Origin of the sequence: Sphingobium sp. B2 (assembly GCF_007693735.1) — a bacterium.
Classification (GTDB): domain Bacteria; phylum Pseudomonadota; class Alphaproteobacteria; order Sphingomonadales; family Sphingomonadaceae; genus Sphingobium; species Sphingobium xenophagum.
On sequence record NZ_VDBZ01000007.1, the window covers coordinates 1 to 54,573 of the forward strand.

At 63.4% G+C, this 54,573-nt stretch carries 59 protein-coding genes and 3 pseudogenes (1 of these 62 only partly in view); 34 read left to right on the top strand and 28 right to left on the bottom strand.

The genetic code is table 11. From position 1 onward, the window contains the following. On the bottom strand, positions 1–1,404 hold a 1,404-nt coding region (locus tag FE851_RS23975; RefSeq protein WP_186378976.1), incomplete at its 3' end, for an amidohydrolase family protein. 259 nt (positions 1,405–1,663) lie between these two features. Here FE851_RS23975 and FE851_RS23980 point away from each other — a divergent pair. From FE851_RS23980 to FE851_RS24000, 5 genes are all read left to right on the top strand, one after another. Further along, complete coding sequence (locus FE851_RS23980) at positions 1,664–2,692, top strand: GlxA family transcriptional regulator (RefSeq protein WP_145206810.1); 1,029 nt, start codon at positions 1,664–1,666, stop codon at positions 2,690–2,692. Between the two features lie 166 nt (positions 2,693–2,858). Further along, complete coding sequence (locus FE851_RS23985) at positions 2,859–3,968, top strand: class II histone deacetylase (protein ID WP_145206811.1); 1,110 nt, start codon at positions 2,859–2,861, stop codon at positions 3,966–3,968. Between the two features lie 89 nt (positions 3,969–4,057). After that, entirely contained in the window at positions 4,058–4,417 is a 360-nt protein-coding gene (locus FE851_RS23990; protein ID WP_145206812.1) for a DUF6616 family protein, read from the top strand. A 3-nt stretch (positions 4,418–4,420) separates the two neighbouring features. After that, positions 4,421–4,861: a DUF6010 family protein gene (locus tag FE851_RS23995; RefSeq protein ID WP_145206813.1), complete on the top strand. Its 441-nt coding sequence runs from the start codon at positions 4,421–4,423 to the stop codon at positions 4,859–4,861. Positions 4,862–5,291: 430 nt separating this feature from the next. After that, a complete protein-coding gene (locus tag FE851_RS24000) occupies positions 5,292–7,613 on the top strand; it encodes a TonB-dependent receptor (RefSeq protein WP_186378977.1) in 2,322 nt (773 codons plus the stop codon). A gap of 820 nt (positions 7,614–8,433) precedes the next feature. On the opposite strand, the gene FE851_RS24005 is transcribed toward FE851_RS24000, so the two are convergent. Further along, complete coding sequence (locus FE851_RS24005) at positions 8,434–9,594, bottom strand: MFS transporter (protein ID WP_145206815.1); 1,161 nt, start codon at positions 9,592–9,594, stop codon at positions 8,434–8,436. Here FE851_RS24005 and FE851_RS24010 point away from each other — a divergent pair. Continuing rightward, a pseudogene (locus FE851_RS24010) lies at positions 9,581–10,042 on the top strand (IS6-like element IS6100 family transposase); the annotation flags it as partial. The gene FE851_RS24005 and the pseudogene FE851_RS24010 overlap by 14 nt on opposite strands. An 86-nt stretch (positions 10,043–10,128) precedes the next feature. Then, the gene (locus FE851_RS26415) at positions 10,129–10,386 is read left to right on the top strand and encodes a hypothetical protein (RefSeq protein ID WP_186378978.1); all 258 of its coding nucleotides are present in this window, start codon (positions 10,129–10,131) and stop codon (positions 10,384–10,386) included. Here FE851_RS26415 and FE851_RS24020 read toward each other — a convergent pair. Both FE851_RS24020 and FE851_RS24025 read right to left on the bottom strand, forming a co-directional pair. Continuing rightward, positions 10,370–11,023 carry a ParA family protein gene (locus tag FE851_RS24020; protein WP_145206817.1) on the bottom strand — a complete coding sequence of 218 codons (654 nt, stop codon included), beginning with the start codon at positions 11,021–11,023 and terminating at the stop codon, positions 10,370–10,372. The two genes, FE851_RS26415 and FE851_RS24020, sit on opposite strands and share 17 nt — an antisense overlap. An 81-nt stretch (positions 11,024–11,104) precedes the next feature. Further along, positions 11,105–11,740 carry a transcription elongation protein SprT gene (locus tag FE851_RS24025; protein WP_145206818.1) on the bottom strand — a complete coding sequence of 212 codons (636 nt, stop codon included), beginning with the start codon at positions 11,738–11,740 and terminating at the stop codon, positions 11,105–11,107. A 414-nt stretch (positions 11,741–12,154) separates the two neighbouring features. Between FE851_RS24025 and FE851_RS24030 the strand changes: the two genes are divergently transcribed. From FE851_RS24030 to FE851_RS24060, 7 genes are all read left to right on the top strand, one after another. Beyond that, positions 12,155–12,436 (top strand): type II toxin-antitoxin system RelB/DinJ family antitoxin, encoded by a 282-nt coding sequence (locus FE851_RS24030; RefSeq protein ID WP_145206819.1) that lies wholly within the window; start codon positions 12,155–12,157, stop codon positions 12,434–12,436. Next, on the top strand, positions 12,405–12,725 hold the full coding sequence (locus FE851_RS24035; protein WP_145206820.1) for a type II toxin-antitoxin system YafQ family toxin: 321 nt from the start codon (positions 12,405–12,407) through the stop codon (positions 12,723–12,725). The genes FE851_RS24030 and FE851_RS24035 overlap by 32 nt, the downstream gene beginning before the upstream one ends. 34 nt (positions 12,726–12,759) lie before the next feature. Continuing rightward, positions 12,760–13,179, top strand: a complete 420-nt coding sequence (locus tag FE851_RS24040) for a helix-turn-helix domain-containing protein (RefSeq protein WP_145206821.1) — start codon at positions 12,760–12,762, stop codon at positions 13,177–13,179. After that, a complete protein-coding gene (locus tag FE851_RS24045; protein WP_261371176.1) occupies positions 13,166–13,393 on the top strand; it encodes a helix-turn-helix domain-containing protein in 228 nt (75 codons plus the stop codon). Before FE851_RS24040 ends, FE851_RS24045 begins: the two co-directional genes overlap by 14 nt. A gap of 18 nt (positions 13,394–13,411) precedes the next feature. Then, entirely contained in the window at positions 13,412–14,029 is a 618-nt protein-coding gene (locus FE851_RS24050) for a histidine phosphatase family protein (RefSeq protein WP_145206822.1), read from the top strand. 126 nt (positions 14,030–14,155) lie between these two features. Then, complete coding sequence (locus FE851_RS24055; protein ID WP_145206823.1) at positions 14,156–14,521, top strand: helix-turn-helix domain-containing protein; 366 nt, start codon at positions 14,156–14,158, stop codon at positions 14,519–14,521. Positions 14,522–14,584: 63 nt separating this feature from the next. Beyond that, complete coding sequence (locus FE851_RS24060; protein ID WP_145206824.1) at positions 14,585–14,872, top strand: hypothetical protein; 288 nt, start codon at positions 14,585–14,587, stop codon at positions 14,870–14,872. Positions 14,873–14,987: 115 nt separating this feature from the next. Here the strand turns inward: FE851_RS24060 and FE851_RS24065 are convergent, their stop codons facing one another. The 4 genes from FE851_RS24065 to FE851_RS24080 all read right to left on the bottom strand — a co-directional run bounded on the left by FE851_RS24065 (position 14,988) and on the right by FE851_RS24080 (position 17,089). Further along, positions 14,988–15,944 carry a tyrosine-type recombinase/integrase gene (locus tag FE851_RS24065; protein ID WP_145206825.1) on the bottom strand — a complete coding sequence of 319 codons (957 nt, stop codon included), beginning with the start codon at positions 15,942–15,944 and terminating at the stop codon, positions 14,988–14,990. Beyond that, positions 15,941–16,330 (bottom strand): CopG family transcriptional regulator, encoded by a 390-nt coding sequence (locus tag FE851_RS24070; protein WP_145206826.1) that lies wholly within the window; start codon positions 16,328–16,330, stop codon positions 15,941–15,943. Before FE851_RS24070 ends, FE851_RS24065 begins: the two co-directional genes overlap by 4 nt. 124 nt (positions 16,331–16,454) lie before the next feature. Next, positions 16,455–16,844 carry a type II toxin-antitoxin system VapC family toxin gene (locus FE851_RS24075; protein WP_145206827.1) on the bottom strand — a complete coding sequence of 130 codons (390 nt, stop codon included), beginning with the start codon at positions 16,842–16,844 and terminating at the stop codon, positions 16,455–16,457. Continuing rightward, positions 16,841–17,089 carry a type II toxin-antitoxin system VapB family antitoxin gene (locus FE851_RS24080; protein ID WP_145206828.1) on the bottom strand — a complete coding sequence of 83 codons (249 nt, stop codon included), beginning with the start codon at positions 17,087–17,089 and terminating at the stop codon, positions 16,841–16,843. The genes FE851_RS24075 and FE851_RS24080 overlap by 4 nt, the downstream gene beginning before the upstream one ends. A gap of 191 nt (positions 17,090–17,280) precedes the next feature. On the opposite strand from FE851_RS24080, the gene FE851_RS24085 reads away from it, so the two are divergent. The 3 genes from FE851_RS24085 (at position 17,281) to FE851_RS24095 (ending at position 19,424) form a co-directional block, all read left to right on the top strand. Continuing rightward, positions 17,281–18,084 carry a hypothetical protein gene (locus tag FE851_RS24085; protein WP_145206829.1) on the top strand — a complete coding sequence of 268 codons (804 nt, stop codon included), beginning with the start codon at positions 17,281–17,283 and terminating at the stop codon, positions 18,082–18,084. 186 nt (positions 18,085–18,270) lie between these two features. Continuing rightward, positions 18,271–18,804 carry a GNAT family N-acetyltransferase gene (locus FE851_RS24090; RefSeq protein ID WP_186378979.1) on the top strand — a complete coding sequence of 178 codons (534 nt, stop codon included), beginning with the start codon at positions 18,271–18,273 and terminating at the stop codon, positions 18,802–18,804. Positions 18,805–18,953: 149 nt separating this feature from the next. Beyond that, positions 18,954–19,424, top strand: a complete 471-nt coding sequence (locus FE851_RS24095; RefSeq protein WP_222422993.1) for a RidA family protein — start codon at positions 18,954–18,956, stop codon at positions 19,422–19,424. Between the two features lie 82 nt (positions 19,425–19,506). Here the strand turns inward: FE851_RS24095 and FE851_RS24100 are convergent, their stop codons facing one another. Next, positions 19,507–19,794, bottom strand: a complete 288-nt coding sequence (locus FE851_RS24100) for a WGR domain-containing protein (RefSeq protein ID WP_145206831.1) — start codon at positions 19,792–19,794, stop codon at positions 19,507–19,509. 106 nt (positions 19,795–19,900) lie between these two features. Between FE851_RS24100 and FE851_RS24105 the strand changes: the two genes are divergently transcribed. Beyond that, entirely contained in the window at positions 19,901–20,239 is a 339-nt protein-coding gene (locus tag FE851_RS24105; RefSeq protein WP_222422994.1) for a hypothetical protein, read from the top strand. 20 nt (positions 20,240–20,259) lie between these two features. Here the strand turns inward: FE851_RS24105 and FE851_RS24110 are convergent, their stop codons facing one another. From FE851_RS24110 to FE851_RS24135, 6 genes are all read right to left on the bottom strand, one after another. Then, positions 20,260–21,096, bottom strand: a complete 837-nt coding sequence (locus FE851_RS24110; protein ID WP_145206832.1) for an EamA family transporter — start codon at positions 21,094–21,096, stop codon at positions 20,260–20,262. An 86-nt stretch (positions 21,097–21,182) separates the two neighbouring features. After that, positions 21,183–21,797: a GNAT family N-acetyltransferase gene (locus tag FE851_RS24115; protein ID WP_145206833.1), complete on the bottom strand. Its 615-nt coding sequence runs from the start codon at positions 21,795–21,797 to the stop codon at positions 21,183–21,185. Then, positions 21,787–22,512 carry a DUF6118 family protein gene (locus FE851_RS24120; protein WP_315850636.1) on the bottom strand — a complete coding sequence of 242 codons (726 nt, stop codon included), beginning with the start codon at positions 22,510–22,512 and terminating at the stop codon, positions 21,787–21,789. The genes FE851_RS24115 and FE851_RS24120 overlap by 11 nt, the downstream gene beginning before the upstream one ends. Before the next feature lie 10 nt (positions 22,513–22,522). Further along, on the bottom strand, positions 22,523–25,654 hold the full coding sequence (gene traA / locus FE851_RS24125; RefSeq protein ID WP_145206835.1) for a Ti-type conjugative transfer relaxase TraA: 3,132 nt from the start codon (positions 25,652–25,654) through the stop codon (positions 22,523–22,525). Between the two features lie 2 nt (positions 25,655–25,656). Further along, positions 25,657–26,088: a GNAT family N-acetyltransferase gene (locus tag FE851_RS24130; RefSeq protein WP_145206836.1), complete on the bottom strand. Its 432-nt coding sequence runs from the start codon at positions 26,086–26,088 to the stop codon at positions 25,657–25,659. A gap of 139 nt (positions 26,089–26,227) precedes the next feature. Then, positions 26,228–29,185, bottom strand: a complete 2,958-nt coding sequence (locus tag FE851_RS24135) for a Tn3 family transposase (protein ID WP_056383870.1) — start codon at positions 29,183–29,185, stop codon at positions 26,228–26,230. A gap of 138 nt (positions 29,186–29,323) precedes the next feature. Here FE851_RS24135 and FE851_RS24140 point away from each other — a divergent pair, with 138 nt between their 5' ends. The 6 genes from FE851_RS24140 (at position 29,324) to FE851_RS24165 (ending at position 34,027) form a co-directional block, all read left to right on the top strand. Continuing rightward, positions 29,324–29,884, top strand: a complete 561-nt coding sequence (locus tag FE851_RS24140; RefSeq protein WP_056383868.1) for a recombinase family protein — start codon at positions 29,324–29,326, stop codon at positions 29,882–29,884. 659 nt (positions 29,885–30,543) lie between these two features. Then, entirely contained in the window at positions 30,544–30,843 is a 300-nt protein-coding gene (locus tag FE851_RS24145; protein WP_145206837.1) for a conjugal transfer protein TraD, read from the top strand. 43 nt (positions 30,844–30,886) lie between these two features. After that, positions 30,887–31,117, top strand: coding sequence for a conjugal transfer protein TraD (locus FE851_RS24150; protein WP_145206847.1), 231 nt, complete (start codon positions 30,887–30,889; stop codon positions 31,115–31,117). Beyond that, entirely contained in the window at positions 31,117–32,055 is a 939-nt protein-coding gene (locus tag FE851_RS24155; protein ID WP_145206848.1) for a HEPN domain-containing protein, read from the top strand. The genes FE851_RS24150 and FE851_RS24155 overlap by 1 nt, the downstream gene beginning before the upstream one ends. After that, the gene (locus tag FE851_RS24160; protein ID WP_145206838.1) at positions 32,048–32,320 is read left to right on the top strand and encodes an antitoxin VbhA family protein; all 273 of its coding nucleotides are present in this window, start codon (positions 32,048–32,050) and stop codon (positions 32,318–32,320) included. The genes FE851_RS24155 and FE851_RS24160 overlap by 8 nt, the downstream gene beginning before the upstream one ends. A 48-nt stretch (positions 32,321–32,368) precedes the next feature. Then, positions 32,369–34,027: a type IV secretory system conjugative DNA transfer family protein gene (locus tag FE851_RS24165; RefSeq protein ID WP_145206849.1), complete on the top strand. Its 1,659-nt coding sequence runs from the start codon at positions 32,369–32,371 to the stop codon at positions 34,025–34,027. A gap of 858 nt (positions 34,028–34,885) precedes the next feature. On the opposite strand, the pseudogene FE851_RS24170 reads toward FE851_RS24165, so the two are convergent. Continuing rightward, a pseudogene (locus FE851_RS24170) lies at positions 34,886–37,618 on the bottom strand (Tn3 family transposase); the annotation flags it as partial. A 63-nt stretch (positions 37,619–37,681) separates the two neighbouring features. Here FE851_RS24170 and FE851_RS24180 point away from each other — a divergent pair. Beyond that, entirely contained in the window at positions 37,682–38,446 is a 765-nt protein-coding gene (locus FE851_RS24180) for an IS6-like element IS6100 family transposase (RefSeq protein ID WP_001389365.1), read from the top strand. A gap of 50 nt (positions 38,447–38,496) precedes the next feature. Here the strand turns inward: FE851_RS24180 and FE851_RS24190 are convergent. The 3 genes and pseudogenes from FE851_RS24190 to FE851_RS24200 all read right to left on the bottom strand — a co-directional run. Continuing rightward, positions 38,497–39,384 (bottom strand): annotated as a pseudogene (locus FE851_RS24190) (dioxygenase); the annotation flags it as partial. A gap of 34 nt (positions 39,385–39,418) precedes the next feature. Beyond that, positions 39,419–39,709 carry a muconolactone Delta-isomerase gene (catC, locus tag FE851_RS24195; protein WP_062126717.1) on the bottom strand — a complete coding sequence of 97 codons (291 nt, stop codon included), beginning with the start codon at positions 39,707–39,709 and terminating at the stop codon, positions 39,419–39,421. Positions 39,710–39,713: 4 nt separating this feature from the next. Further along, positions 39,714–40,727, bottom strand: a complete 1,014-nt coding sequence (locus tag FE851_RS24200; protein WP_145206839.1) for a muconate/chloromuconate family cycloisomerase — start codon at positions 40,725–40,727, stop codon at positions 39,714–39,716. 83 nt (positions 40,728–40,810) lie between these two features. Between FE851_RS24200 and istA the strand changes: the two genes are divergently transcribed. Together istA and istB are read left to right on the top strand one after the other, a co-directional pair. Continuing rightward, positions 40,811–42,073: an IS21 family transposase gene (gene istA / locus FE851_RS24205; protein ID WP_145203421.1), complete on the top strand. Its 1,263-nt coding sequence runs from the start codon at positions 40,811–40,813 to the stop codon at positions 42,071–42,073. Next, positions 42,070–42,930, top strand: coding sequence for an IS21-like element helper ATPase IstB (gene istB / locus FE851_RS24210; protein WP_145203419.1), 861 nt, complete (start codon positions 42,070–42,072; stop codon positions 42,928–42,930). Before istA ends, istB begins: the two co-directional genes overlap by 4 nt. A gap of 36 nt (positions 42,931–42,966) precedes the next feature. Here istB and FE851_RS24215 read toward each other — a convergent pair whose 3' ends face one another. From FE851_RS24215 to FE851_RS24240, 5 genes are all read right to left on the bottom strand, one after another. Continuing rightward, positions 42,967–43,230: a hypothetical protein gene (locus FE851_RS24215; protein WP_222422995.1), complete on the bottom strand. Its 264-nt coding sequence runs from the start codon at positions 43,228–43,230 to the stop codon at positions 42,967–42,969. A gap of 328 nt (positions 43,231–43,558) precedes the next feature. Then, on the bottom strand, positions 43,559–46,192 hold the full coding sequence (locus tag FE851_RS24225) for an AAA family ATPase (protein WP_066548726.1): 2,634 nt from the start codon (positions 46,190–46,192) through the stop codon (positions 43,559–43,561). Continuing rightward, positions 46,189–47,304: an exonuclease SbcCD subunit D gene (locus FE851_RS24230; protein WP_066548734.1), complete on the bottom strand. Its 1,116-nt coding sequence runs from the start codon at positions 47,302–47,304 to the stop codon at positions 46,189–46,191. Before FE851_RS24230 ends, FE851_RS24225 begins: the two co-directional genes overlap by 4 nt. Positions 47,305–47,382: 78 nt before the next feature. Next, positions 47,383–47,769: a type II toxin-antitoxin system VapC family toxin gene (locus FE851_RS24235; protein WP_066548737.1), complete on the bottom strand. Its 387-nt coding sequence runs from the start codon at positions 47,767–47,769 to the stop codon at positions 47,383–47,385. Further along, complete coding sequence (locus FE851_RS24240) at positions 47,766–48,011, bottom strand: AbrB/MazE/SpoVT family DNA-binding domain-containing protein (RefSeq protein ID WP_066548739.1); 246 nt, start codon at positions 48,009–48,011, stop codon at positions 47,766–47,768. The genes FE851_RS24235 and FE851_RS24240 overlap by 4 nt, the downstream gene beginning before the upstream one ends. A 268-nt stretch (positions 48,012–48,279) precedes the next feature. On the opposite strand from FE851_RS24240, the gene FE851_RS24245 reads away from it, so the two are divergent. After that, positions 48,280–48,924, top strand: coding sequence for a recombinase family protein (locus FE851_RS24245; protein WP_066708884.1), 645 nt, complete (start codon positions 48,280–48,282; stop codon positions 48,922–48,924). 321 nt (positions 48,925–49,245) lie between these two features. On the opposite strand, the gene FE851_RS24250 is transcribed toward FE851_RS24245, so the two are convergent. From FE851_RS24250 to FE851_RS24260, 4 genes are all read right to left on the bottom strand, one after another. Beyond that, positions 49,246–49,749 carry a DsrE family protein gene (locus FE851_RS24250; protein ID WP_145206850.1) on the bottom strand — a complete coding sequence of 168 codons (504 nt, stop codon included), beginning with the start codon at positions 49,747–49,749 and terminating at the stop codon, positions 49,246–49,248. 69 nt (positions 49,750–49,818) lie between these two features. Then, on the bottom strand, positions 49,819–50,229 hold the full coding sequence (locus FE851_RS24255; protein ID WP_066706233.1) for an ArsR/SmtB family transcription factor: 411 nt from the start codon (positions 50,227–50,229) through the stop codon (positions 49,819–49,821). After that, positions 50,183–50,359, bottom strand: coding sequence for a hypothetical protein (locus FE851_RS26420; protein WP_186378981.1), 177 nt, complete (start codon positions 50,357–50,359; stop codon positions 50,183–50,185). The genes FE851_RS24255 and FE851_RS26420 overlap by 47 nt, the downstream gene beginning before the upstream one ends. Next, the gene (locus tag FE851_RS24260) at positions 50,356–50,979 is read right to left on the bottom strand and encodes a peroxiredoxin (protein WP_066706236.1); all 624 of its coding nucleotides are present in this window, start codon (positions 50,977–50,979) and stop codon (positions 50,356–50,358) included. The genes FE851_RS26420 and FE851_RS24260 overlap by 4 nt, the downstream gene beginning before the upstream one ends. A 96-nt stretch (positions 50,980–51,075) precedes the next feature. Between FE851_RS24260 and FE851_RS24265 the strand changes: the two genes are divergently transcribed. The 6 genes in view from FE851_RS24265 to FE851_RS24290 are tightly spaced (at most 18 nt apart) and all read left to right on the top strand, a layout consistent with a single transcriptional unit that may run on beyond the window. Further along, positions 51,076–51,981 (top strand): MBL fold metallo-hydrolase, encoded by a 906-nt coding sequence (locus FE851_RS24265; protein WP_371423995.1) that lies wholly within the window; start codon positions 51,076–51,078, stop codon positions 51,979–51,981. Further along, complete coding sequence (locus FE851_RS24270) at positions 51,981–52,418, top strand: YeeE/YedE family protein (RefSeq protein ID WP_174525784.1); 438 nt, start codon at positions 51,981–51,983, stop codon at positions 52,416–52,418. Before FE851_RS24265 ends, FE851_RS24270 begins: the two co-directional genes overlap by 1 nt. After that, positions 52,418–52,843, top strand: a complete 426-nt coding sequence (locus tag FE851_RS24275) for a DUF6691 family protein (protein WP_145206851.1) — start codon at positions 52,418–52,420, stop codon at positions 52,841–52,843. Before FE851_RS24270 ends, FE851_RS24275 begins: the two co-directional genes overlap by 1 nt. A gap of 18 nt (positions 52,844–52,861) precedes the next feature. Beyond that, the gene (locus tag FE851_RS24280) at positions 52,862–53,296 is read left to right on the top strand and encodes a TIGR01244 family sulfur transferase (protein ID WP_066706245.1); all 435 of its coding nucleotides are present in this window, start codon (positions 52,862–52,864) and stop codon (positions 53,294–53,296) included. Then, positions 53,293–54,525: an FAD/NAD(P)-binding oxidoreductase gene (locus FE851_RS24285; RefSeq protein WP_066706247.1), complete on the top strand. Its 1,233-nt coding sequence runs from the start codon at positions 53,293–53,295 to the stop codon at positions 54,523–54,525. The genes FE851_RS24280 and FE851_RS24285 overlap by 4 nt, the downstream gene beginning before the upstream one ends. Further along, positions 54,522–54,573: the beginning of a sulfite exporter TauE/SafE family protein gene (locus tag FE851_RS24290; RefSeq protein ID WP_066706250.1), read on the top strand. 731 nt of this gene lie beyond the right edge of the window; the window shows 52 of its 783 coding nt (coding positions 1–52); its start codon is at positions 54,522–54,524; the stop codon falls past the right edge of the window. The genes FE851_RS24285 and FE851_RS24290 overlap by 4 nt, the downstream gene beginning before the upstream one ends.

A 54,573-nucleotide genomic window follows, 5' to 3' on the forward strand; every position in this document is an offset into this window, starting at 1 on the left:
AAATCGTTGTCTGGCGAACAAACCTTGAGGTGACGCCACGACCGCATCGACCGTACGGGTGCCGATGGCGTGCAAGAGCAATTGGTCACCCGATCGGTCGCTCTCCCTGAGCATTTCCTCGATCTCGGCGGCGGCGAAGTTCATGGCTCCGCTGGTCTCCGGCCGATCGGCATAGGGGCGATCCATGGCTGCAGCCCGTTCGACGGTCGTGCCGTCAAGGATCCATTTGGTGCCGCTCACCTCTATGCGTGGGCCGGGATGGCAGGGCAGGTCTGCCCCCTCACCAAGATAGCGCCCCTCGGGACCACTGGGCGGAAAGCGGATCACGCGCACGCGGATCGGCAGGTCTGCGGCCTTGAGCATATCGACATAACGCCCGGCGGGCGTCCACGACATGTTCTGTAAGGTGGTTATCCCGAAGGCAGCGCACTGTGCGGCGAGCAGACGAAGACTGGCAGCCCCCTCCTCGATCGTGGCCATCGACGCAAAGCATCGCTGGGGAGACCATTGCGCATATTCGTGAATTCGACCGGAAATTCCTCCTGTCCCGGGCAACCGGCTATAATGGCCGCCCAATGGGTCCGGCTCATGCTCATCAATGCCGAGCCGTGCCATGGCGCAGCTGTTGACGACATTGGTGTGATTGGTGAGCCCGAGAAGGATAACCGGATGATTGGGGGCGACCGCATCGATCCGCGTCCGATCGAACCCCGTGTCGTTGATCGTGGCCTCGCCCATGACGCCAAAGATCCAGGTGCCGTCCGCAGCATGGGCAACGGCCTCCCGGATAAGGGCCAGTGTCGTATCGGCATCGGGATTGGCGACGGGATCGATCGGCAATCTGATTCCGCTCGGATCAGGGGTATGATGCATGTGCGCATCGTTGAAGCCGGGAATGACGGTCCGGCCCGCCAGTTCCACCACGCGCGGTTTCCAGCCTGCATCGTTTAGACAGGATCGCACTGTGTTCGTCGAGCCGCGAGCGACGACTCTGCCCGCCCGTATGGCAAGCGCCTCGACCCAAGGACAATCGGGATCGGCGGTGAAGATCTTGCCATCGACCAGAACGATGTCGCCCGGAGCGTCCATCGAAGGGCGTCGACCGTGGAACGGGGCAGTGCTGTCCGAGGGGGGGGATTGCGCGGCCGACTGGGCGATCATGGCCGCACAGGCTGCTTCCTCAAGGGGGTCAAGCGATCGGCGGCCCAGCAGCTTGTCTATGAGCAGTGACTGAAAATAATCACCACGACAGGTCCAATGGTGGGCCTGGGTAAAGGGCCGGCTGTCCTGCCACCTTTCCTGCGACAAGCCGGTCATCACGACCGCAAGCTCGTGGACCGATGACAGGAACGCGGCGGGCGGCGCGCAGCAGCCACATGCGGAACCAGCGTCATTGTCCGGCACAGCCTTTTGATGCGGCCTGTGGACGTGCTCGAAACCAGACCCTTTAGCCAAAATGCCCAATGTCACCCCTGCCCCCTGATCCGGCTGTCCTGTAGATAAATGCATAGCTTGCGGTCTCGGCCATGCCATCACCTGGACATGACAAATCACCATCAAATACTGCCACCATCACGGTGGCACGATTTGAGCCAAAGCCGAGATTGTTGCCAGACCTTCCTTGTGTCACTGTGGAGGTCATCGAACAGGCGGAGAGGGGGCAATGGGAGAGAGAGACGCCAGACGCACGCGCGCGACGGAGAAAAAGCATCGCATCGTGGTTCTCGCCTTCGACCGGGTGACCTTGTCCGACATCGCCGGTCCGGTCGACGTCTTTCATCTGACGCGGGATTTGCTGGAGCAGATCGACGCGGCGGGCCGTTTTCCCCGCTATGAGCTCATCGTCGCTTCGCTGGAAGGTGGTCCTATTACCGCTTCGTCGGGCTTGCAGATCAACACGACTGCTCTGTCGGACCTGGCCGAATGTCCCATCGATACATTGATCGTACCGGGCGGCGGCCCGCCGAGCGATCCTCCGATTCCACCTGCGCTGGTAGACTGGTTGCGCCACGAAGGGGACAAGCCCGAGCGCATCTGCGCGGTCTGCACAGGCATTTTTCTCGTCGCTGAAGCCGGTCTTGCCGATGGACTGCGCGCCACGACGCATTGGCAAGCGGCGAGGGCTCTCGCCAAGCGCTTCCCGCAGATCCTCGTCGAGGCAGATCCCATCTTTCTTCGTGACGGCAAATTATGGAGTTCGGCTGGTTTTACCGCCGGGCTCGACCTTGCTCTGGCCTTGCTGGAACAGGACTATGGCCACAACGCCGCCATTCAGATGGCCCGTAATCTGGTCATGTTCATGAAAAGGCCGGGGGGGCAATCGCAGTTTTCCGCACCGCTGGCATCCCAGGCCGCGGGTGATGTCACCTTCGACAAGCTGCACGCCTGGATCATGGATCATCTGTCGGATGACCTGCCGGTGGCGCGCCTGGCCGAACAAGCGGGAATGGCACCGCGCACATTCTTTCGGCGATATGTCGCGCAAATCGGACGCACCCCGGCGAAAACCATCGAACTATTTCGTCTGGAGGCGGCCTGTCGGCAGCTCCGTCTGCCAAACCAATCGCTGAAACAGGTGGCATTGGCGAGCGGCTTTGGGGACGAACAAAATCTGCGCCGCGCCTTTGTCCGCTGCTTCGGCGTGATCCCGCAGCAGTTTCGAGACCGCTTCGGATCCTACACGCAGCATTGAGAAAGGCGTGCCTTCGTTGGCACGATTTGACGCTGGGATGTCATTGCGCCTCGGTGGGAAAGGGCGTCACCTGCCCATCACATCCACTCCGGGGTGACGCGCAGCTCTTCGTGCGTCGCCCTTTCTTTGGGTTGAGGGCTTGAACGCCCAGCGTCGGAGGTTGCAAATGGCGAGTGGTCTGGTGTGGGACGAACGTTTCATGTGGCATCAGAACGATCCCACGGCGGCTTTCCTCATTCCGGCGGGGGGCTATGTTCAGCCTGGCCAGCATGTCGAAAATCCAGAGACCAAGCGGCGAATCAAGAATCTGCTGGATGCATCGGGGCTCAGTGCCCAGATGGTCTCCATCCCCGCCCGCATGGCAACCGATGAGGAAATCCTCACCGTCCACGATGCCACATTCCTGGACCATCTGAAGGCGCAGGATAAAGCGGGAGGCTCGGCCGGTATGTTCTCTCTTTTTGCGGCCGGCGGTTTCGATCTGATACGCCTGGCCGCAGGCGGAGCGATCGAAGGGCTCGATGCGATCATGTCGGGCCAGGTCAAGAACGCCTATGCGCTGATACGCCCCTGCGGTCATCATGCGACCGCGAATGCAGGCATGGGCTTCGCGTTTTTGAACAACGGTGCCATCGCGGCGCACCGCGCGCTCGAAACCTATGGGCTGGGCCGCGTCGCAATCTTCGATTGGGACGTGCACCATGGCAACGGCACCCAGTCGATCTTCTGGGAGGATCCTCGCGTCCTGACGCTATCGATCCACCAGGAAGCGTGCTTCCCCCCCGAAGGCGGCTGGGTCGATGAGATTGGGGCCGGCAAGGGCGAGGGCTATAATTACAATATCCCTCTTCCCGCCGGATCGGGCCATGGAGCGTATGCCGCTGCCATGGAGGATGTGATCGTTCCCGCGCTGCGCGCCTTCAAGCCCGATCTGATCATCATCCCGAGCGGCTTCGATGCCGGTGGATTTGACCCGCTGTCGCGTCAGATGCTTTCGAGCGACGCCTTTCGCCAGATGGCCCGGCAGGTCCTCGACATCGCGGACGAACTCGGACATGGGCGCGTTCTCGCTCTCCACGAGGGCGGCTACAACGCATATACGGTTCCGTTCATGGCGTTGGCCGTCATCGAAGAGATGACGGGCATTGCTTCGCCGGTTGAGGATCCGTTTCTTCCAATCCTCGCCAATGCCTATGGTCAGGCGATCAAGCCGCATCAACGCGAGCCCATCGATGCGGCACGCACCCTTCTCGATCGATTTTCGCCGCGCTGGTGAAGTCCCGTCGCGGTGGTGCTCCCATCCAAACTGCGCCGAGCCGACGCTGCCTGGCAGTCTCCTCCCTTCAAGAAGCAGAAAGGTTCATCATGAGCTACATCTTCATCGAACTGTTCAACTATACCGAAAAATGGCGTGGAACGGATGAGGACACCCGCCGGTCATTCATCGCCGGCATTTCCGGCTCGCTCGATCGGATGCCCGAAATGGGCATCGAGATCATTGCCTATGGCTTCAACGATCGTGATACCGATCAGCGCGCGCCCTATGATTTCTTCTGCGTTTACAAGGTGCCCAACCGCGACATCCAGGTCGGTTTCGAGACCAATGTGCGCGCGAGCGGATGGCTCGATTATTTCGAGCAGGTGAACATCCGCGGCGTGGCCCAGACCGGCTACGAGATTCTCGATGCCAATGTGCGGCTCGAATTGCCCGCGGAAGCAGCCTGATAGATGGCCAGCATCTCATCACATGAGCATGGGCCTGCGCATCACGGCGCAGGCGCCTTGGCGGGTATCATCTTCAGTCTGGTTTCGCTGCCGCTTCACCTGCTTCTGACACCGCAGCAATCGATCGAGATTGCCAGCATGGTCGTTGCGGTCATCGGCGCGATCTATGTCGCTTTTGCGCTACAGAAGGGCTCGTTCAGCCAAATCGTGATCGAGGTGCTGGTAGCTTCCCTGTTCTTCGGGGCGGCCCTGGCGGGCCTGTGGTGGAATCCCTGGATCATCCCTGCCGCCTACGTCGCCCACGGCTTTTGGGATGCACTTCATCATTTCAAGCGGCACAGCCTTGTCGAAATACCCACCTGGTATCCGGCCTTTTGTGCCGCGTACGATTGGCTGTACGCGGCAGGTCTTGCCGCAGTCTGGTTCTTTGTGGTCGGCGTCTGACAACCGCTTCATCCGATGAAGGTCGTACAAGGCGAGCGGGCAACCGCTCGCCTTTTTCATTGGTGGTAACCGGCATTCTATCTGCGTGCTGCATCGCCAGCCCCTCCGTTATGCGAATCGCTCAACCCTGCGCACTGACGGCGAAGCGACGATCCTAACGGTCCAGCAGGAGGGTGCGCGTTTCGAATCAAACCCGAGACCCACGAAAAATGCCTTATTCTCTTGGATTCTTGGTTTCGGCATCGATTGTCGGATGATGAGATCCTCGCTTGACACCTCCCCACAATAGGTGACAAAACAACTATAGATAATGCTACTATGTTTCACCTTAGGGTTGAGAAACAGCTCAAGGGATCGGGCCAACGTGCCGCAATCGCAACGAGGACAGCAACGCGCCTTGCGCGGTGTTCAGCAAAAAGGGGAAGGGGTTATGAAGTTCCAGAAATCGCGGTTCCAAGCGAGCCGTGCGAGTATGTTCGTAATCGGCGCGCTGATGGCCGGCGCGTTCGTGCCGACGGGCGCCCATGCGCAGCGTGAGGCGGAGGCATCTGCAACCGGCAGTCCTGATGATATCGTCGTCACGGCTCGCCGCCGCTCGGAGAACCAGCGCGACGTTCCCGTCGCCATTTCATCGGTCAGTGGCGACCAGCTGGTCCGCGCCAATATCGCAGCCGTTCGCGATCTGGTCGTGACCCAGCCCGCGCTCTATTTCAGCTACGGCTCCGCAGCACCGTTCACGCTCATTCGCGGTTTCGGTTCCGGATCGAATATTTCGTTCGATCAGGCGGTCGGCAAATTCGTCGACAACATTGCCTACAACCGCGACCAGGATGCCCGTCTGCCCTTGTTCGACATCGAGAGACTGGAGGTCCTGAAGGGGCCGCAGGTGCTTCTATACGGCACGAGCACGACGGCGGGCGCTCTCAACATCACCACTAAGAAGCCCGGCGATACGTTCGCTGCCGATCTTTCGAGCTCCTATGAGTTCAACAACAATGAGCTGCTTCTGCAGGGCGGTGTGACCACGCCGTTGACGGAGAAGGCAAGCGTCCGCGTCGCCGGCTATTATCAGCGCCTTGCCAAGGGTTGGGTGCGCAACGACCTGACCGGTACCAACGACCCGCGTGACAAGAATTACGGCGTCCGCGGCACTGTCCGGCTCGAACCGACCGATGCGTTGACGGTTTTCCTCAAGGCGGAATACACCAACGTAGAACAGCGCGGCGGTCTCTTGCAGCCTTACGCGCAAACGGTAATTCCGGCCGTAGCCTTCCCCGAAATCCGTTTGGATGACCATCGTTCGGTGAGCAACGCCGGCGCTCCTTACGGGGCTCTCGACTTCGTCGATATGCACAACGAGACCTATCAGTCGGACGTGCAATGGAAGCTCCTCGGCGGAACGCTCGCGGCTACGACGGGCTATCGCAAGAGCTTCGTGCGACAGAGCGCCGACGCCGACGGTTCCAACCTGCCGCTTTTCCAGGGGGTCCCGACATCTTACTATAAGCAGTTCAGCCACGAGATGCGCTACTTTGGCGAAGCTGGGCCGATCGAATATGTCGCTGGCGGCTATTTCGAGTGGAACAAGCTCAACATCACCAGTCCCTCGCAGTTCAACATCCAGCCGCTCGGTGCTCCGGTTCCGCCGGTGGGCCGCATGGCGACCCTGGATCAGAGGACTCACACCTACTCAGGCTATCTGGACCTGACCTATCACGTCACCAGCCAGCTGAGCGTCGAAGCAGGCGTCCGCTATTCCCGGATCAAGAAGACTGCGGATCAGGAAACCTTTGCCTATAGGGTTGTCCCCGGCTCGGCCAACTACACCCTGGCTCAATATCGCGCCTTGCAAGACAGCTCGCTCAACCCGACCTTTTCGCGGTTCGGCGGCGCGCCGCATTCCTTTGTCGGTCTCCGCAACAAGGAGGGGCATTGGCAGCCGCAGGTCGTCCTCCAGTACAAGCTGGATCCCCGATCGATGGTCTACGCGAAATATGTGAAGGGCGCGAAGGCTGGCGGGTTCGACTATATTTACTCCGGTACGAATCCCGCCCTGGCACGCTTCGATTCCGAAGCCGCGGAATCGTTCGAAATCGGTGCGAAGGGCCTGATCGCCGATGGCAAGATCGAGTTCGCCATCGACGCGTTCCGGACGACGTTCACGGACCTTCAGGTTTCCATCTATGACGGCGTCGCGACCTTCCTGGTCAGCAATGTCGGCAAGGCCCGCACCCAGGGTGTCGAGGCCGAGGTGACTTGGCGGCCCATGCCCGGGCTGAGCGTCAATCTCAACGGCACCTATCTCGACGCGAAATATATCAGCTTCCCCGGTGTCGCGTGCTATTATGCCCTCCAGGTGCTTACGCCTGCAGGTCAGGTCTGCCGCCAGGATCTCTCGGGCACTCGTACGCCGATGTCCTCCAAATGGGGCGGCGGCGCTCGCGTGAACTACGAACATCCGCTGACCGGCGATCTCCTGATGACCGAGGGAGTGGAAGTCAGCGGCCGCACTGGTTTCAACGCGGGCACCATCAACAACCCGCGGCATTATCAGAAGCGGTTTGCGCAGCTGAACGCCCAAGTGGGCATCAAGGCTGAAAATGGTCCTTGGGAAGTGGCAATCTTCGGCAAGAACCTGACCGACAAGCAGTATATGGAGTTCGCTGCGCAGACGGTGCTCACCTCTGGCGGTGAATTGGCCTCGATATCGCGGGGTCGCCAGATCGGCCTGCGGTTCGGCATCCGTTACTGAGCCATCTAGAGCGGCTGACGATCCGATTGCATCGGATTGGTCGCTCTAGCTTATTGTCTTACCGCGATTTCCGAGGCGGCAGGTGATTTTCTGTGCCCAGAGATCGCTCTAGGCATCACGCTGAAACTGGAGCCGGTCGGTTATCCGACCGGCTCCTTTTTATTCAGGCTGGTGGGGCTCGCATGTCGGCGTCTGCGTTGAAGTAGCCATGTCGCACGAGGTCATTCTTGTCCGGCACCATTGTCGGTCCGTTCCATTCTTTCGTGGATGCCGTTACGCGCTGAACGGTTGGGCGGGCCCGGCCTCGACAGCTGCGGCATCACGCTCCTCTGGGGAGAATGCGCCTGAGACCATATCAAGCCTCCGCCTTCGAGCGGCTTCCAGGCAGATGGAAACATCTGCCGGCTCGGCAATCATTGCAGAATAAGAAGCTGGAGCGGCTCACGGAAAAGCGGGGCCGACGGTTCCGGCTCGCAGCGCAGCAACCCGACGAGACAGCAATCACCTCAGTCTGCGTTTCGTAGCCTCAGAGATGGGGAGTGCTCCGGCCAGAGTCTAGACGAGGCCGTGTGCGCGCTGGCCAGCCTTGTTAGCCTCGGAGAGGACAGACTCTCGTTCACCGGTCTGGTAGATTCCGCCATGTTGTCCAGATTTCGCCGCCGTCGTGATGCGGCGACTGAGGTCTTTTTTGAGGAAGCTTCGAAGTCGGGCGCCGCGACCATGCGGCGCCTGATCGTGTCCGAACTTTACCCCTTTCACGACAGGGCACGTCTCTGGCCTGGCGTAATGCCCATTCAAAGGCTGCATGAATTCCGGTTTCCTACCTGCGCTCGAAGCGCCCGCGGATCGCATAGATAAGTGCGGCAGCGGCACAGAACACGAGAGCGTTGACTACGAAACCCCAGAAGAAGCCGCCGGTTTCGTCCTTGATCCATCCGATGATGAGAGGAGCGACCGCGCCTCCGAGGCTTCCGAGCATTGCTATCATTCCGATCGCCACGGGCGCCGATGCACGCGGCAGATAGCTTTGCGGGATCGTCCAGAAGATGGCCTGCGTCGCATAGACGCCAGCATTGGCGACGGCAAATCCGATCAGGGTTTGGGTCGTCGATCCAGTCCCGTAAGCGGCGATCACAAATCCCGATGCAGCCAGCAAAAATGCGCCGGCAGCATGGCCGAACCGTTCCTTCTTGCGATCCGAGCGCCGGCTGAACCAGTACATGCCGGCGATCCCGCCCAAGGCCGGGACAGCTGTCAGAACCCCGGTGATGCCGAAACCAAGTCCTTGTGCGTGGAAGATTTGCGGCAGCCAGACGGAGACGGTCAACAATCCCGTGAACAATCCGAAGTTGCACATTGCGAGAAGCCAGACCTCTGGCTTGGCAAGCGCTGAAAAGGTACCGGCACTGTGAGGATGCGCCGGCGTCAACTGAGCCTCGAGCCATGCTTTTTCGTCAGCGTTCAACCATTTGGCATCCTTGGGGCCATCACTGAGCAGAAAATGGCAAGCGATGCCGAGCAGCACTGCCGGAAGACCCTCGAGGAGGAACAGCCAGCGCCAGCCGGCAATTCCCGCGATACCGTCCATCGCCAGGATGGCGCCGGATATGACCGAGCCGAATATATAGGCCGCAGGAACCGCGAAATTGAACATCGCATTGTAGCGCGCCCGATAGGCGACCGGGAACCAGAAGGTCAGATAGAGCATGACGCCAGGAAAGAGTCCTGCTTCAGCCGCACCCAGTATCGCGCGCAGCACGTAGAAGCTCTCCGCTGACCATACGGCTGCCAAGGCTGTGGTACACAAGCCCCACAACACCGCAATCCGCGTCAAGGTAAGCCGAGCGCCGAAGCGGGCGAGCATCATGTTGCTCGGCACCTCGAACAGCGAATAGGTGAGATACATGGCTCTGTTGCAAAAATCGTGAAGCTTGAGCATGCTTGGCGGAGATTGGACGGACGGAACGATGACGGATTTCAAGTGGCGCCATTTCCAGGGTGATGTGATCCTGTGGGCGGTGCGCTGGTATTGTCGCTATCCGATCAGCTATCGCGACCTTGAGGAAATGCTGGCGGAACGCGGCATTTCGGTCGACCATACGACGATCTATCGCTGGGTCCAGTGCTACGCCCCGGAGATGGAGAAGCGGCTGCGCTGGTTCTGGCGGCGTGGCTTTGATCCGAGCTGGCGCCTGGATGAAACCTACGTCAAGGTGCGGGGCAAGTGGACCTACCTGTACCGGGCAGTCGACAAGCGGGGCGACACGATCGATTTCTACCTGTCGCCGACCCGCAGCGCCAAGGCAGCGAAGCGGTTCCTGGGCAAGGCCCTGCGAGGCCTGAAGCACTGGGAAAAGCCTGCCACGCTCAATACCGACAAAGCGCCGAGCTATGGTGCAGCGATCACCGAATTGAAGCGCGAAGGAAAGCTGGACCGGGNCGCAACAGCCGCTCGGTGATGACGGTCAGCGGCTCGCCCCCTTCCTCAACGCTAAGCTGACGCAAGGTGCGGTGCATGTCCTCGGGGATATGGATCAGCACGGCTTTCTTGCCGGGATGGCTGCTGCGCCGTGCTGGGCTGTCGGCCGGAACGCTGCGCGCGCCCTCCCCTGCCCCGCGCGCGGCCTTCGCCGGCGCCGGCGTTCGCGCCGGTGTCGGCTGCGCCACGGCTGCGGGCGCGATCGGGCTGGGCGCGGGCGTCTCGGTTGCGGGTTCGTCGTCAAAGATGCCGGCCAAGGCCGATGGTTTCTTCGCCATCACACTACCTCGCTAATTGGCTTATTCGCATAGCCGCTTAGTCGCTTAGCTTCTTCAAATGCGGCGCGCAACTCGGCCGCCGCCTTCCCTTCGGGGTCCAGCTCGATCGCGGTCTTGCCGATCGGCGTCGCCTTGTAGAAATCCTTGCGGAAATGAAGCGCGGTGTCGAACAAGGTGACGCCCTTCGCGGCGAAGCCGGCGCGGGCCTCGGCGCCCTCCCCGCCCTGGTGCGGCACTTGGGTCAGGATCACCGCGAACGGCGTTCCCGCCTGCTGCACCTGCTTGACGGTTTGCAGGACGGAATGAACGTCCAGCCCACGCGGCGCGACCGGGATCACCACGAAATCGGCCTGCTCGGCCGCGAGCATGGCAATGTCTTTCGAGTTCGCCGGCGTGTCGATGATGATGAGGTCCACCTTGCCGCTGTCGCGCCCGCGCGAGACGTGCAGCGGCAAGCCCGCAACGCTGCTATCCTTCACCATTACATCTTCGGTTTCCCGGCGCTCGGACCAATAGAGCGCGGACCCCTGCCGGTCGTCGGCATCGAGGATCACGACCGCCGCTCCCTCGCGGGCGGCTTCCACGGCAAAGGCGGTCGCGATGGTCGTTTTCGACTGACCGCCCTTCTGCGCGATGATAGCCCAAGTTTGCATGATGGCTCCTGCTAAGCGATTATGCGGCTTATATCGCTTAGTCGCTAAGCAGACAAGCCGCGTCATTAATCGCTTAGTCGCTTAATCTTCGCCGCCCTCGCCTTCGTCGTCATCCAACGGCTCATGCTCCATCCGCCCATGCCCCTCGATCGGGCAGAGCGGCGCACCGGCCTGTTCCAACCATTTGCGCGCGGTCCTGACGGTATAGCCGCACGTCGCGCACTCGCATTTGAGCATCCGGGTTTTCTGCTGCTTGGGCGCGGTCGACGCCCCGTCCGTGTCGAGACGGGCATGGGGGAGGGGGCCAGCGGCATCGAGGATTGGCGCGACGGCGGCAAGGAACGCCTCGCCGGGGGTGGTGGCGCGCATCGGCCCGACAAGCCCCAGCCCCAGCGCGACCCGTTTAAACGCCGCCCCATGTCCAGCCGGGATGCCGACGGCGGCATGGACCAGCTCATGCGCGAGGATGGCGGCGATCTGCGACGGCATCGCGCCGGGCGCGTGCGCGAGGTCGGGGCGGATGAAGATTTCAAAATGCCCGTCCGCGCTCAAGCGGTTATCCCAGCACTCGCCGATCGCCTTGCCCTTGCGGCCCGCGCTGGTAAAGCCGATCGCGACGCGCACGCGCGAGGGCAGGGGGGCATCCAGCGCCTCGAACAGCGGCGCCATCCCCAGCGCCACCCGGTTGAGCCAGCTTTCGCGATTGTCCTGCGTCATGCCTTCCACTCCCTTCAAATCGCCCTTCGGGGCGATGGCCTCTCGCCATCGCTCCCGAGCTCGCGCGGAGCAGCCGGCGAGAGTGGGGGGCAGCGGGCATCGACGGGGTGGTGCGGGCGCAGGGAGCGAAGCGACTGAGCCTCGGCCCGTCTATTCCCGTTGCGGGGGAGAGGCGGCCGGGACCGCCTTTCCCCCCGAACGAACATCGACGCCGGCGCACGCCGGCACCATGCCCCGAGATCCACTTGCGATCTCGGTCCCGCCATGCGGACCGTCACCTTCGGCCAAGACCGCTTGCGGGCTTGGGGAGCGAAGCGAGTAGGGCCACGGTGCCGCGCAGCGGCAGGCGCATCCCGTTCAATTGAAAGTGTTGCTCAATTGAGCTACATTGCAGACTTGACCAAGGAGGTTCTCATGGCCGCAACCGCTTTCGTGCGCGCGCGCATCGATGAAACATTGAAGGATGAAGCCGCCGCCGTGCTGGCCGAGCTGGGGCTGACCGTCTCGGATGTGGTCCGCATGACCCTTACGCGAGTCGCAAAGGATCATGCCTTACCGTTCGAGCTGAAGGTTCCGAACGCCGAAACGCGCGCCGCGATCGAGTCGTCCCGCGCGACGCTGAAGGCTCGCCGCGCCCGCTTCACCGATCCCCAGGAAATGTTCGATGCCCTCGACCAAGAAGCCCGCCAGCAGTAAGCGCGCTTCGTTCCCGCGCGAGGCGTCCTATGAAAAAAGGTTCGTCAAGGATTGGGAACGGCTGTCGCGCAGCGGGCGCTACAACATGCAGCAGCTCAAGGAAGCGATGATGCTGCTCATCGCCAATGATGCGCCGCTAGGCCCGGAGTGGCTGGATCATTCGTTGAAAGGCGATTGGAGCGATCATCGCGAATGTCATATCGGCGGTGACTTTCTACTCATCTATACGATCGAGGGGAATTTGGTGAACTTCGTGCGCGCCGGCACCCATTCGGAACTGTTCGAGTAGGCAGCGCGACAGCGGAAAATTTGGAAGGTAGGCAATGAGCGCCGACGACATGAAGGTCGAAACCTTCGCCTGCGTCTTTGACGCAATCGCCGATACGCCGGAGGAAGCGACGGAGTTGCGGACGCGCGCGGACCTGATGCGGAGTGTCACCACGCGGGTGAAGTCGTGGGACGTGCCGCAGAGCGAGGCCGCCAAGCGGCTCGGGCTGACACGGCCTCGCCTCAACGACCTCCTGCGCGGGAAGTTTAACAGATTCTCGCTGGATGATTTGATGACCGTCGCGACGGCGGCAGGCGTCGAGCCGCCCGCCGCGCGCAAAAGCTCGTGGGACGATCTGCGCGGGATGGTGAAGGGTAACGGAAAGCGGTTCACGATCGAGGAAATCAACGATGCCATCGCCGAAGCGGGCGCGTCCGCCGGCGTGGCCGGGATGAACGACCATGACGGGGACTGATCCGAACTGCGAGCCGTTTTACCAGCCGATCGCGCCCGCCGAAATCAGGCGGATTCGCCAAGATAGCGATTTGAGCCAGGCCGGGTTTGCCCGCTTGCTCGTCACCCACAAGCGCACGGTCCAGCGCTGGGAGGCCGGCTCGATGCGACCGACTGGCGCCTCGCTCGCTCTGCTGACGCTGGTGAAACGGCGTGGCATCCAGATTCTCACCTGATCGGCACCGTCGCGAGCCATGAGGGCCATATTCATCCGCCACGGCGAAAGCACCGGCAACGCCGGCGTGCCGTGCCATGACCTCGCGGCGATCGAGCTGACGGAGCTGGGCCACGAACAGGCGAGGGCGGTCGCGGCGAGTTGGACCGAAACGCCGGCGCTCATCGTCACGTCGCCCTACACGCGCACCCGGCAGACGGCCGCGCCGACGATCGCGCGCTTTCCCGGCGTGCCGGTCGAAGTGTGGCCGATCGAGGAATTTACCTATCTCCAACCGGCGCGCTGGAACGGCACGCGCAGCGCCGAGCGGATGCCGCACCTCGAACGCTATTGGCAGGACGCGGACCCGCACTATTGCGACGGGGAGGGTGCGGAGAGCTTCGCCACGCTGCTGCGGCGCTGCGAGGCGGCGCTGTCGCGGCTCGCCGCCATGCCTGCGGGATCGCTGGTCTATGTGTTCGGGCCTGGGCAGTTCATCCAGGCCGCGCGCGCGATCGTCGCCGATGCCGATCTGGACGAACGGGCCAAGATGCGGGCGTTCTGGCGCAAGGGCGAGCCGCCCGCGATCAGCAACGCGCAGCGGGTAGGATTCTACTGGCAGGGCGGGCGCTGGGAATATGCGCCGGCTATGGGATGAAATCCGGCGTTGGGGCGCTGCCCGCCGTCCGCAAGATTATGGCTCTCCGGAGTTGCTGCACGACTGTTTCATTCAATAGTTAATGGTATCGCTTGCGTAATCATTCATAATGGTTAAGCGGGCATCATGGGCCGGGAGAGGGTTCAACAGATCGTCACGCCGCAAGGCGACGTGCTGGTCGTCATGCCGCTGGCGCAGTTCGAGCGCCTGTCGGCAGCGGCGGGCAGCTTCATGCTGAACGCGACGGCGAACGACGCCGGACCCGAGCAATTTACCCCGCCGCCCGAAGTGCGTGCGGCGATCGAGGCAGGCGAAAGCCCGCTCGCGGCGTGGCGTCGCTTTCGCCGGATTTCGCAGGTTGCGCTGGCGCGCGCGGCTGGGGTGTCGCGTTTCACGGTGATGCGGATCGAATCGGCCGGCGCCGGTGCCGGCAACCGCCAGAGCCGGCGGCTGCTCGCGGCAGCGCTCGATGTACCTCCCTCGGCGATCTGATCGGCCGACGCCGGCACCTGCAGATCGACTTGTGGTCGCTCGGCGTAATGATAGCATATGGTTATGCGAATAGGCTTCTGGATCAGCTTCGCCATTTCGATCGCAGCTCTACTGATAGCCGGAAACGAGCTGCTTACGGTGTTTCACAACGCGCCTCAGTATGAGACATTCCAAGCCGATCCGTTCCCAGCTTATTCTTTTCTCTTCGTGGTATGCCTGCTCGCTCCCATCGCTGGATTCAAGTGCGCGAAGGAAGGTGCGCTCAAGGTCGCGATAGCGTTATGCCTCGCGTCGACACCGCTGCTCATCTACACTTGTTTGCACGTCTCCAATGCGGTCGAGCGCGCTTGATATCGAAGTAATGAGTGGCGAGGATGCCGGCGATTTGCCCCAAGCGGGCGGCAGATTTCAGGGAAGCCGAACGCACCCCTTGACGAACACAGTTGGTCGGAAACGGCCGTAATCCTCAAATCAACACCCGCTCCACCTCGTCGAGCGTCACGTCATCGGGCCTGTGATCGTAGAGCTGGGTGGTGCGGGTCGAGCTGTGGTTCGCCATCGTCGCGGCCGTCTCCAACGTGCCGCCATTCTTCAGATAGGTCGTGATCCCGGTCGCACGGAATGAGTGGTTGCCGATCGCGGTGCCGATCCCGGCTGCGCCGGCACGCCGGCGCACCATCGCGAACGCATTGGCTTGGGGCAGGGGGGTATCGCTGAGGCGCCTGGTGCCGCGCGCGATCGTGCGGAACAACGGCCCCTTGCGATCCTCGCGCAAGCCGCAGCCGTCGAGATAGGCGGCCAGATATTCCTCAAGATTGTGGTGGCAGGGCATTTCGTGGCGCTTGCCGCCCTTCTCATGCAGGCGGACCCATAGCCGCCTGTTCTGCATGAACACGTCCTCGACGCGCATCCCCAGCGCCGCGCCGATCCGGGCGAACGAATAGACCATGAGCGCGATCAGGGCGCGGTCGCGCAGGCCGGCCGGGGTGGCAACGTCGATCGTGTCGAGCAACCGCCTCGCCTCGTCGGGGGCCAGCACCGGCGTTTTGCCGCGCCGCACGCTATGCGCCGGCCCGCGCACCGATCCGGCCGGGTTCGCCGGCACGGCATGGCCCGTCACCAGCCAGTCGAACAGATGCTTCACGGCCGCGAGCTGCTGCTTGACGCTGGGGGCCGCCACCTCGCGCCCCAGCGCCTCGACCCACCCCGCGACGTGGAGCGGCTGCACGCCGGCGAGCGATGTGACGCCGCGCGCGGCTACCCAGGCGAGGAAATCGCCGGCCGCACGCGCATAGGCGCGGCGCGTATGCGGGTTGCGGATCGTCACCGCGAAAAACTCAAGGAAGCGGAGCCGCGTCGCCTCGTCGGCCGACGCGATCAGCGCCGGCAGCGCCGGCGAGGGGAGAGGGGCGAGCTGGGTCATCGCGCGATCTTCTCCCATCGTGCCGGCTCGGGGCGCGGCTTCGCCAGCTCCCGGCGCAATTCATCGAACACCTCGGCCGCGTCGTGGAGCCGGCCCGCCTTCGCATCCTCAAGGCCGCGCTCTATCGAGGCATCCAATGTCCGGCGTAGCAGCTCGTCGCGCAAATCGCGGTGCTGCTCCATTTCGATGAAGTTCTGGACGATCAGGAACACCGCCTCGGAAGGATCGGCGAACCTGCCCCGCTCGATCTGCGCCAACAGCCAGTCTGCGATTTCGCTGATAAGATACACCTCGAACCGCAGGCCACCCGCGCGGGCCTGCTCGCGTAAGCGCGCGGCCTGAGCGCGCTCGGCGGGGTTGTCATCGGCCAGCTCGTCGTCGGTCATAGGGGCCTCCTTATGCGGTGGATCTCCGGAGCCGTTTAAACGGCCTCGGCAGGATCGCCGCGATAGCGCACCCAAAGGTCGTGCATCGCGTCGCGATAGCCCCGTGTCGTGGTCGCCGCTTCGGTCATGCAGCGGCCTCTATGTCCGTCACCGGGAAGTCATTGCCTTTGAACAGCAACGGTTCGCCGGTGGCCTTCGCCAGCGCATAGGAAAAGCAATCACCGAAATTCAGGCCAGCCTTGTGCCGGCCTTTGCCGAAATCGAGGAACGCTTGCCGCGCCAGCTCGCCATGCTCGACCGTCACCGGCTCAATGGTGATGCCGGCGCGCCGAAAGAAGGCTTCAGCCTGGCGCATCCCCTCGGGACCAAGCTGGTTTTCAACGACGATCGACAATTCGACATAGCTGGCGACGCTGATGCGACAGGAATCGGCATCGTGGATCGCTTGCGCGAACGCCTGCGCCTCCGGCTCGCGATAGAGGATCGCGACCAGGGCCGATGTGTCGAGGATCATTTCGGCAGGCCGCTTTCATCGTAAAGCAGTTCGGCATGATCGGCATAGGGACGCTTCACATGCGCGGCGGCGCGATCGGCGATGGCAAGCAGCTCCGCGACGCTGGCCTTGCCCTTGCTGCGCTCGATCCGGGCGAAGCGGTCGCGCAGCGCCTCGGTAACAACGCGGGTCATGCTCTGACCGGTCGCCTGGGCGATGGCATGGGCGAGCCTATGGGCTTCGGGGTCTTTGACATTGAGGCTCATTGCCACGCTACTCCTTTCTAGAAAATCATCTCTCTTTCTACCACGCCGCGCCATGGGGTAAAAGGACATGAGGAAATGTATGATAAAGGACATTATCATATATAGGAGGGGTGGCGATTCCGTCCGTCGCGCGCATCCGATTTCTGCATCAGGCGATTGTATCGGGTAATGGCCTTGGACAAGATAGCAATATGATCGGATTTTTGCTCGCCCTTGTTGCCGCTTCTCCCCCTGCATGCCAGCCGCTTGCCGGTGCGGACGCGCTCGCCCAGCAGACAAAGGCACGCTGGATCATGCTCGGCGAGAGCCATCACGGCACGGTCGAGCAGCCCCAAGCGGCGATCGACGTCATGTGCGCCTTCATGAAAGCGCACCGTTCGATCACGATCGGGATCGAGCATTCGACCATCGAGCAACCGCTAATCGACGCATATTTGAAGTCGGACGGGGGATTTGTCGCACAAACGACCCTCTTCCAAGGCACAAATTGGGATCCGAGGTATCAGGACGGCAAGGGCAGCCAAGCGATGCTGGGCCTTTTTGACTGGCTACGTCGTAATGTGCAGGCAGGACGTATTCGCAATGTCGTGGCCTTTTCTGGTTCGAGTGTGAATGGCGATGCCAGCGTAAATATCGATGCGGATTCCAATAGGCAGATGGCTGAGAACCTTCGGGCCGCACAAGCAGCCAACGGGGGAGTGGTCATCGCTCTGACAGGGGCGGTCCACGCGCAGAAGATCGAATATACCGATACAAAACGACCGTTCGCGCCGGCTGCCATGCTTCTTCCTCGGGACGGCACGATCAGCATCCTGATCGAAGGAGAAGGCGGCACCACCTTCAATTGCGAGGATCAAGGGTGCCACATTTATCCGGTCGCGGCGAGACCGCATGTAGCGCGCGCCTTAACAATGAAGCCGGCCGAGCCCGGATTCGATGGGGTCTTGGAGTTAGGCAAGCCTGAGACAGCGTCCAATCCAGCAAATTCCAACTGACGTCGGAAAACTCCCTTTAATCGCCAGAAGCTGCCTGTCGCCTAACCACCCCCCACCAAGCCATCCCCGAGCGATGCAAAACTTTTGATTTTCGGATCATGAAGGGCTTGGCTGGGTGGATTCTTGCCCGGCAGGTTTGGAGCGGCCATGCTCAAATACCAGTCGAGGCAGATTTGGAGCAGGACGGTGAACGAAGCGCACCGTGGGTTGAAAGTTCGCCCCTTTCACGCGGACGACATTCCCGCCCTTCTACACTGGTTTCCTACGCCCGAGGCGTTGGGACAGTGGGGTAGTCCGGAGCGGTCCTTTCCTCTCGACACTAAGCAGGTTGAGGCATTTCTAAGCCAGACAGTTGGAGGTGATCCAAAAGCCGTAATGTGGGCGGGTGAGGATCAAGGTGCCATGGTTGCAACAGCCACTACCTTTATGAATTGGCACCAAGGAGTTGCCTTACTCGGCCTTGTTGCCGTTTCTCCGACCATGCGAGGGCGCGGTATCGCAAAACCGTTCCTAAAGGAGATTATTGCCCTCACATTTTCCGATACTCGGGTCGAGCGCATGGAATTGAACGTCTATACATTTAATCATAGCGCGATTCGAACATACGAAACGCTGGGGTTTGTCAAGGAAGGTGTTCGCCGATCTCTCGCCCGAATGGGAGCAGATCGTTGGGATGCTGGCCATTACTCCCTCTTGCGATCGGAAGCGACTTTAGGCTGATGCCCGATTACGGGCATCAACCTATCAAACGCAAATGACGCTATATGGGGCGCGAGCCGTCCGGCAGCTTCGTTGTCATAACGAGTGTTCCGGACAGCATGAAAATGGCATGATCCTTATCGCGTTTGCCCGGCGAGGAACTTGCGAGAATGATGCGGACACAGGATCGCCTCGATGCTCTTGGAATATCTCTGCCTCGACTAAGTTATACGGCCGAGAATTACCTTCACCACAAGCAAATAGGGGACTTGCTTTATCTCGCGGGCAAAGGCCCCTTGCTTGATAATGGCGCGGTCCCCGTAGGGAGAGTGGGCGCCGAGTTCTCTACTGAGCAGGCTTATGGGCTTTCTCGCACCGTGGCGCTTTTCCTGATCTCCGCGATGAAGGATGCTTTGGGTGGTGATCTCGATCGAGTAAAAACCGTGGTCAAGGTCTTTGGCATGGTAAACGCTATTCCCGAATTTCGCGATCATGCGAAGGTCATCGACGGATGCTCGGACCTTTTTGTCGATGTATGGGGTGAGGAAGGCAGGCACGTTCGCATGGCGGTAGGTAGCGGTTCGTTGCCTTATGGCATGCCAATAGAGATTGAGGCGCTCGTATTGGTGCGCGGCGATTAGGGTTTGTTCGCGTCCAGCCTACATGGTCGGCTTTTAGAGACGTGCCACTCGCCATCGTATGCCTGACCGTGGACGCGACTGCCTATACGCCGGCGACTGCTATAATCGTGTAAGCCACCCCAATCCGGCTTTCGGCTGTGCCGCGCCGGCGCAAGGTCGCGGCGATATGGCGCTCGGCCGCCGCGCGATCGGCGAAGGCGTGGGCGCGGGCCTGACCGCACGCGCCGATCCGGCCCCAGCGGGTTTCCACCACGATCATGCCGAACAGGTCGAGGCTCGCGGTGATGCTGTAGCCGCGCCGGACGTTGCGGGCGGGGTCGAGAGCCACCAGCTCGATCGGATCACAAAGCGGGAGAACTGCGCCATTCATGGCGCAAAGCCTACAAAATCAGGCCTGCGAAGTCCGGCGACTTTCTTGAATCAATGACCGTCGATTGATTCACGAAGTCTATAGGATCACTACATAAGCTCGCCGGATGATGCTCTCTGTTACCCCTGCCCGGAACCATATCGTTCCCATGCGCCGAATGGGCTCGATCGTCTCGGCCATAGCCGCACTGGCGATCTGCACATCTGCAACCGCACCGCTCCAGGCCCGAAGCGGAAGCAGCATGGCTGTCGGCGTGCAGTCCACGCCGCCTCCGCAGGTCGCCACGCCGCCCGCTGTTCCATATCCGGCATATGTCGCGCCGGTGATGCCGGTGGACGGCCGCACCCCCAGGCAGCGCTGCTGGGATGACGAAGCGGCGAGGATCGGCGGCACCCTCAGCGATCTCGACCGGCGCACGATCGATTTGAAGTGTAGCCAGCGCTGAGCGGCTGATGCCGCATGAAATCATGCAAGCCGGAGCGTCGCAGCACCGGCAGCAATAATGCAGACGGCTATGATCCGGGCCGGCCCGACCCGCTCATGGAGCAAAACGGCCGAGATGGCGGTGCCGAAAAGGATCGAGGTCTCGCGAAGCGCCGCGACCACGGCGACCGGCGCGACCGTCATCGCCCACAGCGCCAGCCCATAGGAGGCCAGCGTCCCGAAGCCGCCCACCAATCCGTAAGGCCAGTTCCGGCGAACATAGACACCGAGCGATGCTCGTTGCGTGGCTATCGCCCATGCAGCCAGAGAAAGGCCGGTGAGAAGAAAAATCCATAAGGTATAGGATGCGGGCGCGCTGGAGCGCCGCACCCCGATCCCGTCGATCAGGGTATAGCAGGCGATGGTGATGGCGCTCATCAGCGCGAGGGGCGTTCCTTTCCCGCCGTCGCCATGCCTGCCGCTCACCGCCATGCTCAGGATGCCAGCGCAGATGATGCCGACGCCAATCCAGGCGCGCGCTGACAGATGCTCGCCGATCGCAACGGCGCTCGCGACCGCCACGATCAGCGGGGCCGTGCCGCGCATCAAAGGATAAGTCAGGCTCATGTCGGCGATACGGTAGGTGCGCGCAACCAACACGAAATAGATGACCTGAAAGACAACCGACGCCGCGATAAACGGCCAGCTCGCACGCGCCGGGACAGGAAGAAACGGAAGGGCGACAACAGCGATGACCGAGGCCGAGGCCGTCACCAGGACGGTCGTCAACAGCTTGTCGCCGGCTCCCTTCACGATCGCGTTCCAGCTCGCATGGAGCAACGCGGCGAACAGGATGATTCCAAAAACAACGAAAGACATGGCGATTAGCCCACCGGAATGACGGCCGTGGTGTAGCGGGAGTGCAGTTCCCAACCCAAGCTCTCATAGCTGTCTCTTATACACATCTAGATGTGTATAAGAGACAGGTGCAGTTCCCAACCCAAGCTCTCATAGAGTGCGCGCCCCTCGGGCGTCGCAACGAGCACGCCGCGCACGGCTCCCTGTTCGCGGCCGATCGTCTCAAGCGCCTTCATCACGGCCCGGGCGAGGCCGCGCCGGCGATGCTCGGGCCGAGTCTCTATCCGGTCGTAGATCGCGAAGCCGTCCACCACGACGACGCGGCCGATCGCGGCCGCCTCTCCCGCTGGATCGAGTGCGCGCACAATCGAAATCGGCCCCTCGATCACGTCGAGCGCATAGCCCTCGGGCCGCTCGAAATCTCCCATCGACCCGGCGAGCGTCATCATGTAGCCCGGACGCTGGATCGCCCAACCCGTCGTCAATATCGGCTGCATGGCGTCGGGCGAGGCGCAGGCTTTGAGGAAAACCCACGGTTCGTTGATAGTGGATGCCAGCTCGCCGATCGCCGGCACGACGGCGGGAAAGACGTAGCGGGCTTTCTGCTCGGGCCATCCCACATCGACGCGGAGGCCGCCCTTATAGGGCGTCGGAGGCGTGGTTTCGCGCGCCAGGGTCCATCCCCGAACCCACGTCGCGACGATATGGGGATCAGCGCGCATTGTTTTCGGGCTTCACCGTGATCGTGCAGCGCACCGGCTTTTTCGCCTTCGCCGCCGCCCGCTCGCAGGCGGGGAGCACGTCCTGGTTGGCGTTAACGAGGTTCACGGCCTTGACGGTTCCCGCCCATGTGTCTGGCTTGTCAGTTATAATCAAACGCCGCCCCGCCTCCCATTGCGTCGGCTCGGCCAGCACCCGCGTCGCCACATATTCGGGCCATTGCCAGCTTGTCGGAACCAGGCGCGCGACCGGCCCCCCGCACGCGGCATAGAGGATCAACCCCGCCAGCAGACCGCCAAGGCCGACGATCCACAGCCATCGTTTCTGGGCGTCGCCCTGGCGCGCCGACGCGAGCCGGTTGCCCATATCGCGCGCGGTCGCTTTCAGCGCGTCGCGTGCTTCGTCCAGCGCCTTGCGCGCCTCGCCGACAAGCCGCTTGTCCTCGCCGCGCGCGTCGATCGCGGCCCGGTTGATCCGCCTTTCCAGCTCGGTCGGGTCCATCGACAGGGCCGGACTTTCCCGCATCGCGGCGACATGCCCCGTCAGCTCGTCCAGCACCAGGCGCGTGCGCGTCAGCGTCGGCCCATAATCGGGAATGTCGATCTTCTCGCGCGCGGCGGTCAATCCCTCGACCGCCCTGCGCACCAGCGACAGCTCCCCACGCAGCCGCTCGAACGCCGCCGCTGCCGGATCGTTGCCGGCCTGATCCTCGTCCATCATCCTCTCCCTATCGGCTCAACCCCCGATCGCGACCGATCTCCAAATCGCGTGTCAGCTCGCGGGTAAGCTCGCGGGTCTCGTTCCTCACCGTATCAAGCCCCAGCTCGCGCGAACGGCCGCGCAGGAGCGATTCCACCTGGGGATCGCGCTCAAGGCTTTTCGCCATGCCCGCCATTTCCTGCCCGATCTGCTTGCGGCCGGTCATGTCGCCCTCGCGATAGAGGCGGTCCCGCTCCTGTTGAAGATGCTGCCAGCGTTCCACGAAACGATCGGCGCGCAAATCGGGATCGATGCGAACGCGGGCTTCGACCTTCATCGCCTCGATCATCGGGCCGCTGCGTCCCGCCGCCGCCTCGCGCAGCAAGGCCGGATCGCGCTCGAACGCCGCCGCCATGTCGTTCGACGCCCCCGGCCTGATCCGGTTGAGCGCTTCCACCGCGCGCTCGAGCGCGACCGTCTGGTGCTCGAGCACGATCCCGCTCGAGGCGCGCGCCTGCGACACCGCCTCGGCCGAACGGGCGGCCCGCTCGACCGCCTGACGATATTCGCGATCCAGCCTTTCCTCGACCCTCTGCACCAGCGAAGGCGTGGGCGTCGTCGGCGTCGCGTCGAGTTTCAGGCCGTCGAACATGCCGCGCCTGGGCTTGTCGGATGGCGCGCGCTCCCCAACGGTCTTTTCGGCCGGCGCTGGACGCTCGGGCGCGGGCCGGAAGCCGTCGAACATGCCACGCCGCGGCTGACGCTCGGCCGCGGCGCCGCGGTCGCTGACGCCGCGGTCGCCGGCCTCTCGAACCGGCCGTGGATCTTCGCCCATTTCGCGCGAAGATCCTCGCCGGGGCGCAAGGTTTTCCACGCGAGGATCTCGCGCGGCTTCGGGCGCATCCGCAACGCGGATCTCGCCCGCCAGGCCGCGCCGGTCCGCGAAAGCACGAATCTCCGCGTCGGGATCGCGGAACATCGGATAGTCGGACGCCATGTCCTTCGCCCGCTCGCGCGAGAGCGTGCGGGTGAGCTGGGACACGTCGGCGAAATCGTCCCGGCCGTAATGGAGCTGCACCCCGTCCCGGTGCCGCGACAGCGCCACATAGGCCGCATGGCGGTCCATGCCGGGGGTGGCGAGGACGTGCGCGCGATCGACCGTCACGCCCTGCGATTTGTGGATGGTCGCGGCATAGCCATGATCGACATGGGCATAGTCCTTGAGGTCGAACGCGACCGATCGGCCGTCATCGAGGCGCACGGCCATGCGCTCGGGCGCGACCTGCTCTACCGTCCCCAGCGAGCCGTTCTTGACCCCAAGCCCGCGCTCGTTCTTCAGGAACATGATGCGGTCGCCACTGGCGAAGTCGCGCGCCCCCCGCTCGGCCGACACGCGCACGCTCTCCCCCAGCTCGCCAGCGTCGCGCAGCCGATCGCGCGCGGCGAGATTCAAATCCCGAACCTCGGCGTTGGTGTGGGTGAGGATGATCCGGGTCTGATCCGGATCGGCGACGCGCTGCGCATCCCAGCGGTCGATCAGCTCCGCACGCGCGAGCTCGCGCGTGTCGGCCGCCTCGACCATGCCGTGCCGATCATAGGCATGGATGGCCTCGGCCGTCCTGCCCGTCGCCAGCGCCCGCGTGGCGTCCTTCTGCCAATCCTCATGCTGCCGGCGTATCTCGCTGATCTCGGCCGCGCCGTGGCGCTCGGCGAGGCTGCGGAACGCAGCGCCCGCCTCGATCGCCTGCAACTGCTCCGGATCGCCGACAAGGACCACCTTGGCCCCCGCCCGCTCCGCCTCCGACAGCACCCGCTCCATCTGGCGCGTGCCGATCATGCCGGCCTCGTCGATCACCAGCACGTCGCGCGGGCCTAGCTGCTCGCGCCCCTGCCCCCACTGATATTCGAGGCTCGCGATCGTCCGCGAGGGGATGGCCGATCCGCCTTCCAGATTCTCCGCCGCGATCCCCGACAGCGCGGCACCGCGCACCGTGTAGCCGGCGCGCTCCCATTCGTCGCGCGCGACTCCCAGCATCGCCGATTTGCCGGTGCCGGCATAGCCGACCACTATGGCAAGGTCGCCGCGCCTGCCTATATGCTCCAATGCGGCCTGTTGCTCCCTCCCTAGCACCAGGCCCTCACTCCCGACGGCATCTTCCCCCCTCGATGCCGTCGGGAGACCATGCCCCGCCCTCTCCGCGAGACGATCCGCCGCCCTTTCCAACCGCTGCTCCACCGCGATCATGTCGCGCGACGTGAACCGCTCCTGCCCCTTCCCGTCCTTCCCCAGCGCCACCAGCTCGGGCGACGCCTTCACCGCCCCCATCGCCTGGTCGAACTGCTCCTTGCCGTCGCTGTGACGGTGGACGAACATCGCAAGGTCGCGGGTCGTGAACGTCGCCTGTTGGCGCGTGATCGCGTCGAGCGCGATTGTCGGCTCGGCGATGATCTTTTCGCCATTCTCGCGCGCGATGCGAAGATGATCGTCGGCACGCTCGGCATCCTCGCCGCGATCCAGGCGCCGCGATCCCGCCGGCCCGATCTTGTGTTGCGGCTCAAGGTCGATCCCCTGCGCCTCCAACGTCCGGTGATCGATCCGCGCGTCTATATCCAGCTCGGCCAGCCGCTCGTTGACGTGATCGGCCCACGCCTCGCGCCAATGCTCCAATAGCTCCGTGCGGTTCCAGTCGCGCACCTTCTGGCCGAAGCCCTCCGGCCCAACCTCGCGCATCGACAGCATGACATGTGCGTGCGGCTTGGGACTGCCATCCTCGGCATGGTCCCAATGCACGTTCAGGTCCGCGACCATGCCGCGATCGACAAATTCCCTTTCGACAAAATCGCGGGCGAGCGTGACGCCCTGCTCCTGCGTCATCTCGCGTGGGATTGAGAACTCCACCTCGCGCGCAAGCTGCGCGTCCTTGCGCTTCTCCCCGGCCTCGACCTCGTTCCACAGGGTTTCGCGATCGTTTAAACGCTCCGGCGCGCCTTCGGGCAACATGATCTCCGAATGGACGACGCCGGCCTTGTTCGAGAAATCGTGATCGCGCCCCAGCCGGTCATCGTGCAGCCGCTCCGCCGCGCGATAGGCAGCACTCGCGACCGCGCTCGATCCCCTGGCGCGGCTGATGACCTTCGCGGAGAAATGGTAGATCGCCACGCCTACCCCGCCGATCGATCGAAACGCTTTTGCAGGAAGTAGCGGCGGCTACCGGGCGGATAGTCCTCGATCACTCCGAAACTTTCGTAGCCGTGCCGCTCGTAGAATCCGGGTGCCTGAAAGCTGAACGTGTCCAGCCAGGCGCCGACGCAGCCGCGCTCCTTCGCGATATCCTCTGCGCGCCGGATCAGCTCCGATCCGAATCCCCGTCCCCGCAATTCCTCGGGGAGCCAAAAGAACTCGATGAAAAGCCACCCCGCGCCGGTTCGTCCGGTCAAGCCGCCGATCATCTCGCCAGCCTCGCCGCGCAGCCAGACCGCAAGCGGCTCGATGCTGATCCCGCCCGCTTGCAGATTGAAGGCGCGCAGACCATCCAGCAGGCTCGCCACATCGGCCGGTGCCGGGTTGTCCGTGGCTTCAATCCGGGGCGACATGCCGGCGCGTCCTCTCTCGCTTCCTGTTTCCTTCTTACTATGCCTTTCTTAGCGCACGTCGGCAACGACGGGGTCACTACACGAAAGTGCATTTTACGTACGCTAAGAGAGAACCTCTCGTGAACGCGGGCATGCGCCATCATGCGGCCAAGAGCGATGAAGGCGTGCGCAACGGGCGGAGCTGGCCCGGATCGGGGCGGCTTTCGACATTCCAGCGATAGTCGCCGGTGAGCGAGATATGCTCCCATCCCAGCGGGGCGATGTGGCGCGCGACGTCGTCCGGGATCGCCAGCGCCCCGACCGCCCGTTCGAGATAGCGGGTGTTCCATAGGATGATGGCAGCCACGAGCAGATTGAGACCGGAGGCGCGATAGGTCTGGTTCTCGAACCGCCGGTCGCGCAGCTCGCCGAGCTGGTTGAAGAAGAGCGCGCGGGCGAGCGCGTTGCGAGCCTCGCCCTTGTTGAGCCCGGCCTGAGTGCGTCGGCGCAGGTCGAGGTCGCGCAGCCAGTCGAGCATGAAGATCGAACGCTCGATCCGCCCAACCTCGCGCAGGGCGAGCGCCAGTCCGTTCTGGCGAGGGTAGGCGGACAATCTGCGCAGCATTGCCGACGCTGTGGTGGTGCCGCTGCGGATCGAGGTGGTGAGGCGTAGCAGTTCGTTCCAATGGGCGGCGACATGCCCGATGGCGACCGGATCGCCGGTCATGCCGGCCAGCAGCGGCCCGGCTTCCTGGCCCGGTAGCAGATGCAGGCGCCGGTCCTTCAGGTCGCGCAGGCGCGGCGCAAAGCGGTAGCCGAAGAACGGCATCAGGCCGAACACATGATCGGACGCGCCGCCGGTGTCGGTATAATGCTCTTCGATCGACAGGCCGGTGGCATGGTATAGAAGCCCGTCGAGGACATAGGGTGCCTCGCCGGCGGTCGCCGCGATCACTCGGCTCGCAAACGGATCATATTGGTCCGAGACGTGGGTGTAGAAGCTGACCCCGGGCTCGTTGCCGTTGCGCGCGTTGATGTCGCCAATCGCGGCGCCTCGTCCGCCCGCATGGAAGAGCTGGCCGTCGCTCGACGAGGTGGTGCCGTCGCCCCACAGCGCGGACAGCGGCACGGTGCGGTGAACGTCGATCAACCGTCCCAGCGCTTCGCCATAGGCTGCCTCGCTGATATGCCAGTCGTGCAGATGGGCGAGCTGGCGCAGCGTCGCGCCCTGACAGGTCTCGGCCATGCGCGTTAGCCCGAGATTGATGCCGTCTGCCAGGATTACGGTCAGCAGCGCGTTGCGGTCATCCGCCACGCGAGCGGAGCGCCGATGGGTGAAGCACTCGGAAAAGCCGGTCCAGCCATCGACCTCCAGAAGGAGATCGGTGATCTTCACGCGTGGTAGCCGCTCATAGGCGACGCGGCGCATATCCTCTGCGTCGGGCGGCGTGAGGGCCTTGAGTGGCGATATGACGAGGCCGTTGCCGTCGAGGCGCACCTGAGGCAACTCGCCTTGGCGGGCCAGGACCGTCACGCGTTCGATCGCGGCGTCGAGGCTGGCGCGGCGTCCGGCGATGAAGCTGTCGAAATCGGTGTCGATCGCCAGTGGCAGCGGTCCCCGCGCGCGCATCGCATCGAAGGTAGCAGGCGGCAACAGATAGCTGTCGAAGGCGCGATACTGACGGCTTGCCGCCACCGATATGTCGCCGGCGCGCAATCGGTCCCGCAACTGTGTCAGCACGCACAGTTCATAGGCAGCGCGGACGACCTCGCCATCGCGCAGCACGAACGGGCGCCATGACGGCGGCACGAAGCGGAGCGGCGGCTTGTCGGGCAGTCGCCGTCGACCCATGCGATAGATATCAGCGATCAGCCGAACCGCATCGAGCAAACCCTGCACCGCGCCGGTGCCGCGAAACTCGAAGGCGTTGAGGAACGGCCCGATCACGGAGCGCAGCGAGCGCTGCCGCTCGATCAGTTCGGCTGTGCGATCGATCGTTTCTGGCGCGATCAACAGCTCGGCGTCCACGACCGCCGTCCCCAGCCTTTCCCAATCGATCGAACCAATGGCGGCAAGGGAATCGACGCCCCGCGCCCGCGCGTCGAGCAGGGTCCGGCACGAGCCGGTAAGCAGGCGAAGCTGTGCCTGAAGCGATCGGATCGTGCCGATCGCCTTGTCCTTTGTGCGGTTTTCGGCCCGGCGCATCATGCTGCCAAGCAACTTGTCCATCATCGTCAGCACCGCATCTGTCAGGCTTTCCTCAAGCCGGATGCCGGCTGCGGCAAGGATCGCATGGCGGCGTCTGTCCGGTAGTTCCGCCAGATGCTGGGGTGTGATGCGCGCCGCCTCGTCCGCGATCCGGTCGAATGCAGCCTGCGGGATCGTCGTGGCGCGTGTCGCCGCGAAACCCAAGGCACGAACGTGGTCGAGCCGTTCGATCAATCGCAGGACGTTGCGCGACGCGGGCGACAGGGGCGGGTTGCGCAACCATGAGAGCCAGGTCGCGCTTTTCTCATCCCTGCGCGACAGCAGGGCATCGAGCCGTGCGCGTTCAGGTTCGCCGAGATCTCCGGCGAGCACGTCATGGACCAGATCGCCGGCTTGCTGTCGGGCCCGCCGCACGATCGCCTCGACAATTGTCACGGGCGGTAGCAGCAATCGCCGGCGCCGCATCTCATCCATGACGATGCCGGCAAGCCGCGAGGGCTGGGTGACGGTCTGCGCGATAGGCATGGCAAACGCGACCAGCGCGTAGAAATCCGCGCGGCCGAAAACGACATGACCGAAGCGCCGCGACAGGTCGGCGAGGTGAGTTCGCCGCGTTTCGTCGCGCCTCGCATAGTCGCGCCATGACATAGGCGACACATTCAACTGGCGGGCAACGAACGCCAGGATCGGCATGGGCGGTGCTTCGCCGGCTTCCAGCACGCGCCCCGGCCAGCGGAGATAGAGGAGCAGCATGGCATAGCCGAGGCGGGTTGCGTCGCCGCGCCGGGACGCGATCAGATCGAGGTCATCCCTGGTAAGGGTGAAGTGGCGGGCGATCTCCCGTTCATCGAGCGAAGGATCATAATGACCAGCCAGCATCTCGCGGGTCAGCAGGTGTCTTCTTGCCAAGGTCGAACCCCTCCATGTCGCTGTCCGTCAGACGTCCGTTGGACGGCCACCGGGAATGTGTCCGTTAATTCTGGACCTTCGATGGCGATTCGGACAAGATCGCATGATGATGGGAAAACGGACACTTCGGGGCAGCACATGGCGCTGATCGGCTATGCGCGGGTCTCCACCCCCGACCAGAAGCTCTCGCTCCAGCATGACGCTCTGAAGCGGGCGGGATGCGAACGTGTTTTCGACGATCAGGCTTCGGGCGCCAGGACCGACAGACCCGGCCTCGCCGAAGCGCTGGCCTATCTGCGCGCCGGCGACACGCTGGTCGTGTGGAAGCTCGATCGGCTCGGCCGCTCGATGAGCCACCTCATCGACAAGATCGGCGAACTGGCATCCCGTGGCATCGGGTTCCGTTCGCTCACCGAGAACATCGACACCACCACGCCGGGGGGAATGCTGGTGTTCAACATCTTCGGCTCCCTCGCGCAGTTCGAGCGCGATCTGATCCGTGAGCGCACCCAGGCGGGTCTGCGAGCCGCGCGCGAGCGCGGCAGCAAGGGTGGCCGCCGCCCTGTCGTCACTCCCGACAAGCTGCGCAAGGCCCGGGCGCACATCGCAGCAGGCCTTACTGTGCGGGAGGCCGCCGCCCGCCTAAAAATCGGGAAAACCGCCCTTTATAAGGCGTTGGAAGGCGCAACGGCGGAATAGCTATGGCACCAAATATCGATCAGATCCGTCACCACGTTACACCAGCGCGATCCCGCGCAGACGCACGAATTCGGGTTATCATAGGAATCTACATAGCCTGCTTTGGGTTCGGTTTTTTCAATCATGCGCGAGACTTTGTAGCATACGGATGGAGGCCCTATGATTGGGGGCCGTTTCAACTCGAACTATTCTGGACATCACTGATATTCTTGGACGCGCTTGCTATTGTGCTACTTCTTTCGCGTTTCAAACGGGCAGGATTGGTTTTGGCCGCGTCTATTATGATCGGTGACGTCGCTGCAAACACCTACGCTCTGGTAGCCTTAGGCATTCCGGCATTTGGCTTTTCGGTGCCGCTTCAGGCAACGTTCTTGGGCTTTATCCTAGGCTCGCTACCGTTCGTTTGGCCCGCAAAACCTTCTGCGTTACGGTGAGCGCTGGCGCCTGCAGCAGCCTTCCCCCGCATCGTACTGCATTCGTTCGTATATCGCGTACGTAAAACTCACTTTCGTGTAGTCACCCCACGACGTATAAGCGCGCACTCACACTCTCTGCCGTTCGCATGACTGACTTGGCCGCATTTTTGTTCGGAACCGCTGTCCTGCGCCTGCGATCGTGCTACGCTGCGGTTCCCCGATCATGGGCGCGAGGGAGAGAATATGCGTAAGGTCCGCGACTATGACGCCGAGTTGAAGGCGCTGGGCGACAAGGCCCGCGCGCTCAAGGCGAAGAAGGTGCAGCAGCTAGGCGAGCTGGTCACGTCCACCGGGGCCGATGCGCTCGATCTCGACATACTGGCGGGCGCGCTGCTCGCCGCCGTGGAATCGGCTGATGCGAACGCAAAGGAGGCGTGGCGCTCGCGGGGCGCGGCCTTCTTTCAGGGACGCGGGCGCAAGGCTGGCCGTCGCGCTGGCGGCGACGGTGAAGGCGCAAAGCAAACTGGCGCAGGCGAGGCATAGGCTTGAAGCCGCCGCGCGCCGCACCGATACGAGGGGATGGGTCGTGGCCCGCCGCGAGCGCACGCGCCACCTCATAGAGCTGGGCGGCCTCGTCCAGAAAGCCGGCCTGGTCGAGCTGGCCGACGACGATCGCGCCACCCTCTACGGCGCGATGCTCGAACTCGCCGCGAAGGCGCGCGAGGATCGCGATCGGCTCATGCTCTGGAAGCGGCGCGGCAAGCGGGCGTTCGATGCGGAAGCGGAAGGCCCGGACGCCGGGACACGGCCGGCATGATGCGCGCCGATCTCAATCACCTCCCCGCCGTAAAGCGTCGCGAGCTGGAACGGGTCACACGCATCCTGTTCGATGAATTTGAGGACGCGATCAAAACCAAGCTCTCCGAGAAGCGCAGGGCGGGGCGTATCCTCAAGCTGATCCTGTTCGGCTCCTACGCGCGCGGCGATTGGGTCGAGGATCGCGCCAACGGCTATCTCTCCGATTATGACCTGCTCGTCGTCGTCAACGCCGACACCTTCACCGATCTGCAAACATGGTGGGCGCGCGCCGACGATCATCTGGTGCGCGAGCTGACCGTCACCAAACACCTCGCCACGCCGGTCAATTTCATCGTCCATTCCCTGATGGACGTGAACGATCAGCTCGGGCGCGGCCAACCCTTCTTCACCGATATCATCCGTGACGGCATCGCGCTCTACGAGGCCGCAGGACACCCGTTCGCCGCGCCCAAGAAGATTCCTCCGGAGGAATCTCTGGCGGAGGCCCGCAGGCATTTCGACCACTGGTTGCCCAAGGCCGGCCGCCGCCTCCATCTCGCGCAGCTCGCCATCGAACAGGGCTATGCCAGCGAAGCGGCGTTCGAGCTGCACCAGGCCGTCGAACATCTCTACCATTGCGCGCTGCTCACGGTCACGTCCTACAGCCCCAAATCGCACCGCCTCACGGTCCTGCGCTCGCTCGCCGAAAATCTCGATCCCCGCCTGATCGCGGCCTGGCCGCGTGGCACACGCTTCGCCCGCCGCGCCTTCGCGCGGCTCGAACGCGCCTATGTCGATGCCCGCTACTCGCACCATTACGAAATCACGGCTGAGGAACTGACATGGCTCGTCGTGCGCGTGGGCGAGCTGCAGGCGACCATCGCCGCGATCTGCGCCGAACGCCTCGCCGGCGATCGGGGCGGCACGCCGTTGCAGGAAGGCCCCGCCGATGAATGACGTTCCGATCTCGGCCGACGAACGCGCCCGCCGTCAAAAGGCGATCGATTTCGCGCGGACCAATATCGAGCTGTCAGGCTTCACCCTCTCACCGGGAATCGAAGCACTGGGCGTCCGCTTCGTCGCCGGCGAGCTGTCCGAAAGCGAATATCTCGCCGCCGCGCTGGATCATGCCAACGCCCTGCCCGCCAGCGCGCCGGCGCAGGATTATTTTACCAGCCTCGAACAGCTCGAAGCCGCGAGGCCAGCCCGCGACCGGCCATGATCCGCGCCGGATAGTGGGAAAAACGATGATGGGAGGGAGTCTGCGATGATGGAATGGTTCCGCCAGCTCGGCCGCGCGCTGCGCAACCTCGCCCGGATCGCGCGCGAACAGCCGATATGGGCGGTTACGGCCCTCGTCACCAGCCCGGTCGCGCTGATCCGCCACCTGTTCGGCGTCCTGGTCCTGTTCCTCATCACCGGCCTGGTGCTGGGCCTCGGCGTGCCGCTGATCCTCGGCAAGCTGCTCGGTCTGCCGCGCGACTCCAATATCTACCAGATCGTGATGATGCTGACGGGCCTGGTCATCCTGCTGGTGCCGCTGCGCGCGCTCTTCCAACCGCTGATCCTGCGCTATGGCGTTCCTGCCGGTGATGACACCCACGGCTCGGCCCGCTTCGCCACCGACGCGGAAAGCCGCCACCTGACCGGCGATGCCGGTCTGCTGATCGGCCGGGATCGCAAGTCCGGCAAGCTGCTGCGCTATCCCGGCCCCGCGCACCTCCTGACGATCGCGCCGACGCGCAGCGGCAAGGGCGTGGGGACCATCATCCCCAACCTGCTCGATTATCCCTTCGCGTGCGTGTGCATCGATCCCAAGGGCGAGAACGCCCGCATCGCCGCGCGCCAGCGCGGGCGCTTCGGGCCGGTCCATATCCTCGATCCGTTCGGCATCACCGGTCTTCCGGCCGCCGCGTTCAACCCGCTCGACCGCATCGACCCCGCCGGCCTCGATGTCGCCGACGACTGCATGACGCTCGCCGACGCGCTGGTCCACGACGCCCACAACGAACAGACCGAAGCCCATTGGAACGAGGAAGCCAAGGCGCTGATCGCCGGCCTGCTGATGCACATCATCGCGAGCGAGCCGGACTCCACCCGCACCCTCGCCACGCTGCGCGATCATCTGACGCTCGCGCCCGTCGCCTTCGCGACGCTGCTCGAAACCATGCAACGCGCGGGCGGCCTGGTCGCGCGCGCCGCCAACCGCCACCTCGGCAAGTCCGATCGCGAGGCGGCCGGCGTGCTGTCCTCCGCGCAGCGCCATACCCATTTCCTCGACAGCCCGCGCATGACCGCGACGCTCGGCCGATCGGATTTCCGCTTCGCGGACCTGAAAGAGCGGCCGGCGAGCATCTTCCTCGTCCTGCCCCCCGATCGACTGGATTCTTATGCGCGCTGGCTGCGCCTCATGGTCGCGCAAGGCTTGACCGAGCTGGCGCGCGCGAGCGCGCGTCCGCCCTGGCCGGTGCTGTTCCTGCTCGATGAATTTGCGGCGCTGGGCCACCTCGAACCCGTCGAGCGCGCGATGGGGCTGATGGCCGGCTACGGCATCCAGCTCTGGCCGATCGTGCAGGATATCCACCAGCTCCGCGCGCTCTACGGCCAGCGCGCCGGCACCTTCCTGTCGAACGCCGGCGTGTTGCAGATATTCGGGGTCAACGATCACGACAGCGCCAGGCTCGTCTCCGATCTGCTCGGCCAGGAGACGGTCGTGTTCGAGACCATGAACCGCGCTCTCGACGCGCAGGAAACCGGCATCTCCTACGCCGTACAGCATGTCGGCCGCCCGCTGCTGACGCCCGATGAAGTCCGCACGCTGCGCGAGGACCGCGAAATCCTGTTCCTCGCGGGCCAGCGCCCGATCATCGCGACCAAGCTGCGCTACTATGCCGATCGCGAGTTCGCCGGCCGCTTCGACAAGGCGTGAGGCCGTTTAAACGGCCGCGAGGATCTCGCGCCGGAAAATCGGCCCGCCCTGGGAAGCCCGTAGAGCGCCTTGGGTGGTCCCGACGCCCGAAACCCCGTCGAACGGCTCGAAAGGGGCTGGGCGGCCCGGAAATCGCACCTGTGACGACATTTCCGCCTCCCCTGCCCTTTCGATCGAAGTGCGTCATATCCACTTGGCTTTTCTGGAAAGCCATTTGCAACGGTTCGGCTGGACGGTGTGCTGGCGGCAGGGCGCGACGGTCGCGCCATATCCCAGGTCAACAAAAGCGCGCCGGCGAAGCCGGCTCATCAATGGGGATGCCGGGTGGGAGGATCGCGTAGCGATCCGGGGCGGCCGAAGGCCGCGAGCCGGCGGGGCGAAGCCCCAAGAGGTGGCGCTGTTGTCTGGGCCGCACACGCACACCGCTGAATTTGGGGGTTATCCACAGGCCGCAAGCGTGGTGGGACCGTTAAAGGATTCTGTTAAAAATGAATCGTTAAGTAAGTTAAGGCGCTTAAAAAGCGTTTTTTTTCTTTAGATTCAAAGTCTTGCAAGGTGGGTCGGTGGGTGAAACCCCGTGATTCGGTGGGTGATACCCCGAAGGATGGGTGGGTGAAACCCCGACGCCCCGGTGGGTGAAACCCCGATGGTCGAACGCACGACTCCGAGTCGCATCCGAGTCGTGAAACGGTGGGTGAAACCCCGATAATTGCGCCGGATAGGGGGCCGATCGGTGGTTCTGGCGAGCGCTGGGATACAGCCGGTGGGTGAAACCCCGATAGTCAGGGCCGATCACCGCGTGCGAGGGTCGTGCGGCTGAGCGGAACAGGAAAGTGTCGTAAGGGTCGATATTTCTTTTCAAAAGTCCCATTCGGAATTAGGTTGGCGTAGCGGCCTGAGACCGCCGTTGGCGACGGCGTCGGGCACGGAGAAGTCGTAGCGCCCGAGGAAATTGATGTGACGCCAGGATATCGGCGAAAGTCGGGCGATATCGGCGGGCAACGCGGGTGTCCCTGCATCCCCGAGTTGGCGCACGGCTTCCTGCATGTAGACGGCGTTCCAGTGGACGATGGCGTTGAGGGCGAGACCAAGGACGCCAAGCTGCTCACCTTGGCCTTGGCGCAGAGGGCTTCTGATTTCGCCGCGGTCGCCGTGATGGACGCGCCGCCCGAGCTTGTGGCGCAACTCCTGCCGGTTGAGCTGAAACAATATCCGACGCCGGAATGGTCGGTCGTCGATGTAGCGCAGGATGTGCAGCGTCTTGATGATGCGCCCGAGTTCGGACAGGGCCTTGGCCAGCGTCGTCGGGCGGTCTTTGACCTGCAGCATGCGCATGACGCCTGCGGCCTTGAGGTGACCAAGCTTGAGCGATCCGGCCAGGCGGATCAGGTCCGGCCAGTTTTCCCGGATCAGAGCGATGTTGATCCTGCCCCAGGCGAGCGCATCGAATTGTCCGTAAGTCGCCTGGCGGTCGATCCGCCAGAGCTTCGCGCCGCCGATGTCCGCCAGACGCGGACTGAAACGGTAACCCAGGAGCCAGAACAGGCCGAAAATGGCGTCGGAATAGGCGGCGGTGTCGGTCATAATTTCCAGAGGTTCGAGCTCGGTTTCCTGCTCCAGCAGGAGAGCCAGGACGACCAGGCTGTCGCGCAAGGTGCCGGGGATGACCGCGCCGCCCAGACCGCTGAACTGATCGGAGATCATGTTGTACCAGGTGACGCCGCGCTCCTGGCCATAATATTTGGGGTTGGGACCGGCGTGTATGGCGCTCGACGGAGCGACAAAACGCATGCCGTCGGCGCTGGCCACCTCGCCGGCGCCCCAATGTTGGACGATATCCAGACGACTGTGCGCGGCAACGATCGCGGCGTTCGCCGCGGCGATGGTTTCGGGGCGAATGAAATTCTGACTGACCCAGGAAAGCCGGTCGCGCCGCAGCGCCGCAAATTCCGGGCGGACCACCGGCTCAAGGCCGATGTTGCAGGCACCGCCGACCAGGACCGCGCACAGGCTTGTTTCGAAATGCTCGACGGTGGCCTGACGCTCGCTCAGATGGCTAAAGGATTTGGCAAATCCGGTTCGCGCCATGACTTCAAGAAAGATGTCCGGCATGCCCGCTTTCGGCATGCGGGTCTGGATGGCGGCGCGAAGCGCACGCAGGCTCTCGGGTTCATCGAGCTTATCGAGGGGCGTGACGACGATCCCGGTCTTGCCGGCGACCGTCTCGAACCGCAGGTCCGGATTGTCGACGCTGCGCGCGGCGACATGGCGATATGCCTCGTCGAGCAGGCGCGAGAGACCGTCGATCTCGCTATTGGCGTCGAGGGATCGGCCCAGCGCGCGTGCGACCATCAACCTGGACGTGTGCCAGCTCTCGCCCTCGAGCATCCCGCGCCGGGGATCGCCGTATCGGATGCCCGGCGTGGCGAACACGTCGCGACGCTTGATCGCGAGACGCCACGCATCGATGATCGCGAAGACATAGGCTTTCGGGTCATGCACCCTGCCGTCATGATCCAGGACCTGTTGCCGCCACGCCTTCGGGATCGCGGCGGTCGGTGCACCGCGCATCCTGGCGAGCGACGACCAGTCGTCCACGCCCTTGAGGTAGCTTATCGCGGCCTTGACGGCTTTGCCGCCCGGGGCGGCATCGGTCTCGATGCGGGTGACGACTTCGCGAAACAGTCGTCGGGCGCTCCGCCATTTCGTGCGCAGTTGGTCGTAGGGCTTTGTGTCAACAGGCCTGGCGATTGCCTCCACCTTAGCCATGGCCGCCTCGATATCGGGCCTAGGCAATTGCTCGAAGAGCGTGTCCCGCCATTCGGAAAGGGGCAAGGCGTCGTCGGTCAATACCAGCAGACCCACCCTATGAAGCAGCATCGCAGCGCCATCGAGATCGCGCAGGCTGCGCAGCCGGGCCTGCTTGTCGGCGGCTTCGGCTCCCTTGACCATGTCCGCGAGCAGCGCCTCGGCCAGCTCGGCTGCATCGTCCTGAGCGGCCGCTTCGAGCGTATGAAAGAGCGCGGCTATGGTCGCGGTTCGACGCGGCTCCTGAAGAACGGCGATGGCCGACGGCTTGCCAACGCGCGCCACCCGCGCGAGCCGCTCAAGGCTTGTGGCGGGAACGCCCCGTGGCGGCGATGGCCGCAGATTGAACGCGCGGACCGCATCGAGCCGATCGAGGTGGCGGTAGAGTTCGGTCGGCATGCGCTTGGAGGGAATGGTGCGCAGCGCGTCCAGGGCGGCGAACGTCGACGTGTCCCCTTCGTCAAACAGCGCGGCGATGCGTGCGCGCTGGTCATCGCTCAGAGAGGCGACCAGATTCCGCCAAAGCCGGGTGCGCGCACGATCGCGGATTCTGCCGACCAGGCGCTCGAGCACCGTGACGCCCGGCAGCAGCACCTTGTTGGCGATCAGCCAGGCGGCCGCGCGATCGATCAACGGGGCGGGTCGATCATCACCGCTCCAGCACAGGGCGTAGAGCCACCGCGTCAGCCGGAAACGCGCCACCGCGTTGTCGCCAAAGTCCGTGAAGCCGCAATGCGTCCGGATAAGCGCGAGGTGCCGTATGCGTCGGCTCCCCTGAAAATACGGGCTCTGTTGCAAAAATCGTGAAGCTTGAGCATGCTTGGCGGAGATTGGACGGACGGAACGATGACGGATTTCAAGTGGCGCCATTTCCAGGGTGATGTGATCCTGTGGGCGGTGCGCTGGTATTGTCGCTATCCGATCAGCTATCGCGACCTTGAGGAAATGCTGGCGGAACGCGGCATTTCGGTCGACCATACGACGATCTATCGCTGGGTCCAGTGCTACGCCCCGGAGATGGAGAAGCGGCTGCGCTGGTTCTGGCGGCGTGGCTTTGATCCGAGCTGGCGCCTGGATGAAACCTACGTCAAGGTGCGGGGCAAGTGGACCTACCTGTACCGGGCAGTCGACAAGCGGGGCGACACGATCGATTTCTACCTGTCGCCGACCCGCAGCGCCAAGGCAGCGAAGCGGTTCCTGGGCAAGGCCCTGCGAGGCCTGAAGCACTGGGAAAAGCCTGCCACGCTCAATACCGACAAAGCGCCGAGCTATGGTGCAGCGATCACCGAATTGAAGCGCGAAGGAAAGCTGGACCGGGAGACGGCCCACCGGCAGGTGAAGTATCTCAATAACGTGATCGAGGCCGATCACGGAAAGCTCAAGATACTGATCAAGCCGGTGCGCGGTTTCAAATCGATCCCCACGGCCTATGCCACGATCAAGGGATTCGAAGTCATGCGAGCCCTGCGCAAAGGACAGGCTCGCCCCTGGTGCCTGCAGCCCGGCATCAGGGGCGAGGTGCGCCTTGTGGAGAGAGCTTTTGGCATTGGGCCCTCGGCGCTGACGGAGGCCATGGGCATGCTCAACCACCATTTCGCAGCAGCCGCCTGATCGGCGCAGAGCGACAGCCTACCTCTGACTGCCGCCAATCTTTGCAACAGAGCCCCGGCACGAGTGCGGGCGGAGAAAACGCCGTCCTCGTGGGAGGCGGAACGCTGAAGCTCGAAATCAAACGCGACATAAGCACTGTCACCTTGGCGCTGCGGCACAGGCAGCAGCCCTTCCCGCGTGGCGAAGGCGAAATCGTCATTGGCGAAGGGATCGTCGCCGAAGTTGATCTGCGTTGTCAGTGCACGGTATCCGGGTGCTTCAACGAAGAAGTGGACGTGTGCCGGACGATTGCCGTGGCGGCCGATCGACTTCAGCAGCCGTTCCGTCGTGCCATCGGGCGGGACCGAATAGCCGTTCGGCATCTTCGAGTGGAAGGAATAGCGGCCGTCCGGTCCGATCTTGATCCGACGGCGATTGTTGAACGGCGTCTGCGCTCCGGTGGGATCGAAGTGCGAGTAGAAGCCGTGCGAGTTGGCGTGCCAGACGTGGAGGATTGCGCCATCGGGCGTCTCGCCCTTCGGCCCCTTGATTTCACCCGTCATGTAGAGGGTGCCAGTTTCGTCGGGATCATCGCTGAGGTTCACGTCGCCTTCGACGAGCGGCGCACCCTCCACATAAAGCGGTCCCTCGATGGTCCGCGGCGTGCCACCGCTCTCGCCGGCCTCCTTGTCCTTGGCGTCCATGTAGAGGTCCATGAAGTGCTCGAGGCCGAGCCCTGGAACGATGAGCCCGAATTCACCCACGCCGTCCTGGAAGAACTTGATCGCCGACCAGAACTCACTCTCCGTGATGTCGTACTTGGCGATGGCAATCATCACCGCCTCGACGAGATCGCGCGTGATCGCCTTGATGCGCGGATCACCGCCTTCGACGGTTCCGCCGCTGGCGCGATCGAGGAGGTTCTGTACCTCCGGTGTCTGCACGAAATTCTCGTTCATCGTTCCTCTCCTTGGCGTCTTATTTAATGATTGGTCAGCGATCGTCGTCATGGATCGACGATGGATGCCTGCACAAAGCGGTGACCTTCACTTCCATGTACGGAAACAGCGGTAGCGTGCTGAGCAGATCGTGAAGTTCTACATTGCCGGGCACGTCGAAGATGCTAACGTTGCTGTAGCGCCCAGCGACGCGCCAAAGATGACGCCATATGCCTTGTCGCTGGAGATCCTGTGCGCGCGCCTTCTCCTCGGCTTTGAGAGCCTCGATCATCCCGGCATCGGCATCGTGCGGGATGCGCACGTCCATAGTTACGTGGAATAACATCGTCTCAACCCACCGCCTGAAGTGGCATCACTACCGTGGTACGTAACGGCCGATCACGACGCAGCGCGGCGATTGCCTCCGCTCGCGGCTCAATACCGAGACCTGACGCGGTCGGCAGCACAAGCGAGCCCGCTTCGTATCGTAAAGGTTCGGCGAGCAGTTCCTCGGTCAGGAGCAGCGGACCGAACAGCTCGGTGCCGTATTCGAGCGCGCCAACGGTGGAAAACACGTGGGCGGAAGCGATTGTTCCGATGCCGCCCTCCAACATGGTGCCGCCGTAGAGCGCAATTCCAGCAGCCTCCGCGATGCCGGCCAGCTTCTTAGCCGCTGACAGTCCACCCGCCTGTGCAATCTTGATGGCGAAGACGTCTGCGGCATGTCCGCAGGCGAGCGAATAGCCGCTTTCCGGTCCGTGCAGCGCCTCATCCGCCATGACAGCGACGCAGCCCATCTGGGTCAGCCGGGCCATGCCTAAATTCTGGGTCGCGGGGATCGGCTGCTCGACCAGGTCGACCCCTGCATCAGCAAGCATCGGAAGCGCGCGCTTTGCCGTCGCTTCACTCCATGCCTGGTTGACGTCGACCCGCACGCTGGCGCGATCGCCCAGCGCCCGTTTGATCGTGGCGACATGCGCGACATCTTGCTCGAATGGGCGTTTGCCGATCTTGAGCTTGAAGGCATGGTGTCGATCCCGCGCCAGCATATCCTCCGCCTCTGCGATGTCACGATCCGTATCGCCGCTTGCCAGCGTCCACAGCACGGGCAGCCGATCGTGCAGTCGCCCGCCCAATAGTTCACTGACGGGCACGCCGAGGCGCTTTCCCTGCGCATCGAGCAAAGCGGTTTCGATCGCGTTCTTGGCAAAATGGTTCGCCACGATATGACGACGCAGCATCGCCATCGCCGACGCAGGACGCGCGTCGCTGCCAATCAGCACCGGCGCGACGTAGCTGTCATCGGTCGTGCAATTCTCCGCAAAAGTGGGCTTTGAAAATTCCCTAGTTGGTGGCCCCTTCATCTCATTCTGCCGGGGCTAGCCCCGGCAGAATGAGATGAGCCGACATTGTCCTCATCTCCTTTGCAGACGCGGAGACGGGGCCGATGATCCGACTTGGAGAATTGATGATGATCCTCGAACTACATCGGCAGGGCGTATCGATATCCGCCATTGCCCGACGCACTGGTCGCGATCCCAAGACCATCCGAAAATATATCGAACGGGGCATCGAGGCCCCGGTTTACGGCCCTCGCATGCTGGGTCGACCGAACAAACTGGCACCCTATCTGGAATTTTTGCGTGAGCGAGTGACGGCCTTTCCCGATCTGACGGCGGCGCGCCTGACGCGGGAAATCCGTGAGCTGGGATATATGGGCGCCTATACCGCGGTAAAGCGGTTCCTGGCAGCGATCCGGCCGGGAAACGGGCCTAAGCCCTTTGAGGTTCGGTTCGAGACGCCGCCTGGCGTGCAGGCACAGGTCGACTTTGCCCGGTTCGTCGTCGAATTTACCGATGAGCCCGGCGTCAGCCGGATCGTCTGGCTGTTCAGCCTGGTGCTGGGACATTCGCGCTTCCTGTTTGCGCGCTACGTCATGCATCAGGATCTCCAAAGCCTGTTGCGCTGTCATATGCAGGCCTTTGAAGCGCTCGGCGGCGTCCCGATCGAGATCCTCTACGATCGCATGAAAACCGCTGTGACCGGGGAAGATGATCAGGGCCACATCATCTACAATCGATCATTGCTGGCTCTGGCCGGGCATTATCGCTTCGTGCCGCGCGCCTGCCGTCCCTATCGGGCCAAGACCAAGGGAAAGGTCGAGCGGCCATTCAGCTATATCCGCAAGGACTTTTTCCTGGGCCGGAGCTTCCGCAATCTGGACGATCTCAATGTCCAGCTGATCGACTGGCTCGATACCGTCGCCAACGTCCGTGTCCACGGCACGACGCAGCGGATTATTGCTGAAGCCTTCGCCGCCGAGCAGCCTGAGTTGCAGCTGCTCCCGGCGGGCCGCTTTGACGCTGTTCTGAAGCTGGAGCGCCGCGTCAGCCACGATGGGATGGTCTCGGTCGGCGGCAATTACTACAGCGTTCCCGATCGCACCCGGCGCGTCGTCGAAATCCAGCAGTTGCCCGACAAGATCCGGATCGTAGACCTGGGCCAGGTCATTGCCGAGCACCCGGTTCTTGAGGGGCGCCGGCAGTACAGGATCGATCCTGCGCACCGGACAGGCAGCAGCGGCGCCAAGCGCCGTATCCATGGCAAAGAGGTAATCGCCATCGGTCGTGTAGGCGAGCATGTCACCGTGCGCTCCCTGGCCATCTATCAAGCGATCGGCAGCCAACTGGCGCGGGGAGAACGGCCATGAACCATGGGGGTGCCGCATCCCGCGTCGATAATATCCGCCGCAGCCTGGTCCATCTCAAAATGCCACGCGCCCTGGAGATGCTCGACGCCACCCTGCGCGGCATAGAGCAGGGCAAAATCGATGGCATCGAGGCCATCGACATATTGCTGAACGAAGAACTGTCGCTCCGGGAGAACCGCAGGATCAAGGCAGCCCTGCGCATGGCAAGGCTGCCGATCATCAAGACGCTGGACGGATATGACTTCTCCTTCCAGCCATCGCTCGACCGGAACCGCATCCTGGCGCTCGCTGGCCTGGACTTCATCAACCGGGCCGAGGTGGTGCATCTGCTGGGCCCGCCCGGTACCGGGAAAAGCCATATCGCCACGGCCCTTGCCGTCGAGGCCGTGAAGGCGGGCAAGAGCGTCTACTTCATCCCGCTCGCCGATCTGATCGCTTCACTGACCAAGGCTGAACGCGAGGGCACGTTGCGCGAGAAGATCCGCTTCCTATGCCGATCTTCCCTGCTCGTCGTCGACGAGATCGGGTATCTTCCCGTCACGCCCGGCGGCGGCAATCTCTTCTTCCAGCTCGTCAACGCCCGATACGAAAAGGGTGCCATGATCCTGACATCCAACCGCGGCTTCGCCGAATGGGGTGATGTCTTTGGCGATCCGGTGGTGGCCACAGCGCTGCTCGACCGCCTTCTTCACCACGCTGTGGTCGTCCAGATCGAGGGCTCCAGCTATCGCATGCGACAGCACGCCGACCTCCTGCCCGAGCATGCGCGCATAGCACCGTCCATCAACTCACCGCCCTTGCCGAAACGGCGCGGCCGCCCGCCAGCAAAGGAAAAGCCCGATCTCCATCACGGCTGATCACCGATACAAACCCTCCCGCCAAACTAGGGAATTTTAGATGCCCACTTTTGCGGAATCTTCGGTGCCCGTTGACACGAGGCGATCGATCGTCAACTTGATGCTCTCAGGGCTTTCAGCTCCGTAGCTGAGGCCGCCAATCGTTGTTCCCTCGCCAAAGCCAACGATTCCATCGGAACAGAGCAGTCGGACGATTACGATCGTCTGTGACTGCATCGTTGCGACAGACAGCACGTGTGGCCGGATCGTCGGCACATCTAGAATGATTGTCTCGATGGCGTTGATGGTAACGCGTGTCATCGCCCCGTTCCTCTCCTCAGCTATGTGAGGCTAGGAAAATAAGCTGATCGTGAAAAATGCCGATTTGGTTGGCCATGATACCTTTTCGGCATCGGGCTTAGGCGCTGAATGCGATCGACGGAGTCGCGGCGGCCCGATTTTATGTCCCGCAGCCAGCTATCACAGACACGATGCCAGGAAGAACGCCAGAGCCATCTTTCTTGGCCGTTTTACGTTAGAATCGGATTACACCGCACCGCGCAATGCTTTCGCCAGCATCATCGTCAGCTCACCGCGGTTGACGCCGTAAAGCAGGCAGGCCGCTTTCCACCAAAATGTATAGGTTCCGCTACCGACCTCCCGTCAGGCTGATCCGATTGCCAAGGTGACGGAAGGCGCGATCACGGCAGGTAAGCAGGATGACCTGCATCCGTGTTGCGGCCTCGGTCAGGATTTCGGTCATGATATCTAGTCGGGTATCGTCCGAGTAGACCAGCGGGTCGTCCAGGATCAGCGAGACCGGCGCTCCCTGCTCAAGGAGCATGTCGGCAAAGGCGAGCCGGGTGAGAACCGCTAACTGCTCCTGCGTGCCCCTGGAGAGATCGCCGCAACTCTCGCCCAAACCGTCCCGAGCAATTGACGCCAGACCAAGGTCGTCGCCAAAGCCGGGGTCCGCACCCGGCAGCAGCCGTTCGATGTGCCGGCGCGCACGCCGCGCCACTGGCCCGACGAACGTCCGCGACGTCTCGACGCGTGCACTCTCCAACGTGTCACGAAGCAGCTTCAGCGTCTCCGCTTCCTGCGTTACACGTGCCAGGTTGGCAACTGCGGCATCAGCCTCCTCTCGCGCGACTGCGGCGCGGTCGGCCAGCCCCTTGCCGCCTTCCGCCTCGATCCGCGCCTCCAGCCCGGCAATCACCTTTTCCAGGTCGGTACGCTGTGCCCGGGCCACCCCGACCCGCTTGTCTAGCAGGCCGATCTGCCGTTCGATCGTCGCAACGTCATGCGCGGTCGCTGCGCGTTCGGCATCCTGCAGGTTGACGAGCGCTGCCGCCTCCTGCTGGCGCGCTTCGCGCAAGGCCTCGTCAAGCGAAGCCACCTCGGGCCTGGCTTCCAAGGCGGCAAGCTGTGCCGCGGCGTTCAGCGCATCCCGCTCGGCGCCAGCTTCCTGCACCATCAGAGGAGCATTGCGCGCCTCCACTTCGCGCAACTGCTCGGATGCCACCGCATCGACACCTTCAGCCCTTGCAAGGGCCGTATCCGCCTCACCCGCTGCAACCGTCAATGCCTCGATGTCGGCTTCTTCGTCCCTCTCCTGCCCTTCCGCGCCTTCCTCCAATTCGGCAATGAAGAGCTTCAGGGCGGGCGCACCCGCCTTGATCCCGAGCAGCGTCACGGCAGGCGTGATCCCGGCGATCCGCGCTTCAACCGTGCGAAGGTTGGCGACCGCGTCTCGCGCGGCCTCGTTGCGAGCGCGAGCCGCAGCGACGCTCTCCACCCCGTGCTCGGCTAAGGCTGCGTTCAGATCATCGGTCGCATTGGCGAGTACCGTTTCGGCGCCTTGCAGCCCGACCGGCGGCCGGATGATGAGCTCGGCATTGCCCAGTCGGATGCGCGTCTCGCGAGACAGCATCCGGTCACCACGCTCCGCCGCAGATCCGTCGATCGTCAGGCCGCTGAGATCGCCGGCGAACTCGATCCGCGTCGCACCGGCATCCACGGCCGCCCGCGCCTTGTCCACGGCACGTTCACGTTCTTCGAGGGCCTTGATGACGGTGGTGGGGATCATCGCAGTCGCGAGCTGGCGCGTCGCTTCGTATTCGGCCTCCAGCGCAACCAGCTCGGCATATCGCCGTCGTGCCTCGCCGATTGCCCCCCGGCGCTCGCGCTCCGCAGCCCGTATCCGAGCAGCGTCAAGTGCCGCGTGGGCGGTCCGCCGAGTGTCACGATCACGGGTTAGCAGCTCACGGGCTGTCGTTGCTCGTTCCTGCGCGGCCGCCAGCTCCCCGACCAGGCCCGATCGGCTATCCCGTGCCTTGCCAAGCGCCGTAGCCGTGTCGACGACAGCTTTACGTGCGGTTGCGAGGCGCGATGCGAGATCCTCGAGTGCCTTGACGCGGTCGACAAGCCGGCCCTGCTCGGCGCGGCGTGTGTCGAGCAGTTGAGCGGCAGAACGCGCCACGTCGAGCTGGCCTACCAGCGCCCGACGCTGCTCAGCATCGGTGGTATCGGCAAGATCGCGATCGAGCACCTTCAGCCGCGCCCGCGCAGCCTCGAGATCGGAGAAGCCCTGCTCGAGTGCGGCAAGCCGAGTTGCCGCCTCGCTCGCGGCGCGTTGTGCTGCCTCATGTTCGTCGCGTGCGGCAGTCTGGCGACCGGTCGGCCGACCGCTGTTGGTCCAGTATTCCGCGAACTGGCTGTCGATGCGGGGGCGAACACGCTGGTAGGCGGCACCACCCATGATCGTGCCGACCTCGGCTTCCAGAGTAGCGCGAACGCTGTCGCGCACGATCTCGCCCGGCGCCGTCACCTCAAGCGCCTGCGCCTGCCCAACCCACAACAGGCCGAGTGCGCCGTGCGCTGCCGCGTCGCCGCCCTGGCTGGTGTCGCGACGCGCGCCGAGCAGCGCTTGCAGCTGCGCCTCGGCATCCTCGCCCTGCGCACGCCCGTTCGGTCCCCGAACCTCAACCGAAGCACTCTTCAGGAAGCGCTTGCTGACTTCCCACGCCTCGCCTTTCGCCTCGAAGCCGATCTCGATCTGCGGGGCGACGGCCTCACCGTAAGGCGCGTAGCTACGCGCAAGCCGGTTAGCGGTGTTGTGCCGGATGAAGAAGGCGGCGCGCATCGCTTCCAGCAGCGTCGACTTGCCGGTCTCGTTGGGCTCGATGATGACGTTGAGCCCATCGGTCAGCCCGTCCAGCACGAAGGGGTCGCGGTATTTGCGGAAGTTTGAAAGCGCGATGCGCCGGATCCGAAGGCTCATGCCGCGTCCTGCCCACGCTGATGTTCCACAAACAGGCGCTCAAGCGCCCGCCTGGCAATGGCGCCGTCGCTGCCACCGGCCTCTATCATGCTCATCAGCTTCGCCGCGGCCGTGCCGATCATCCCCTCGACCCGCAGGTCTGCCAGATCCTGTTCGCTCGGCCGACCGACGAGATCGTCGGCGGTGACCGCCAGATGGCGCAGGCGATGGCGCAGGTCGTTGTCGAGGCGCGCAAGGATCGCGATACGATCGGACAAACTGACGATACCCGAGAGCGAGAGCTGCAAGAGGGTTGCCGATGGTTCGACCTGCGCAAGCAGCCGGTCGCACTCGGCGGCGAAGCCCTCCGCGTCGGCCACCGTCCACGAACGCATCAGCCACTGGAACCTGCCAGTACGGATTGGCGACACCGACGGCTCCGCTCCTGCCTCAAGCGTCACGAGCAGAGCGTAGCCCGGCTCATCCCTCTGGAAGCGATCGGTTTCTGGCGTTCCTGAATACCAGGTGCGTGCATCGACCCTGAGGCTCCCGTGCCAGTCGCCCAGCGCAAGATAGTCGAGGTTGGAGCGCTGCGCGCGATCAGGTGCGATCTGGTTCTGAGCCTCGCCTCGCGACGAGAAGTCGCGGATTGAGCCGTGAGCGAGACCGATGCGCAAGCGCGCGCCTGGCGTCTCCATCGTGTCGAACAGCGCGGTTGGATCGTCGAGATTGTGCCGGTGGGTTAGCGGTGCCGGCAGCAGCCACTGCCCGGGCTCCAACTCGCATGGCACCGGCTCGGCGAGGATGCGGATATTGCCGACGCCCTTGGCGCGGACACGATCCCACAAGCCGCTATTGCGGGCGAAGTCGTGGTTGCCGGGCAGCAGCCACCAGGTACAGGCATAGCGCTGCATCCGCGACACCGCCTGCACGATCACGCGGTCTTCCGGTCCCTCAGTATCGAACACATCGCCGGCGACCAGCACGTGCGCGACGTCATGCTCAGTTGCAGCTTTGCCGATCGCGTCAATCGCATCGAACCGCGCTTCGCTGAGGGCAGCGCGCACGTCGCTGTCGAAGCGGCCATACGGCTTGCCGAGTTGCCAGTCGGCTGTGTGGATCAGGCGTAGCATGGAAACCTTCTGGCGGTGCGGGTCATGGCTGTCGAGCGGGACGTCCTGCCCCCTTCCCTACCCCGCCACCATGTAAAGTCAGCGGATCGTGACAACCTTGACCTCGACCGCATCGGCGATCTTCTTCCAGTTCTGGTCGCTGGTCCATGCGGGCAGACCGTCGCGCTGCGCGAGTGCCAGGCAGAAACGGTCACCAAGGCTGAGCCCCGCCTCGGCTGTGGCCGCCCGCAACCGCCCGGCAATCTGCGCGAGTGCCTTGTCGGCCGGCACGACCGTCAGCGGCAGTGGATCGAGCATCGCATCGACTTCGCGCTCGGGCATGCCGGCATGGACGAAGTGGCTGACGACCTCAGCATAGTTGACGCTGCTCACCCGCGCCCCACCGATCTCAGTCGCGACCTTTGTCGCTCCGCGTTCGCCTTTGAGCATCGCGATGATCGCAGACGCATCCAGCACCACGCTCATTCGCCGCTCTCTTCCCGGCGTCGGGCAAGGAATGCGTCCACGGATGCGTCAGGATTACCGCCGGTGTACTGCTTGGCCAGAGCCTGGGCGCGTGCCACAGCCTGGCCTGCCGTCCGCAACACCACGCCGTCCTCCGTCTCGTCGAGATAGACTGCACCACCGCCACTCAGGCCAAGGCGCTTCCGGACGTCCGCCGGAAGGCTCATGCGCCCATTTGGCGTAATGTTAATTTGCAAGGTCATGTTAGCATACCAGCCCTAATGCACCACGTCTATGCAATATAGCTGAAGCGTCCATCCACGACAACAATATCGCGTTCGCGCCCTTCCTTCCTTCCAATGTCACATTTGACCTTGCGTGTCACATCGCTACAATCCTGCCAAATGCGCAATTTAGGAGGTGCGTTTTGGGTATGCCTTTTGAAGACCGCCCCTAAACTGGTGCCTTAATGGTGCTTTTCCCACTTTAAAAAGACTGGACAAACAAGCACCACGTATCGAAGACCGCACCATGTTTATTCGGGCCTACCTCCGCGCATCTACGTCCGAACAGGATGCATCACGCGCCCGCAGCGTCCTCGACGCCTTTGCGGTTGAGCAAGGACTGCGGATCGCAGCGCGCTACGTTGAAAACGAAAGCGGTGCCAAGCTGCATCGGCCTGAGCTGTTCCGCTTGCTCAACGACTGCGAACCCGGCGACGTTCTGTTAGTGGAGCAGGTCGACCGGCTGTCCCGCCTCACCTCCCCGGACTGGATCCGTCTACGTGGCCTGATCGATGCCAAGCACGTCCGCATCGTTGCGCTCGACCTGCCGACATCGTGGACCCTGACGGCGCCGGCCGACGAGTTCACCGGCCGCATGTTCGCCGCGGTCAACGCGATGATGCTCGATGTCCTCGCCGCGGTAGCGCGCAAGGACTATGAGGATCGCCGTCGTCGTCAGGCTGAAGGGACGGCTAAGGCCAAGGCCGCCGGCCTTTACAAGGGCCGCCCTGCGAACAAGACGCGCAACGCTGCTATCTCCTCCCTGCTGAGCGATGGCCGCAGCTGGCGGGAGATCATGGACGCGACTGGATGCAGTCGCACCCTGCTCGCCAAAATTGCTCGCGATCGCCGGCTCCTCAAAGCTGCGACGTCGGTCGAAACGGATGGCTAAAGCAGTCCCGTAACTCCATCTCAATCCAGCCATTTAGGGAAAACAGTTTCGGGAACGGATTCCGGGAATTGCACCGCGCCCGCCTTTGGATACAGTCCCTGCCCCTCCGCGATCTCACCCGACCTTCGTTTTTGGGAAAGCCGTGCGGGCCGCTTTCACGACTATAAAATCTGCCTGTTTCGCCGATGATTATGATCCGGGGTTTTGACACCTGTGAACCGGCCGGAAAGGGGGCCGGTTGAGGTGGTGTCACAACCGGACGGTTGTGACACTGGCCGAGTTACGGACTGGAATGATAAAACAGGAAGTAGTTCGGTACGATCAGTCAGGGATCAGCGCCCAACCACGTATCTGCAACGTCGCCATTGTGGTGAGAGCCGAGACGTCGACTTCGACAGCCTTATCGACCGTAACCGGAGCGATCCCATTCCCGACTAAAGCCTGGCTGCACACCCGAACGGACACGCCTGCTCGTTTCAGCGCCGCTATCAGGGCAAGATTGGGATTCTTCGCAGCACCGGTTTTTGTCGCATATTCCCCATCTTCGGAAATAATCGGCGTCGCCGGGCCGTGGACGATCACGACCACATCTCCCTGTGTTGGCCGCACGCCGTCCGTCCCGAGCAGGTTCAGGAAGCGTGCGACCTTCTCCAGCGAAGGATTGACCTTGTCGGGAGATGACGCCGCCTTCGTCACGCTGAACAGTACGCGATAGCGCAGGGAGCGATCCGGCCGCTCCAAGGCGCCTTCGATCGGCGTGATCTTGCCATATCCGGCAATCACGGGTTGCTGAGCGGCGACGCCTGCTGACCCGGCACTGCTCATGACGGCAAGGCATCCGGCAACTGCGATAATGGGAAACCGCATCTCATTTTCCTTCCACAACCGGAATGATTATCCGACCCTTGCAAACATGGCCGCGCCCATGTTTTGCGGCCGCGCTGTAACCGACGCCCCGCGCGCTCGCGCCGGACGGGGAGCGGGCGCTGCTTCCTCCACGGCTGTATCGTCGGCGCCGAACATCGCTTCCAGCGTGCGCACGCACAGTGCAGCGGCCTCATCGGCAAGACGGTAGTAGACCTGCTTGGCTTCACGTCTCGTCTTCACCAGCTCGGCGCGGCGCAGCTCGGCAAGCTGCTGGCTGAGGGCCGGTTGGGTCACGCCGGTAGCAGCCTCTATGTCCGCAACCTGACGCTCACCGCCGAGCAGATAGGACAGGATCATGAGACGCTGGGGCTGAGCGAACACCCGCAGCTTCTCAACCGCCGTGTCCGCGATCGCGCGGGATTGATGGATCGCCGTCATCGATCGGCCTCCAACTGATGAAACCAGTCTGCACCTGTCTCTTATACACATCTAGATGTGTATAAGAGACAGCCCGCAGCTTCTCAACCGCCGTGTCCGCGATCGCGCGGGATTGATGGATCGCCGTCATCGATCGGCCTTCAACTGATGAAACCAGTCTGCACCGGCGTTGCCCGGCAGGGCAGGCGGCAGCAGAACATCGTCACCCGGCTGCCAATCGGCCGGCATGTAGGCTTGCCCATCGGCCGATCGCTGCAGCGCCCTCACCGTGCGGAGCATCTCGTCGACCGATCGCCCGACGTTCATGGGATACCAGTTGAGCGCACGGATAATGCCCTCGGGATCGATGAAGTAGGTCGCACGCACGGCTGAAGCATCGCCGGCCTGTTCGTCGAGCATGCCATAGGCGTAACCCACGGCCATCGACGGATCTTCCACGACCGGAAACGGCACCTCTACGCCGAAGACATCCTTGATCGCACGCAACCAGGCGACATGCGAATACAGGCTGTCGACCGACAGCCCGAGCAAGGCGCAGTCCAGCTCCTCGAATTGCGGTGCGGCCTTGGTCAGGGCTACAAACTCGCTGGTGCAGACCGGCGTAAAATCAGCCGGGTGCGAGAAGAACACGACCCAGCGACCACGATACTGATCGAGCGTCATTTCGCCCTGCGTCGTGCGGGCGGTAAAATTCGGGGCAACGTCCCCGATACGCAACGAGCGCGGTGCGTCTGCATCCATCGTTTCCATGTTTTTCAGATGGCACGGGGCGCCCGTTGACGCAAGTGGGTTACACGACTACATAAACCGTGAAATCGATAAACGGAGGCAATTGTGGAATCGGCGTTGAGCGAGGCAGTTGCGCAGATTGAACGTGCGAAGGCGGCAGGAGCGCCGGTCGTTCATTCCTTCTTTGATGAGCCGACCAACACCGCGACCTACGTCGTCTGGGACCCTGCCACGCGGAAGGCCGCGGTCGTCGACAGTGTGCTGGATTTTGACGCTGCGGCCGGTCGCACCAAGACGGCGTCGGCGGATGTGGTAATCGCTTATGTGCGGGAGCACGGCCTTTCGGTCGACTGGCTGCTTGAGACCCATGCTCATGCCGATCACCTGTCTGCGGCGCCCTATCTGCAGAAGGCGCTGGGTGGTCAGCTCGCGATCGGCCGCGAGATCATTCGCGTACAGAACGTCTTCGGCAAGATTTTCAACGCCGGCACCGACTTCGAACGCGACGGCTCCGAGTTCGACCGCCTGTTCGACGATGGCGATCGTTTCGCGATCGGCGACATCGAGGCCATCGCGCTGCATGTGCCGGGGCACACCCCCGCCGACATGGCCTATGTCATCGGCGACGCGGTCTTCACCGGCGATACCCTTTTCATGCCGGATTACGGCACAGCACGCGCGGACTTCCCCGGTGGTGATGCGCGCCAGCTATTCCGCTCGATCCGCCGACTGATGCAGTTGCCTGACGAGACGCGGCTGTTCCTGTGTCACGACTACAAGGCTGCGGGTCGCGACCAGTATGTCTGGGAGACGACCGTGGGCGCGCAGCGCGTCGGCAACGTCCATGTCCACGAAGGCGTGGACGAAGACGACTTCGTCGCGATGCGCACCCGTCGCGATGCCACCCTGTCGATGCCCAAGCTCATCCTGCCCTCAGTTCAGGTGAATATGCGCGGCGGCCATCTGCCGGAGCCGGAAGCCAACGGCACCCGCTACCTCAAGATCCCACTGGATGCGCTGTGATGCCCGGATTTCCCCATGCCATGCCGCTCGCCGGCTTTATCGGTGGGCTGATGATCGGTGTCGCTGCGGCGATCATGTTACTGGGCAACGGCCGCATCGCCGGGGTCAGTGGCATGTTCGCCCGTGTCCTCGGCCTTTCCCAAGGAGGCGCGCCCTGGATGATGGCACTCCTGTTTACAGTGGGGCTGCCCCTGGGTGCAGCCCTTGTTGCGGCCAATCGGGATGTGGAAGCCCGCTTCCCGACGTCGCTCGGGCTGATCGCCGTCGCCGGGCTGATCGTCGGGATCGGTACGCGGCTCGGCGCAGGGTGCACCAGCGGTCACGGCGTCTGCGGCCTGTCGCGCCTGTCGCCGCGGTCTATCGTCGCGACGGGTACGTTCATGGCGACCGGTATCGCCACCGTGACCCTCATGCGCCTGGCGGGAGTGGTAGCGTGATGCGGCAAGGCATCCTTTCGCTTGTCAGCGGCACGCTGTTCGGCGCTGGCCTCGCCGTTTCCGGCATGATCGATCCTGCCCGGGTACGTGCGTTTCTCGACGTCACCGGAGCCTGGGATCCGACCCTCGCCTTCGTCATGGCGGGAGCGATCCTGCCGATGGCGATAGCCTGGCTCGTCGTGCGTGCGCGCTCCACGCCGATCGTCGCGGAGCAGTTCTATACGCCCGCCACGTCGCCGATCGACGCGCGCCTCATCGCTGGCGCCGCCTTGTTCGGCATAGGCTGGGGCCTTGTCGGCTTGTGCCCAGGCCCCGCCATCGCCGCACTCGCGATCCAGCCTGCCCCCGCGCTGCTCTTCATCGCTGCGATGGCGCTCGGCGCAGCCATCCACCGCTTCGCACTCATCCCACGCCGTTCGGCATGACCGGACAGGAGACGTCACATGGCCTTCAAGAAGATCACACCGTCCTTCTCGGCTGCTCCCCAGCTCACCCGGGATGATGTCGCTGCCGCCGCACAGGCGGGGTTTCGCTCGATCGTTTCGAGCCGGCTCGATGGCGAGGAGCAGGGACAGCCGAGCGCACACGAGATGGCCCGGATCGCCGAAGAACACGGCCTTGCGTTCGCCCATGTCCCGATCGTGCCGGGCAAGGCGACCGATGCCGATGCGGACCGGATGAAGGAAGCGCTGACTGCGCTGCCGGGACCGACGCTCGGCTTCTGCCGAAGCGGCATGCGGGCGGCTACCCTTTGGGCATTGGCGGAGGCGGATCATGCCGATCCAGAAACGATCATCGGTCAGGCCAAGGCAGCCGGGTACGATCTCGCCGATCTGAAGCCGGCGCTGGCCCGTCGTTCCGAAGGGGCCGGCAAATGACCTACGACATCGTCATCATCGGAGGCGGAGCCGCGGGCATCGCAACAGCCGCCAGCATCCTGAAGCGCAACGCCAAGGTGTCAATCGCTGTCGTCGATGCGGCCCGGGACCATTATTATCAGCCGGGTTGGACGATGGTCGGGGCGGGCGTCTTCACGTCCGAGCAGACCCGCAAGGCCGAAGCCGATGTCATGCCCAAGGGCGTTGAATGGATCCGGCTGCCTGCGATCACCATCGACCCCGAGCGTCAGGCGATCACCCTGGGAGACGGGGATACGATCGCCTACCGTGTCCTGATCGTCGCTCCCGGCCTGCGTTTGGCGTGGGATAAGATCGCGGGGCTTCCCGAGGCGTTGGGCCGCAACGGCGTCACGTCCAATTACCGCTACGATCTGGCACCTTACACCTACCGGCTTGTCCAGGAATTGCAGCGGGGACGCGCGCTGTTCTCGCAACCGCCGATGCCGATCAAGTGCGCCGGCGCGCCTCAAAAGGCGATGTACCTGTCCTGCGACATCTGGCGCGATCACGGTGTGCTCCCCGCGATCGACGTCGAATTTCACAACGCCGGTGCGGCGCTATTCGGCGTCGCGACCTACGTCCCTGCGCTGATGGAATATGTCGAGAAGTATGGGATCGACCTTAGGCTCGAATCCAACCTCGTCGCGGTCGACGCCGATCGGCGTATTGCCACCTTCGAGCGCAAGCGGGACGGCGTCAGCGAGCGGGTCGAACGCGAGTTCGACATGCTCCATGTCGTGCCGCCTCAGGTTTCGCATGATGTCGTCGCCAAAAGTCCGCTCGCGGCGGCAAACGGCTTCGTCGAGGTCGATGAAGCGACGCTGCGCCATAAGCGGTACGACAATGTTTTCGGCCTGGGTGATGCCGCTGGCACCAGTAATGCGAAGACGGCTGCGGCAGCCCGCAAGCAGGCACCCGTGGTGGCGGTCAACGCGCTCGCCGCACTCGATGGCAAGCCACCTATTGTCGACTATGACGGCTATGGATCGTGCCCGCTCACGGTCGAGCGTGGCAAGATCGTCCTCGCCGAGTTCGGCTATGGTGGGAAACTGCTACCCAGCTTTCCGTCGTGGCTCCTGAACGGCACGCGCCCGACGCGAGCTGCCTGGTTCCTGAAGGAGCGGATGCTGCCCCCGATCTATTGGCAGGCCATGCTGAAAGGCCATGAGTGGATGGCGGCCCCGCATGAGATCGGCAAAGCGGCATGACCCTCGAACCGCTCCAGTATCTGTTGGGCGCGCTGTCCGGCAGCCTGG

Excerpts from the sequence above, each read along its gene's own strand:
- FE851_RS23980 (WP_145206810.1), top strand. The coding sequence starts at position 1,664 with ATGGGAGAGAGAGACGCCAGACGCACGCGCGCGACGGAGAAAAAGCAT.
- FE851_RS23985 (WP_145206811.1), top strand. The coding sequence starts at position 2,859 with ATGGCGAGTGGTCTGGTGTGGGACGAACGTTTCATGTGGCATCAGAAC.
- FE851_RS23990 (WP_145206812.1), top strand. The coding sequence starts at position 4,058 with ATGAGCTACATCTTCATCGAACTGTTCAACTATACCGAAAAATGGCGT.
- FE851_RS23995 (WP_145206813.1), top strand. The coding sequence starts at position 4,421 with ATGGCCAGCATCTCATCACATGAGCATGGGCCTGCGCATCACGGCGCA.
- FE851_RS24000 (WP_186378977.1), top strand. The coding sequence starts at position 5,292 with ATGAAGTTCCAGAAATCGCGGTTCCAAGCGAGCCGTGCGAGTATGTTC.
- FE851_RS26415 (WP_186378978.1), top strand. The coding sequence starts at position 10,129 with ATGTCCTCGGGGATATGGATCAGCACGGCTTTCTTGCCGGGATGGCTG.
- FE851_RS24020 (WP_145206817.1), bottom strand. The coding sequence starts at position 11,023 with ATGCAAACTTGGGCTATCATCGCGCAGAAGGGCGGTCAGTCGAAAACG.
- FE851_RS24025 (WP_145206818.1), bottom strand. The coding sequence starts at position 11,740 with ATGACGCAGGACAATCGCGAAAGCTGGCTCAACCGGGTGGCGCTGGGG.
- FE851_RS24030 (WP_145206819.1), top strand. The coding sequence starts at position 12,155 with ATGGCCGCAACCGCTTTCGTGCGCGCGCGCATCGATGAAACATTGAAG.
- FE851_RS24035 (WP_145206820.1), top strand. The coding sequence starts at position 12,405 with ATGCCCTCGACCAAGAAGCCCGCCAGCAGTAAGCGCGCTTCGTTCCCG.
- FE851_RS24040 (WP_145206821.1), top strand. The coding sequence starts at position 12,760 with ATGAGCGCCGACGACATGAAGGTCGAAACCTTCGCCTGCGTCTTTGAC.
- FE851_RS24045 (WP_261371176.1), top strand. The coding sequence starts at position 13,166 with ATGACGGGGACTGATCCGAACTGCGAGCCGTTTTACCAGCCGATCGCG.
- FE851_RS24050 (WP_145206822.1), top strand. The coding sequence starts at position 13,412 with ATGAGGGCCATATTCATCCGCCACGGCGAAAGCACCGGCAACGCCGGC.
- FE851_RS24055 (WP_145206823.1), top strand. The coding sequence starts at position 14,156 with ATGGGCCGGGAGAGGGTTCAACAGATCGTCACGCCGCAAGGCGACGTG.
- FE851_RS24060 (WP_145206824.1), top strand. The coding sequence starts at position 14,585 with ATGCGAATAGGCTTCTGGATCAGCTTCGCCATTTCGATCGCAGCTCTA.
- FE851_RS24065 (WP_145206825.1), bottom strand. The coding sequence starts at position 15,944 with ATGACCCAGCTCGCCCCTCTCCCCTCGCCGGCGCTGCCGGCGCTGATC.
- FE851_RS24070 (WP_145206826.1), bottom strand. The coding sequence starts at position 16,330 with ATGACCGACGACGAGCTGGCCGATGACAACCCCGCCGAGCGCGCTCAG.
- FE851_RS24075 (WP_145206827.1), bottom strand. The coding sequence starts at position 16,844 with ATGATCCTCGACACATCGGCCCTGGTCGCGATCCTCTATCGCGAGCCG.
- FE851_RS24080 (WP_145206828.1), bottom strand. The coding sequence starts at position 17,089 with ATGAGCCTCAATGTCAAAGACCCCGAAGCCCATAGGCTCGCCCATGCC.
- FE851_RS24085 (WP_145206829.1), top strand. The coding sequence starts at position 17,281 with ATGATCGGATTTTTGCTCGCCCTTGTTGCCGCTTCTCCCCCTGCATGC.
- FE851_RS24095 (WP_222422993.1), top strand. The coding sequence starts at position 18,954 with ATGATGCGGACACAGGATCGCCTCGATGCTCTTGGAATATCTCTGCCT.
- FE851_RS24100 (WP_145206831.1), bottom strand. The coding sequence starts at position 19,794 with ATGAATGGCGCAGTTCTCCCGCTTTGTGATCCGATCGAGCTGGTGGCT.
- FE851_RS24105 (WP_222422994.1), top strand. The coding sequence starts at position 19,901 with ATGATGCTCTCTGTTACCCCTGCCCGGAACCATATCGTTCCCATGCGC.
- FE851_RS24110 (WP_145206832.1), bottom strand. The coding sequence starts at position 21,096 with ATGTCTTTCGTTGTTTTTGGAATCATCCTGTTCGCCGCGTTGCTCCAT.
- FE851_RS24115 (WP_145206833.1), bottom strand. The coding sequence starts at position 21,797 with ATGCGCGCTGATCCCCATATCGTCGCGACGTGGGTTCGGGGATGGACC.
- FE851_RS24120 (WP_315850636.1), bottom strand. The coding sequence starts at position 22,512 with ATGGACGAGGATCAGGCCGGCAACGATCCGGCAGCGGCGGCGTTCGAG.
- FE851_RS24130 (WP_145206836.1), bottom strand. The coding sequence starts at position 26,088 with ATGTCGCCCCGGATTGAAGCCACGGACAACCCGGCACCGGCCGATGTG.
- FE851_RS24140 (WP_056383868.1), top strand. The coding sequence starts at position 29,324 with ATGGCGCTGATCGGCTATGCGCGGGTCTCCACCCCCGACCAGAAGCTC.
- FE851_RS24145 (WP_145206837.1), top strand. The coding sequence starts at position 30,544 with ATGCGTAAGGTCCGCGACTATGACGCCGAGTTGAAGGCGCTGGGCGAC.
- FE851_RS24155 (WP_145206848.1), top strand. The coding sequence starts at position 31,117 with ATGCGCGCCGATCTCAATCACCTCCCCGCCGTAAAGCGTCGCGAGCTG.
- FE851_RS24160 (WP_145206838.1), top strand. The coding sequence starts at position 32,048 with ATGAATGACGTTCCGATCTCGGCCGACGAACGCGCCCGCCGTCAAAAG.
- FE851_RS24165 (WP_145206849.1), top strand. The coding sequence starts at position 32,369 with ATGGAATGGTTCCGCCAGCTCGGCCGCGCGCTGCGCAACCTCGCCCGG.
- FE851_RS24180 (WP_001389365.1), top strand. The coding sequence starts at position 37,682 with ATGACGGATTTCAAGTGGCGCCATTTCCAGGGTGATGTGATCCTGTGG.
- catC (WP_062126717.1), bottom strand. The coding sequence starts at position 39,709 with ATGTTATTCCACGTAACTATGGACGTGCGCATCCCGCACGATGCCGAT.
- FE851_RS24200 (WP_145206839.1), bottom strand. The coding sequence starts at position 40,727 with ATGAAGGGGCCACCAACTAGGGAATTTTCAAAGCCCACTTTTGCGGAG.
- istA (WP_145203421.1), top strand. The coding sequence starts at position 40,811 with ATGATCCGACTTGGAGAATTGATGATGATCCTCGAACTACATCGGCAG.
- istB (WP_145203419.1), top strand. The coding sequence starts at position 42,070 with ATGAACCATGGGGGTGCCGCATCCCGCGTCGATAATATCCGCCGCAGC.
- FE851_RS24215 (WP_222422995.1), bottom strand. The coding sequence starts at position 43,230 with ATGACACGCGTTACCATCAACGCCATCGAGACAATCATTCTAGATGTG.
- FE851_RS24225 (WP_066548726.1), bottom strand. The coding sequence starts at position 46,192 with ATGAGCCTTCGGATCCGGCGCATCGCGCTTTCAAACTTCCGCAAATAC.
- FE851_RS24230 (WP_066548734.1), bottom strand. The coding sequence starts at position 47,304 with ATGCTACGCCTGATCCACACAGCCGACTGGCAACTCGGCAAGCCGTAT.
- FE851_RS24235 (WP_066548737.1), bottom strand. The coding sequence starts at position 47,769 with ATGAGCGTGGTGCTGGATGCGTCTGCGATCATCGCGATGCTCAAAGGC.
- FE851_RS24240 (WP_066548739.1), bottom strand. The coding sequence starts at position 48,011 with ATGACCTTGCAAATTAACATTACGCCAAATGGGCGCATGAGCCTTCCG.
- FE851_RS24245 (WP_066708884.1), top strand. The coding sequence starts at position 48,280 with ATGTTTATTCGGGCCTACCTCCGCGCATCTACGTCCGAACAGGATGCA.
- FE851_RS24250 (WP_145206850.1), bottom strand. The coding sequence starts at position 49,749 with ATGAGCAGTGCCGGGTCAGCAGGCGTCGCCGCTCAGCAACCCGTGATT.
- FE851_RS24255 (WP_066706233.1), bottom strand. The coding sequence starts at position 50,229 with ATGACGGCGATCCATCAATCCCGCGCGATCGCGGACACGGCGGTTGAG.
- FE851_RS26420 (WP_186378981.1), bottom strand. The coding sequence starts at position 50,359 with ATGACGGCGATCCATCAATCCCGCGCGATCGCGGACACGGCGGTTGAG.
- FE851_RS24260 (WP_066706236.1), bottom strand. The coding sequence starts at position 50,979 with ATGGAAACGATGGATGCAGACGCACCGCGCTCGTTGCGTATCGGGGAC.
- FE851_RS24270 (WP_174525784.1), top strand. The coding sequence starts at position 51,981 with ATGCCCGGATTTCCCCATGCCATGCCGCTCGCCGGCTTTATCGGTGGG.
- FE851_RS24275 (WP_145206851.1), top strand. The coding sequence starts at position 52,418 with ATGCGGCAAGGCATCCTTTCGCTTGTCAGCGGCACGCTGTTCGGCGCT.
- FE851_RS24280 (WP_066706245.1), top strand. The coding sequence starts at position 52,862 with ATGGCCTTCAAGAAGATCACACCGTCCTTCTCGGCTGCTCCCCAGCTC.
- FE851_RS24285 (WP_066706247.1), top strand. The coding sequence starts at position 53,293 with ATGACCTACGACATCGTCATCATCGGAGGCGGAGCCGCGGGCATCGCA.